56 protein-coding genes and 1 pseudogene (2 of these 57 only partly in view) are annotated in these 54,348 nt (G+C 71.9%); 18 read left to right on the top strand and 39 right to left on the bottom strand.

What is annotated here, in order from left to right; genetic code table 11:
- From E5N76_RS06255 to E5N76_RS06290, 8 genes are all read right to left on the bottom strand, one after another.
- Positions 1–377 carry the 5' portion of an ABC transporter ATP-binding protein gene (locus E5N76_RS06255; protein WP_090664794.1) on the bottom strand. Its footprint begins 334 nt before the window's first position, so only the first 377 of its 711 coding nucleotides appear in the window; it begins with the start codon at positions 375–377; its stop codon lies off the left edge, out of view.
- Complete coding sequence (locus E5N76_RS06260) at positions 374–1,336, bottom strand: branched-chain amino acid ABC transporter permease (protein ID WP_187830007.1); 963 nt, start codon at positions 1,334–1,336, stop codon at positions 374–376. The genes E5N76_RS06255 and E5N76_RS06260 overlap by 4 nt, the downstream gene beginning before the upstream one ends.
- On the bottom strand, positions 1,333–2,181 hold the full coding sequence (locus tag E5N76_RS06265; protein WP_149536430.1) for a branched-chain amino acid ABC transporter permease: 849 nt from the start codon (positions 2,179–2,181) through the stop codon (positions 1,333–1,335). Before E5N76_RS06265 ends, E5N76_RS06260 begins: the two co-directional genes overlap by 4 nt.
- Positions 2,178–2,855 (bottom strand): TetR/AcrR family transcriptional regulator, encoded by a 678-nt coding sequence (locus E5N76_RS06270; RefSeq protein WP_235907586.1) that lies wholly within the window; start codon positions 2,853–2,855, stop codon positions 2,178–2,180. The genes E5N76_RS06265 and E5N76_RS06270 overlap by 4 nt, the downstream gene beginning before the upstream one ends.
- Positions 2,856–2,972: 117 nt before the next feature.
- The gene (locus E5N76_RS06275) at positions 2,973–3,782 is read right to left on the bottom strand and encodes an NUDIX hydrolase (protein WP_149536431.1); all 810 of its coding nucleotides are present in this window, start codon (positions 3,780–3,782) and stop codon (positions 2,973–2,975) included.
- A gap of 84 nt (positions 3,783–3,866) precedes the next feature.
- Positions 3,867–4,832, bottom strand: coding sequence for a type I pantothenate kinase (gene coaA / locus E5N76_RS06280; RefSeq protein ID WP_207791875.1), 966 nt, complete (start codon positions 4,830–4,832; stop codon positions 3,867–3,869).
- Positions 4,833–4,907: 75 nt separating this feature from the next.
- Positions 4,908–6,548 (bottom strand): flavin-containing monooxygenase, encoded by a 1,641-nt coding sequence (locus E5N76_RS06285; RefSeq protein WP_207791876.1) that lies wholly within the window; start codon positions 6,546–6,548, stop codon positions 4,908–4,910.
- Between the two features lie 36 nt (positions 6,549–6,584).
- Positions 6,585–7,583, bottom strand: coding sequence for a Bug family tripartite tricarboxylate transporter substrate binding protein (locus E5N76_RS06290; RefSeq protein ID WP_149536432.1), 999 nt, complete (start codon positions 7,581–7,583; stop codon positions 6,585–6,587).
- Between the two features lie 255 nt (positions 7,584–7,838).
- Here E5N76_RS06290 and E5N76_RS06295 point away from each other — a divergent pair, with 255 nt between their 5' ends.
- From E5N76_RS06295 to E5N76_RS06320, 6 genes are all read left to right on the top strand, one after another.
- Positions 7,839–8,327, top strand: coding sequence for a MarR family transcriptional regulator (locus E5N76_RS06295; protein WP_149536433.1), 489 nt, complete (start codon positions 7,839–7,841; stop codon positions 8,325–8,327).
- Positions 8,308–9,450 (top strand): HlyD family secretion protein, encoded by a 1,143-nt coding sequence (locus E5N76_RS06300; protein WP_149536434.1) that lies wholly within the window; start codon positions 8,308–8,310, stop codon positions 9,448–9,450. Before E5N76_RS06295 ends, E5N76_RS06300 begins: the two co-directional genes overlap by 20 nt.
- Before the next feature lie 34 nt (positions 9,451–9,484).
- On the top strand, positions 9,485–11,065 hold the full coding sequence (locus tag E5N76_RS06305) for a DHA2 family efflux MFS transporter permease subunit (protein ID WP_149536435.1): 1,581 nt from the start codon (positions 9,485–9,487) through the stop codon (positions 11,063–11,065).
- Positions 11,066–11,203: 138 nt separating this feature from the next.
- On the top strand, positions 11,204–12,370 hold the full coding sequence (locus E5N76_RS06310; RefSeq protein WP_149536436.1) for an acyl-CoA dehydrogenase family protein: 1,167 nt from the start codon (positions 11,204–11,206) through the stop codon (positions 12,368–12,370).
- 46 nt (positions 12,371–12,416) lie between these two features.
- A complete protein-coding gene (locus E5N76_RS06315; RefSeq protein ID WP_149536437.1) occupies positions 12,417–13,166 on the top strand; it encodes an electron transfer flavoprotein subunit beta/FixA family protein in 750 nt (249 codons plus the stop codon).
- Positions 13,167–13,168: 2 nt separating this feature from the next.
- The gene (locus E5N76_RS06320) at positions 13,169–14,092 is read left to right on the top strand and encodes an electron transfer flavoprotein subunit alpha/FixB family protein (protein ID WP_149536438.1); all 924 of its coding nucleotides are present in this window, start codon (positions 13,169–13,171) and stop codon (positions 14,090–14,092) included.
- A gap of 139 nt (positions 14,093–14,231) precedes the next feature.
- Here the strand turns inward: E5N76_RS06320 and E5N76_RS06325 are convergent, their stop codons facing one another.
- The 5 genes from E5N76_RS06325 to E5N76_RS06345 all read right to left on the bottom strand — a co-directional run bounded on the left by E5N76_RS06325 (position 14,232) and on the right by E5N76_RS06345 (position 19,859).
- Positions 14,232–15,413: a CaiB/BaiF CoA transferase family protein gene (locus E5N76_RS06325; protein WP_149536439.1), complete on the bottom strand. Its 1,182-nt coding sequence runs from the start codon at positions 15,411–15,413 to the stop codon at positions 14,232–14,234.
- Positions 15,414–15,427: 14 nt separating this feature from the next.
- A complete protein-coding gene (locus tag E5N76_RS06330) occupies positions 15,428–16,555 on the bottom strand; it encodes a C4-dicarboxylate TRAP transporter substrate-binding protein (RefSeq protein WP_149536440.1) in 1,128 nt (375 codons plus the stop codon).
- Between the two features lie 50 nt (positions 16,556–16,605).
- Positions 16,606–17,916 carry a TRAP transporter large permease gene (locus tag E5N76_RS06335; RefSeq protein ID WP_149536441.1) on the bottom strand — a complete coding sequence of 437 codons (1,311 nt, stop codon included), beginning with the start codon at positions 17,914–17,916 and terminating at the stop codon, positions 16,606–16,608.
- 50 nt (positions 17,917–17,966) lie between these two features.
- Positions 17,967–18,938 carry a Bug family tripartite tricarboxylate transporter substrate binding protein gene (locus tag E5N76_RS06340; protein ID WP_235907587.1) on the bottom strand — a complete coding sequence of 324 codons (972 nt, stop codon included), beginning with the start codon at positions 18,936–18,938 and terminating at the stop codon, positions 17,967–17,969.
- Positions 18,939–19,037: 99 nt separating this feature from the next.
- Positions 19,038–19,859: a Bug family tripartite tricarboxylate transporter substrate binding protein gene (locus E5N76_RS06345; protein WP_149536442.1), complete on the bottom strand. Its 822-nt coding sequence runs from the start codon at positions 19,857–19,859 to the stop codon at positions 19,038–19,040.
- Positions 19,860–20,100: 241 nt separating this feature from the next.
- On the opposite strand from E5N76_RS06345, the gene E5N76_RS06350 reads away from it, so the two are divergent.
- Positions 20,101–21,645 carry a class I adenylate-forming enzyme family protein gene (locus E5N76_RS06350; RefSeq protein WP_149536443.1) on the top strand — a complete coding sequence of 515 codons (1,545 nt, stop codon included), beginning with the start codon at positions 20,101–20,103 and terminating at the stop codon, positions 21,643–21,645.
- Between the two features lie 32 nt (positions 21,646–21,677).
- On the opposite strand, the gene E5N76_RS06355 is transcribed toward E5N76_RS06350, so the two are convergent.
- The 10 genes from E5N76_RS06355 to E5N76_RS06400 are packed head-to-tail and all read right to left on the bottom strand — an operon-like array spanning position 21,678 to position 29,241.
- Entirely contained in the window at positions 21,678–22,181 is a 504-nt protein-coding gene (locus E5N76_RS06355) for a TRAP transporter small permease (RefSeq protein WP_149536444.1), read from the bottom strand.
- Between the two features lie 19 nt (positions 22,182–22,200).
- Positions 22,201–23,352, bottom strand: coding sequence for an acyl-CoA dehydrogenase family protein (locus E5N76_RS06360; RefSeq protein ID WP_207791877.1), 1,152 nt, complete (start codon positions 23,350–23,352; stop codon positions 22,201–22,203).
- A 5-nt stretch (positions 23,353–23,357) separates the two neighbouring features.
- Complete coding sequence (locus E5N76_RS06365) at positions 23,358–24,347, bottom strand: NAD(P)H-dependent flavin oxidoreductase (protein WP_207791878.1); 990 nt, start codon at positions 24,345–24,347, stop codon at positions 23,358–23,360.
- A gap of 7 nt (positions 24,348–24,354) precedes the next feature.
- Entirely contained in the window at positions 24,355–24,822 is a 468-nt protein-coding gene (locus tag E5N76_RS06370) for a MaoC/PaaZ C-terminal domain-containing protein (RefSeq protein ID WP_099096133.1), read from the bottom strand.
- Between the two features lie 13 nt (positions 24,823–24,835).
- Positions 24,836–26,014 (bottom strand): thiolase C-terminal domain-containing protein, encoded by a 1,179-nt coding sequence (locus tag E5N76_RS06375; RefSeq protein ID WP_149536445.1) that lies wholly within the window; start codon positions 26,012–26,014, stop codon positions 24,836–24,838.
- A gap of 37 nt (positions 26,015–26,051) precedes the next feature.
- Complete coding sequence (locus E5N76_RS06380; protein ID WP_149536446.1) at positions 26,052–26,390, bottom strand: acyl-CoA dehydrogenase family protein; 339 nt, start codon at positions 26,388–26,390, stop codon at positions 26,052–26,054.
- Between the two features lie 3 nt (positions 26,391–26,393).
- Positions 26,394–26,810: a Zn-ribbon domain-containing OB-fold protein gene (locus E5N76_RS06385; protein ID WP_099096136.1), complete on the bottom strand. Its 417-nt coding sequence runs from the start codon at positions 26,808–26,810 to the stop codon at positions 26,394–26,396.
- A gap of 21 nt (positions 26,811–26,831) precedes the next feature.
- Positions 26,832–27,644 (bottom strand): enoyl-CoA hydratase/isomerase family protein, encoded by an 813-nt coding sequence (locus tag E5N76_RS06390; RefSeq protein ID WP_149536447.1) that lies wholly within the window; start codon positions 27,642–27,644, stop codon positions 26,832–26,834.
- Positions 27,645–27,668: 24 nt separating this feature from the next.
- The gene (locus tag E5N76_RS06395) at positions 27,669–28,463 is read right to left on the bottom strand and encodes an SDR family oxidoreductase (RefSeq protein ID WP_149536448.1); all 795 of its coding nucleotides are present in this window, start codon (positions 28,461–28,463) and stop codon (positions 27,669–27,671) included.
- 1 nt (position 28,464) lies between these two features.
- Positions 28,465–29,241 (bottom strand): enoyl-CoA hydratase/isomerase family protein, encoded by a 777-nt coding sequence (locus E5N76_RS06400; protein WP_149536449.1) that lies wholly within the window; start codon positions 29,239–29,241, stop codon positions 28,465–28,467.
- 429 nt (positions 29,242–29,670) lie between these two features.
- Between E5N76_RS06400 and E5N76_RS06405 the strand changes: the two genes are divergently transcribed.
- From E5N76_RS06405 to E5N76_RS06425, 5 genes are read left to right on the top strand one after another with little or no spacing between them, the layout of a single operon-like run.
- The gene (locus E5N76_RS06405; protein ID WP_149536450.1) at positions 29,671–30,888 is read left to right on the top strand and encodes an acyl-CoA dehydrogenase family protein; all 1,218 of its coding nucleotides are present in this window, start codon (positions 29,671–29,673) and stop codon (positions 30,886–30,888) included.
- A 1-nt stretch (position 30,889) separates the two neighbouring features.
- Entirely contained in the window at positions 30,890–31,987 is a 1,098-nt protein-coding gene (locus tag E5N76_RS06410; protein WP_149536451.1) for an acyl-CoA dehydrogenase family protein, read from the top strand.
- A 35-nt stretch (positions 31,988–32,022) separates the two neighbouring features.
- The gene (locus E5N76_RS06415) at positions 32,023–33,168 is read left to right on the top strand and encodes a thiolase family protein (protein ID WP_149536452.1); all 1,146 of its coding nucleotides are present in this window, start codon (positions 32,023–32,025) and stop codon (positions 33,166–33,168) included.
- Positions 33,168–33,593, top strand: a complete 426-nt coding sequence (locus E5N76_RS06420; protein ID WP_187830008.1) for a Zn-ribbon domain-containing OB-fold protein — start codon at positions 33,168–33,170, stop codon at positions 33,591–33,593. Before E5N76_RS06415 ends, E5N76_RS06420 begins: the two co-directional genes overlap by 1 nt.
- On the top strand, positions 33,590–34,444 hold the full coding sequence (locus tag E5N76_RS06425; RefSeq protein WP_149536454.1) for an HTD2 family dehydratase: 855 nt from the start codon (positions 33,590–33,592) through the stop codon (positions 34,442–34,444). Before E5N76_RS06420 ends, E5N76_RS06425 begins: the two co-directional genes overlap by 4 nt.
- A gap of 62 nt (positions 34,445–34,506) precedes the next feature.
- Here E5N76_RS06425 and E5N76_RS06430 read toward each other — a convergent pair whose 3' ends face one another.
- From E5N76_RS06430 to E5N76_RS06455, 6 genes are read right to left on the bottom strand one after another with little or no spacing between them, the layout of a single operon-like run.
- The gene (locus tag E5N76_RS06430) at positions 34,507–35,484 is read right to left on the bottom strand and encodes a zinc-binding dehydrogenase (RefSeq protein WP_149536455.1); all 978 of its coding nucleotides are present in this window, start codon (positions 35,482–35,484) and stop codon (positions 34,507–34,509) included.
- Positions 35,481–36,611 carry a CaiB/BaiF CoA transferase family protein gene (locus tag E5N76_RS06435; RefSeq protein WP_149536456.1) on the bottom strand — a complete coding sequence of 377 codons (1,131 nt, stop codon included), beginning with the start codon at positions 36,609–36,611 and terminating at the stop codon, positions 35,481–35,483. Before E5N76_RS06435 ends, E5N76_RS06430 begins: the two co-directional genes overlap by 4 nt.
- Positions 36,608–37,324 (bottom strand): SDR family NAD(P)-dependent oxidoreductase, encoded by a 717-nt coding sequence (locus E5N76_RS06440; protein WP_099096152.1) that lies wholly within the window; start codon positions 37,322–37,324, stop codon positions 36,608–36,610. Before E5N76_RS06440 ends, E5N76_RS06435 begins: the two co-directional genes overlap by 4 nt.
- Complete coding sequence (locus E5N76_RS06445) at positions 37,321–38,553, bottom strand: ABC transporter substrate-binding protein (protein ID WP_235907588.1); 1,233 nt, start codon at positions 38,551–38,553, stop codon at positions 37,321–37,323. Before E5N76_RS06445 ends, E5N76_RS06440 begins: the two co-directional genes overlap by 4 nt.
- Before the next feature lie 37 nt (positions 38,554–38,590).
- Entirely contained in the window at positions 38,591–40,207 is a 1,617-nt protein-coding gene (locus E5N76_RS06450) for a class I adenylate-forming enzyme family protein (protein ID WP_149536457.1), read from the bottom strand.
- A gap of 3 nt (positions 40,208–40,210) precedes the next feature.
- Entirely contained in the window at positions 40,211–41,482 is a 1,272-nt protein-coding gene (locus tag E5N76_RS06455) for a CaiB/BaiF CoA transferase family protein (protein WP_149536458.1), read from the bottom strand.
- A gap of 218 nt (positions 41,483–41,700) precedes the next feature.
- Here E5N76_RS06455 and E5N76_RS06460 point away from each other — a divergent pair, with 218 nt between their 5' ends.
- On the top strand, positions 41,701–43,338 hold the full coding sequence (locus E5N76_RS06460) for a sigma-54 interaction domain-containing protein (protein ID WP_207791879.1): 1,638 nt from the start codon (positions 41,701–41,703) through the stop codon (positions 43,336–43,338).
- A gap of 184 nt (positions 43,339–43,522) precedes the next feature.
- Here the strand turns inward: E5N76_RS06460 and E5N76_RS06465 are convergent, their stop codons facing one another.
- Complete coding sequence (locus tag E5N76_RS06465) at positions 43,523–43,792, bottom strand: hypothetical protein (protein ID WP_149536459.1); 270 nt, start codon at positions 43,790–43,792, stop codon at positions 43,523–43,525.
- A gap of 400 nt (positions 43,793–44,192) precedes the next feature.
- Here E5N76_RS06465 and E5N76_RS29365 point away from each other — a divergent pair, with 400 nt between their 5' ends.
- Positions 44,193–44,348, top strand: coding sequence for a hypothetical protein (locus tag E5N76_RS29365; protein ID WP_187830009.1), 156 nt, complete (start codon positions 44,193–44,195; stop codon positions 44,346–44,348).
- A gap of 127 nt (positions 44,349–44,475) precedes the next feature.
- Here E5N76_RS29365 and E5N76_RS06470 read toward each other — a convergent pair whose 3' ends face one another.
- The 5 genes from E5N76_RS06470 to E5N76_RS06490 all read right to left on the bottom strand — a co-directional run bounded on the left by E5N76_RS06470 (position 44,476) and on the right by E5N76_RS06490 (position 50,090).
- On the bottom strand, positions 44,476–44,940 hold the full coding sequence (locus E5N76_RS06470) for a ribbon-helix-helix domain-containing protein (RefSeq protein WP_149536460.1): 465 nt from the start codon (positions 44,938–44,940) through the stop codon (positions 44,476–44,478).
- Between the two features lie 6 nt (positions 44,941–44,946).
- The gene (locus E5N76_RS06475; RefSeq protein ID WP_149536461.1) at positions 44,947–46,923 is read right to left on the bottom strand and encodes a conjugal transfer protein TraG; all 1,977 of its coding nucleotides are present in this window, start codon (positions 46,921–46,923) and stop codon (positions 44,947–44,949) included.
- 154 nt (positions 46,924–47,077) lie between these two features.
- Complete coding sequence (locus tag E5N76_RS06480; RefSeq protein ID WP_149536462.1) at positions 47,078–48,835, bottom strand: relaxase/mobilization nuclease domain-containing protein; 1,758 nt, start codon at positions 48,833–48,835, stop codon at positions 47,078–47,080.
- A 527-nt stretch (positions 48,836–49,362) separates the two neighbouring features.
- Entirely contained in the window at positions 49,363–49,701 is a 339-nt protein-coding gene (locus E5N76_RS29370) for a transcriptional regulator domain-containing protein (RefSeq protein ID WP_187830010.1), read from the bottom strand.
- A gap of 122 nt (positions 49,702–49,823) precedes the next feature.
- A complete protein-coding gene (locus E5N76_RS06490; RefSeq protein WP_149536463.1) occupies positions 49,824–50,090 on the bottom strand; it encodes a DNA -binding domain-containing protein in 267 nt (88 codons plus the stop codon).
- Between the two features lie 164 nt (positions 50,091–50,254).
- On the opposite strand from E5N76_RS06490, the gene E5N76_RS06495 reads away from it, so the two are divergent.
- From E5N76_RS06495 to E5N76_RS06510, 4 genes are all read left to right on the top strand, one after another.
- Positions 50,255–50,533, top strand: coding sequence for a helix-turn-helix domain-containing protein (locus E5N76_RS06495; protein ID WP_235907589.1), 279 nt, complete (start codon positions 50,255–50,257; stop codon positions 50,531–50,533).
- 73 nt (positions 50,534–50,606) lie between these two features.
- Positions 50,607–51,995: a hypothetical protein gene (locus tag E5N76_RS06500; protein WP_149536465.1), complete on the top strand. Its 1,389-nt coding sequence runs from the start codon at positions 50,607–50,609 to the stop codon at positions 51,993–51,995.
- Between the two features lie 17 nt (positions 51,996–52,012).
- Positions 52,013–52,339, top strand: a complete 327-nt coding sequence (locus tag E5N76_RS06505; protein WP_235907590.1) for a helix-turn-helix domain-containing protein — start codon at positions 52,013–52,015, stop codon at positions 52,337–52,339.
- Positions 52,340–52,342: 3 nt separating this feature from the next.
- A complete protein-coding gene (locus E5N76_RS06510) occupies positions 52,343–52,921 on the top strand; it encodes an RES family NAD+ phosphorylase (protein ID WP_149536467.1) in 579 nt (192 codons plus the stop codon).
- Between the two features lie 19 nt (positions 52,922–52,940).
- Here E5N76_RS06510 and E5N76_RS06515 read toward each other — a convergent pair whose 3' ends face one another.
- From E5N76_RS06515 to E5N76_RS06530, 4 genes and pseudogenes are all read right to left on the bottom strand, one after another.
- Positions 52,941–53,141 carry a hypothetical protein gene (locus E5N76_RS06515; protein WP_149536468.1) on the bottom strand — a complete coding sequence of 67 codons (201 nt, stop codon included), beginning with the start codon at positions 53,139–53,141 and terminating at the stop codon, positions 52,941–52,943.
- Between the two features lie 66 nt (positions 53,142–53,207).
- Positions 53,208–53,360: pseudogene (locus E5N76_RS06520) on the bottom strand (transposase domain-containing protein); the annotation flags it as partial.
- Positions 53,361–53,382: 22 nt separating this feature from the next.
- Positions 53,383–53,700, bottom strand: a complete 318-nt coding sequence (locus E5N76_RS06525) for a DUF736 domain-containing protein (protein WP_149536470.1) — start codon at positions 53,698–53,700, stop codon at positions 53,383–53,385.
- 501 nt (positions 53,701–54,201) lie between these two features.
- A protein-coding gene (locus tag E5N76_RS06530) for a hypothetical protein (RefSeq protein WP_187830011.1) crosses the window boundary here: on the bottom strand, positions 54,202–54,348 show its final stretch. Its footprint extends 393 nt past the window's final position; 147 of the gene's 540 nt are visible here — the last part of the coding sequence; its start codon lies beyond the right edge, outside the window; the stop codon is at positions 54,202–54,204.

Raw genomic sequence — 54,348 nt, forward strand, 5'->3', positions numbered from 1 at the left:
GCGAGCCGCGCGAGGTCCAGCTCATCGAGCAGGCGCGGCGCGTCGGTCGCGCCGACGCGCCGCGCCGCGAGGTCGAGCTGCGCGCCCACCGGCAGGGCGGGGAAGATGCTGGTGCGCTGGAAGGACCGCGCCAGCCCGGCATGGCGCCGCGCCGCCGGCCCCAGGCCGGTGATGTCCTGGCCGAACAGCCGCACGCTGCCGCCGCTGCCCGGCGCGCGGCCCGACAGCACGTCCACCAGCGTGGACTTGCCCGCCCCGTTGGGGCCGATCAGGCCGCGGATCTCGCCGGGCACGAGGTCGAGATCGACGCCGCGCAGCGCCGCGACGCCGCCGTAATGGCGCGCGAGACCCCGCGCCGAGAGCGCCGGCGCGCTCATGCCTCGGCCCCGTGCCGCCGGCGCAGCCGCCGCGGCAGGCCCGACAGCCCGTCCGGCAGGAACACCATGACCAGCACCAGCAGGATGCCAAGCAGGCCGAGCCAGCGCTCGGTCACCTCGACCAGCTGCTCGCGCAGCAGGAAATAGACCGCCGCGCCGGCGAGCGGCCCCCATACCGTGCGCGTGCCGCCGAGCAGCGCCATGATCAGCGCCGAGCCCGAGACGCTCCAATGCACCGTCTCAGGGGAGACGAAGCCGTTGTAGAGCACGTAGAGCACGCCGCCCGCCGCGGCGATGCCGCCCGACAGCGCGAACACCGCCGCGCGCGGCAGCACCGTGCCATAGCCGAGGAAGCGGGCGCGTTCCTCGTTCTCGCGGATCGCCTCGGTCAGCAGGCCGAAGCGGCTGCGCGCGAGCAGCGCGGCGAGCGCGGCCAGCGCCACCATCGCCAGCCAGGCGATGAGGAACATTCCCTCGGCCCGCTGGAAGGTGGCGGCGGGCAGGCCGAAGATCTCGCGCGGCAGGGCCACGGTCAGCCCGTCGGCGCCGCCGGTCACGCCGCGCGCCTTGTTCGCCGCCTCGAAGCAGGCCTGGCCGAGGGCGAGCGTCAGCATGGCGAAGGCGATGCCGTGCACCCGCACGACGATCAGCCCGAGGCCGAAGCAGACCGCCGCCACCGCCAGCACGGCCAGCGGCAGCGCCGCTTCCGCCGGCAGCAGCCCGGGCGCGCCGAGGCCGATGCCGGCGAGATAGGCGCCGGCGCCGAACATCGCCGCATGGCCGAAGCTGACCATGCCGTTCTGCCGCGCCAGCACGCCGACGGACAGCGCGAGGATGGCGTAGATGCAGGCCTGCGCCAGCAGCGAGAGCAGCACGCCCGGCGGCACCAGCGCCGCGATCGCCGGCCCCGCCGCCGCTGCCGCCAGCGCCCCGGCGGCGATCCGCCCTGCCCCGCTCACAGCCGCTTCCCCGCCAGCCCGGTCGGCCGCCACAGCAGCACCGCCGCCATGGTCAGGAACGGGATCAGCGCCGCGATGTCGGGCAGCAGCACCGCGCCCAGCACCTGCACCTGGCCGAGCAGCAGCGCCGCCAGCGCCGCGCCGCCCAGGCTGCCCAGCCCGCCCACCACTACCACCACGAAGCAATCCACCAGGATCTGCCCGCCCATCGCCGGGGACAGCGACAGGAACGGCGCGGCGATCACCCCCGACACCCCGGCCAGCGCGGCGCCGAGCGCGGTGACCAGCATCGCCACCGCGTCGGTGTTCACCCCCTGCACGGCGGTGATCGCCGGATCGAGGCTCGCGGCGCGGACGAACAGCCCGGCGCGGGAACGGTGCAGCCAGGCCAGCAGCGCGGCGGTCAGCGCCGCCGCCATGGCGATCACCGCCAGGCGATAGACCGGGAAGGCGTCGCCGCCCAGCGCGACGGAACCCGCCAGCAGCGCCGGCGCATCCATCGAGCGGCCCTCGGTGCCCCAGATCCACTGCACCGCATCCTCGATCACCAGCAGCAGGCCGAAGGTGACGATCACCGTCACCAGCGGGTCGCGGTCCTGCAAGGCGCGGAACACCAGCCGGTCGAGCACTGCGCCGAACAGCGCCAGCACCACCGCGCTCGCCGCCAGCCCGGCCCAGAAGCCGCCCGCCTGCGCCGCCGTGTAGCCGGCATAGGCGCCGAGCATGTAGAAGGCGCCATGGCCGAAATTGACCACGCGCCGCAGCCCGTAGATCAGCGCCAGCCCCGCCGCCAGCACCAGCAGCAGGCTGCCATAGACGAGGCCGTTGAGGATCTGGATGGTCACCGCGCCGCCTCCGCCCGCCGTTGCGCGCCGAGCGGCGTGAGCAGCGCGCCGAGCAGCATCTCAAGGCTGTCGGCGATGTAGTCGTCGATCGTCATCCGCCCCGCCAGCCGCCAGGTCTTGAGCGCCCATCCATGCGCCATCATCACCACGCGATAGGCGGTCAGCTCGGCATCCACCGGCCGGAACAGCCCCTGCGCGATGCCGTCGCTGATGCAGTCGGCGATCAGCGCATTCGTCTCGACCTCGCGCCGCTTGATGTGCTCGCGCAACGAGCGGCGCAGCGAACGCGATTCCTGATAGGCGAGCAGGGTCGCCTCGGGCCTTTCGGCGACGATCCGGCAATAGGTATCCACCGCGGCGGCGAAGCGCGCGAGCGGATCGCGCAACCCGGCGAGCGCCGCCGGGATACTGCTGGCATAGGCATCAAGCAGGCTGTCGAGGACCAGGAGCAGGAGTTCCTCCTTGTCCTCGACATAGTTGTAGATGAGCCCGGGGCTGACGCCGACGCGAAGGGCGATGTCGCGCATCGTCGCCGCGTGATAGCCGCGGCGCGCGAACAATTCGCCCGCCGCCTTGGTGATCTGGGCCCGGCGCTCGGCGGTCAGCCTGGCCGCGGCGGGCTGGCCGCCGCCGGCCGCGCGCGCCGACACGGGGGCACCGCGTCCCGCGCTCACCGACCGGCTCCGCGTGCGCCGGTGTCCCGCCGGGGCGCCATGCCGCGGCACTTCCGCCCGCCCGCCCGGGCGGGCGGGCGCCCTTCGATGGAAGGTCCGATCATCGCCGCGCGCCGGTCAACGCGGCGGCGCCCCGCCCGAGGCCGGCATGTCGTGGGCGAGGAAGATCTCGCCGCCATAGCCGGCGGCGAGCGGGATGCGGAGTTCGCGCCCGCCGGGGACGGCGCGCACGAATTCCGGCTCGACGGTGATGACGGGCGCGCTGCGCGCGGCGCCGATCGAGGCTTCGGCGGTGGTCTCGCGCGCCAGCTTCATCAGGTTGATGCGGGTCGGGAATATCATCTTGCGGCGCCCGTTGGCGGCATCGTCCAGCGCGTCGGCCGGCCGGATCCAGACGGAATCGACCGCCTCCCCGCCGTCATGCAGGGCGAGATGGTCCTCCGGCGCGACGGTTAGGAAGAAATGCGTGTCGAAGCGCTTGGGCTGGGTGCGCGGCGTGATCCAATGCGCGAAATGCACCAGCAGGTCGGTCGCCGGCACCAGGTCCTCGGCGGCGAGGATATCGGCGAAGGCGGCCTCGCGGCGGCACAGCGCGGCGCGCGGCGCCTCCAGCCGCTGCACCACCTCGGCGCCGACCAGCCCCTGCTCGCCGCGCCGCCGGGCCAGCAGCACGCCGCATTCCTCGAAGGTTTCGCGCACCGCCGCGACGTGGATGGGCGTGGCGTGCGAAGCACCGCCGAGGGCCTCGGCGATCGCGGCATCGTCCGGATCGACGCGGCCGCCGGGAAACACCAGCGCGCCCGAGGCGAAGTCGATCTCATGGTGGCGGACCACCATGAACACCTCCATGCCCTGCGGGCGGTCGCGCAACAGCAGCACGGTGGCGGCGGCGCGGGCGGAAACCGGGGAAGCGGGGCTGGCGGACATGGGCAGGGGAGCCTCGGGCGGCGTGCAGGCAGGGGCCGGCTGCACAGGCGGCGTGGGGCGCCATCGCGGCGCGGGGAGGCGTGGTCAGTGGCGGCGCAGCAGCACCTCCCCCACGGCATGGTCGCTGCGCTTGGACAGCACGAGGCGCGCGCGCTCGCGCGTCGGCGCGACATTGCGGCGGAGGTTGACGAGGTTGACGCGCCGCCAGATGTCGCGCGCCATCGTCTCCGCCTCCGCGCGCGGCAGGTCGCGGTAGCGGTGGAAATAGGAGGCCGGGTCGCGGAAGGCGGTGCGCTGAAGCAGCAGGAAGCGCTCAAGGTACCAGGCCTCGATGTCGGCCGTCTCGGCATCGACGTAGATCGAGAAGTCGAAGAAGTCCGAGGCGACGACCGCGGCGGCGGTGGTCTGCAGCACGTTCAGCCCCTCGAAGATCAGGATATCGGGCCGGCGCACCGCCTGGTGCTCGCCGGGCACGATGTCGTAGGCGAGGTGCGAATAGACCGGCGCCTGCACCTCGAGCCCCGACTTCGCATCGGCGAGGAAGCGGATCATCCGGCGCTGGTCGTAGCTTTCGGGAAAGCCCTTGCGATGCATCAGCCCGCGCTGTTCCAGCACCCGGTTCGGATGCAGGAAGCCGTCGGTGGTCACCAGATCCACCCGCGGATGGTCGGGCCAGCGCGCCAGCAGGAAGCGCAGCGTGCGCGCCAGCGTGCTCTTGCCCACGGCGACGCTGCCGGCGATGGCGACGATGAACGGCCGGCGTTCCGCCGCGCGGCCGAGGAAGGCGGCCTTGTCCGCCGCCAGCCGCCGCGCCGCCGCCACCTCGAGGTTGATGAGGCAAGCGAGCGGGGTCAGCGTCTCGGTCACCTCGGCGAAGGAGACCGGCTCGCTCAAGCCGCACAGCGCGGCGTACTCGGCTTGCGTCAGGGCGGGCGGCGTGCCGGCTGCGAGCGCGGCCCAGTCGCGCCGCGTGAAATGTTCCCATTCCTGCGGGCGGGGTTTCGCGCAGGACGCGCCGCGCGCCGAGGCGAGCATGACCAGCCGCGGCATCAGCCGCCATGCTCCGCGGTGCGGGGAGGCGAGGGAACCACCGGAAAGGCAGCGCGGTCCATGGCGGGCCCGGCCTCAGCTCAGCGCCAGGCCGGCATAGCCGCGCGCGGCGATGTCCTCGGCCCATGCGCGATAGGTCGGCGCGCTGCCGGTGTAGCGCGCGACTCGGCGCACCTGCCGGCCCTCGACATTGACGTTGACGCCGGTCATCCAGGAATCGACCTCCATGGAGAGCAGCCCCTGGGCGACCTCCATCACATGGTCCATCCACTTTGCCATCGCCTCGGGCGTCGCCTCGGCGCGGGTCAGGCCATTGGCCTGCATGTGGCGCAGCAGGCGCGTCACCCAGTCCACGTTGAACTCGATCGAGCGCGGGATGTTGCCGAGCGCGGCGTGCGGGCCGAGCAGCATGAACATGTTCGGGAAGCCGTCCTGCAGCATGCCGACCAGCGATGTCGCGCCGTCCTTCCACATCTCCTTCAGCGCCACGCCGTCCTTGCCGCGGAACTCGATGCGGTCGAAGGCGCCGCGCAGGGCATCGAAGCCGGTGGCATAGACGATGATGTCGAACTCGTAGTCCCGCTCGCTGGTGCGGATGCCGGTCGCGGTGATGCGCTCGATCGGCGTCTCGCGGGTGTCCACCAGCGTCACGTTGGGCTGGTTGTAGACCTCGTAGTATTTCGTCTCGAGCGGCACGCGGCGGGTGCCGAAGCCATGATTCTTCGGGATCAGCTTCTCGGCGACCTTCTGGTCCTTCACCCGCTGACGGATCTTGTTGGCGACGAAGTCCGAGATGACCCGGTTGGCCTCGCGGCTGGTCAGCATGTCCTTGAAGTTGCCGACCCAGATGCCGAAGCCGCGCTCATTGTAGAGCTTCTCGAGGATCGCGTTGCGCTCCTCCTCGGACACCTCGAAGGCGCCCTTCTCCATCGGCGTGTGCAGGAAGCAGGAGAAGGTCTCCTCGCAGCGGCGGAAGATCTCGTCGTAGCGGGCGCGGATCTGCTCCATCTCCTCGGGCGTGATCCTGCCGTTGCCGAGCGGGGCGCACCAGTTCGGCGTGCGCTGGAACACCACCAGTTCCCGCGCCGTCTTGGCGACCTCCTGGATGGTCTGCACGCCCGAGGCGCCGGTGCCGATGACGGCGACGCGCTTGCCGGCGAAATCCACCGGCTCCTTGGGCCACAGGCCGGTGTGGAAGGACTGGCCGCGGAAGTCGCCGATGCCGGGGAAGTTCGGCATGGTCGGCGCCGACAGCGCGCCGATCGCGGTGATCAGGAAGCGCGCGCGGTGGCGGCTGCCATCCTCGAGCGTGACGGTCCAGCTGCGGCTGGCCTCGTCCCATTCGGCCGCCTTGACCCGCGCGTTGAACTGGATGTCGCGGCGCAGGTCGTATTTGTCGGCGACGCGGTTGAGGTAGCGCTCGGTCTCCGGCTGCGGGGCGAAATGCTCGCTCCAGCTCCATTCCTGCAGCAGGTCCTTGTCGAAGGAAAAGCCGTAGGAATAGCTCTCGGAATCGAAGCGGCAGCCGGGGTAGCGGTTCCAGTACCAGGTGCCGCCGACGCCGGTGCCGGCCTCGAAGACGCGCGCGCTGAGGCCGAGCTCGCGCAGCCGGATCAGCTGGTAGAGGCCCGACATGCCGGCGCCGATCACGATGGCGTCGAAGGTGGTGCCAGGGGCACCGGCGGGCGCGGTGCGCGTCTCGGTCATGGTGGTCATCGGATTCGGTCCTTTGCAGGAGTGGCGGCGCGCCGGTCAGTCCACGCGGGCACCGGAAATGCGGACGATCTCGGCCCAGCGGTCGATCTCGGAGGCGATGATCCGGCGCGTCTCCTCGGGCGAGGAGAAGGCGACCTCGAGCCCGAGCATCTCGCGGAAGCGTTCCTCGACGCCCGGCGCGCCAAGGGCCCGCTGCAGCACGGCCGAGCTGCGCTCGACCGCGGCGCGGGGAATCCCGGCCGGGCCGATCACGGCGAAGAACACGTCGGTGACGCAATCCGGCACGCCGGCTTCGGCCATGGTCGGCACATCGGGCAGCGCCGGCGCCCGCGCCGCCCCGCTCACCGCCAGGGGGCGGAACTGCTCGGCGCGGATCGCGGCGAGGCCGGTCGTCATGGTCTCGAAGGTGAAGGCGACGTCGCCGCGCATCATCGCGGTGTTCGACGGCGCATTGCCGGCGAAATGGACGGGGAAGATGTCGATCCCGGCGCGCACGCGCAGCAGCTCGCCAGACAGGTGGCTCGACGAGCCCACCCCCGGGGTGGCGTAGGACAGCTCCCCCGGCCGCGCCCGCGCCGCGGCAATCAGCTCCGGCAGGGTGCGGATGGGCGATTGCGCGCTCACCACCAGGATGTTCGCCGTGCGCGCGATCTGGGCGATCGGCTCGTGGTCGCGGCGCGGATCATAGGGCAGGCGGCGGAACAGCGAGACATTGATCGCCAGCGCCCCGCCCGCAGACACGCCCATCGTGTAGCCGTCGGGCGCCGCCTTGGCGATGGCGTCCACGCCGATATTGCCGCCGGCGCCGGCGCGGTTCTCGACCACCACGGGTTGGCCGAGGCCCTCGCGCAGCATTTCGGCCAGCAGCCGTCCGAGCACGTCGGTCGAGCCGCCGGCGGGGAAGGGCACGATGAAGCGGATCGGCCGGGCCGGCCATGCCTGGGCGCGGGCCGGGGCGGCCAATGCGGGCGACAGCAGCGCCGCGCCGATCAGCGCCTGGCGGCGCGGCAGGGCCGCACCCTTCGGTCGTTCCATGGTTTCCCCCACTCCACTTTTTATTTCAGTTTGCTTTTCCAGCGTCTTTGTCCAGCGGGTGGCAGCCCGCTGAACAGGCGTTCAGTCTGCGCAGCCGGCGCGGCAATCGTCAATCACCTCTCCAGCGGTCCACGAGCTCGCCATCGGGCGACGCATCGGCGGATGCCGCCTCGGGCGGCGGACCGCCGCGAGGACCGCGCATCGCCGCTTTTTCGGTTGCAGGAGATTAATTGCCCGGCTAATTAGTTGCCTGCGATGAGAGTGGATGCAACCCTGCTCGGTGGTCAGGAACGCTTCGGCGTGCTGCTCGGACAGATCGCCCGCCATTGGCGCGCGCGCCTGGACCGCCGGCTGAGCGAGTTCGGGCTGACGGATGCCCGCTGGGTGACGCTGCTGCACCTCGCGCGCAGCGGCGACGGCCTCACCCAGAAGGATCTCGCCGCCGGCGTCGGCGTCGGCGGGCCGACGCTGGTGCGCACCCTCGACCGGCTGGAGCGCGAAGGCATGGTCGTCCGGGTGGGCGACGCGCAGGACCGGCGCGCCAAGACCGTCCATTTGACGGACAAGGCGATCCCGGTGCTGCGGGTGATCGAGGACACGGCGGCCGCGGTGCGGTCGGAACTGCTGAGTGGCATCTCCGCGGCGGAGCTTGATCTCTGCCTCGCGGTGTTCGATCGCGTGGCGGCCAATCTCGCCGCCGCGGCGGCAAGGACGGATTGCGAGAATGGACATAGGGCAGCCTAGCGGCATCCCGGCGGAGACGGCCGGCCGGCCTGCGCGGATGCGGGTGATGCGGCGGATCGTGGGGCGGGCGGCCGCGGTGGTGGTGGGCGGGGCGATCCTGGTCGCCGCCGGTTCGTGGCTGATGAAGCAGTTCACCCACATCCATGTCGATGACGCGCGCATCGCCGCCGACATGGTCGTGCTGAGCAGCCGCATGCCCGGCTGGGTGACGGCGGTCAACGTCGCCGAAGGCGATTCCGTTGCCCAGGGGACGGTGATCATCGCCATCGACGAGCGCATCGCCTCGCTCGACCTGCGCAACGTCGAGGCGCAGCTCGCCGGCGTGGCCGCCCGCCGCGCCGAGACCGAGGCGCGCATCGTGATGATCGACCACCAGACCGCCAGCCAGGAACAAGCCCAGCGCGCCCGGGTCGAGGCGGCCGAGGCGGCGCTCGCCGGGGCGGAGGCGCAGTTCAAGCTCGCCCAGGCGGATTTCGCGCGCGCGCAGGAACTCGTGGCCACCGGCGCCGGCACCAGGGCCCGCTTCGACCAGAGCCGCGCCGCCCTCGATTCCGGCCGGCAGGCGGTGCTCGCCCGCCGCGCGGACCTGACCAATGCGCGCGCCACCCTCGCCGAGGTCATCGCGGCGCGCGAGCAGCTCAACGTGCTGCGACGGCAGCTCGACACCCTGTCGGCCGAGGAGGCGAGCCTGACGGCGCAGCGCGAGCGCGCCGCGCTCGACCTCGCCGACCGGCGCATCGTCATGCCGTTCAACGGCCGGGTGGACCGCGTCTTCGTCGATCCGGGCGAATACGTCACGCCGGGCCAGCGCCTGCTGATGGTGCACGATCCCGACGCGGTGCGCGTGGATGCCAACGTCAAGGAAACCGACATCCGCTATTTCCGCCCCGGCGGGCGGGTGCGGGTCACGGTGGATGCCTATCCCGGCCAGGTCCTCGACGGCACGGTCGATCGCATCGGCCAGGCCGCGACCAGCGAATTCGCGCTGCTGCCCAATCCGAACCCGAGCGGCAACTTCACCAAGATCTCCCAGCGCCTGCCGGTGCGGATCCGCGTGCCGCAGCAGGAAGGGCGGCTGCGCCCGGGCATGATGGTGGAGGTCGAGGCATCCATCCGTGACTGACCAGGCGCCGGCACCCGGCTCGCTCCCCGCGCTTATGAAGCGCTGGGGGGCCAACTACCGGTGGTATGTCACGATCACGGCGATGATGGGCACCATCAGCACCGTGCTCAGCTCGACCATCGTCAATGTCGCCCTGCCGGACATCATGGGGACATTCGGCATGGGCCAGGACAAGGCCCAGCTGATCTCCACCGGCTTCCTCGCCGCGATGACCGGCACCATGCTCATCAATGCCTGGCTGGTGGACAGTTTCGGCCAGCGCGCCACCTTCTCCGGCACCATCGCCGTGTTCATCGTCGCCTCGGCGATGGGCGGCCTCGCGCCCAGCGAGCCGGTCCTGATCCTTGCCCGCGTGCTGCAGGGCGGCGCGGCGGGGGTGCTGCAGCCGCTGGCGATGGTGACCATCTTCCAGGTCTTCCCGCCCGAGCGGCGCGGCTCGGCCATGGGCATCTATGGCATCGGGGTGGTGCTGGCGCCCGCGCTCGGGCCGACCATCGGCGGGCTGATGGTGGACAACTTCAACTGGCGATTCGTGTTCTTCCTGGTGCTGCCGTCCTGCATCGTCGGGCTGTTCCTCTCGGCGCTGTTCATGCCCGGGCGCGCGTCCAGCGGCCCGCGCAAGCCCTTCGACTGGATCGGCTTCGCGCTGCTGTCGGTGTTCCTCTTCGTGCTGCTCAACGGGCTGTCCAACGGCCAGCGTCATGGCTGGCTGTCGCACATGGTGCTGGCCGACTTCACCCTCGCCGCGGTCTCGGGCCTCGCCTTCCTGGGGTGGGAGAGCTGGACCGCCGCGCCGATGCTGAACCTCGCGCTGTTCCGCTTCCCCAGCTTCTCCGGCGCCTCCATCGTCGCCATCGTGTTCGGCGCCGGCATCTTCGGCTCGACCTACCTGGTGCCGATCTTCGTGCAGACCATCCAGGGCTATACCGCGACGCGCTCGGGGCTGGTGCTGATGCCCGCCGGGCTCATCCTGACCATCGCCTTTCCCATCGCCGGGCGGCTGACGGACAAGCTGCCGGCCGACGTGATGATCACCGCCGGGCTGCTGCTGTTCGCCTGGTCCTCGCTGCTCATGGCCGGGCTCGACACCAATACCTCCTTCTGGTCGCTGGCGATATGGATCGCGCTGGGGCGCATCGGGCTTTCCCTCATCATGCCGAGCCTGAACGCGGGGGCGCTGCGTGCGCTGCCGCCGCACCTGCTGGGCCAGGGTTCGGGGGCGCTCAACTTCGTCCGCCAGCTCGGCGGGGCGATCGGGACCAACCTGCTCGCCGTGATGAGCGAGCGGCGCGGCCAGCTCTACGCCCATGCCTTCGCCGCCTCCCAGGACACCGCCAATCCGGCCACAGTAGACATGCTGCGGCAACTTCTTTCCTATCTCCTGGCCGAGGGGGGCATTGCCGAAGGCGGCGTCGCCCCGGGCTTCGGAGCGGAGAGCATCGGCCTGGCCGAGGGACAGCGGCTTGGCTACGCGCTGGATTATCTCGGTCGCATGCTGGCCGCGCAGGCGATGATGATGGGCTACCGCGACGGCTTCCTGCTGGTCGCCATCGCCTTCGTCGTCGCCATCCCGCCCGCCTGGCTGATGCGCCTGCGCTCCCGCCGGGCAGGCTGAACGCCGCCGCGCCATCGGGTTTCGCGGAGGTGCTTCCGCGAATGGCGGGGCCATGCCAGCCTGGGATGGCGACTTGACGGATGCCGGTCCGACCCGATAGCTGCGGATGGCGATCGAGGAATGAAGGGGGATAACGTCGTGGATTTCGCTCTGACGCCGCAGCACGAGGCGCTGCAGGAGGCCATCGGGCGCATCTGCGCCGATTTCGGCGACGAATACTGGCTGATGCGCGACCGCCAGGGCGGGTTCCCGACCGAGCTGCACCAGGCGCTCGCGAAGGGCGGCTGGCTCGGCGTCTGCATGCCCGAGGATGTGGGCGGCACCGGCCTCGGCATCACCGAGGCGGCGCTGATGATGCAGACCATCGCGCAATCCGGCGCGGGCATGAGCGGCGCCTCGGCCATCCACATGAACATCTTCGGGCTGCAGCCGGTGGTGGTGTTCGGCACCGAGGAGCAGAAGCAGCGGATGCTGCCGCCGCTGATCGAGGGCCGCGAGCGCGCCTGCTTCGCCGTGACCGAGCCCAATACCGGCCTCGACACCACCCAGCTCAAGACCCGCGCCGAGCGGCGCGGCGACCGCTATGTCGTGCATGGCCAGAAGGTGTGGATCAGCACGGCGCAGGTCGCCGAGAAGATGCTGCTGCTGGCGCGCACCACCCCGGCCGAGCAGGCGCGCAAGCGCACCGAGGGGCTGTCGCTGTTCTACACCAACTTCGACCGCAGCCGCATCGAGGTGCGCGAGATCGAGAAGATGGGCCGCAAGGCGGTCGATTCCAACCAGGTGTTCATCGACGGACTCGAGATTCCGGTCGAGGACCGCATAGGCGAGGAAGGGCAGGGCTTCCGCTACATCCTGCACGGCATGAACCCCGAGCGCATCCTGATCGCCGCGGAGGCGGCGGGCCTTGGTCATCTCGCGGTGTCGCGCGCCGCCGCATATGCCAAGGAGCGCGTGGTGTTCGGGCGCCCGATCGGCCAGAATCAGGCGATCCAGCATCCGCTCGCCGAATGCTGGATGGAACTCGAGGCGGCGCGGCTGATGACGATGAACGCCGCCTGGCGCTACGACAGCGGGCTCGAATGCGGGGCGCAGGCGAACGCGGCGAAATACCTCGCCGCCGAGGCCGGCTTCAAGGCATGCCAGCAGGCAGTGATGACGCATGGCGGCTTCGGCTACGCGAAGGAATATCACGTCGAGCGCTACCTGCGCGAAAGCATGATCCCGCGCATCGCTCCGATCAGCCCGCAGCTCATCCTAAGCTTCGTCGCCGAGCGCGTGCTCGGGCTGCCGAAATCCTACTGAACGCGCCGCCGCAGGGCGGTCCCTTGAGCAAACCAGGAAGATGCCGATGAAGGTTCTCGTCCCCGTCAAGCGGGTGGTCGATTACAATGTGAAGGTCCGCGTTAAGGCGGATGGGTCGGGCGTCGAGACGGCGAACGTCAAGATGTCGATGAACCCGTTTGATGAGATCGCGGTCGAGGAAGCCGTGCGCCTGAAGGAGAAGGGCGTGGCGGAGGAGATCGTCGCGGTGTCCTGCGGCCCGAACGCGGCGCAGGAGCAGCTCCGCACGGCGCTGGCCATGGGGGCCGATCGCGGCATCCTGGTCGAGCATGACGGCGTGCTGGAGCCGCTGGCGGTGGCCAAGCTGCTGAAGGCGATCGTCGGCAGGGAAGGCCCGGCGCTGGTCATCCTGGGCAAGCAGGCGATCGACGACGACATGAGCGCGACGGGGCAGATGCTGGCGGCGCTGCTCGGCTGGGGCCAGGGCACCTTCGCCTCCAGGGTCGAGAAGGAGGGCGATGCCCTCAGGGTGACGCGCGAGGTCGATGGCGGGCTGGAGACGGTGTCGGTGAAGCTGCCGGCGATCGTGACCGCCGACCTGCGGCTGAACGAGCCGCGCTACGCCTCGCTGCCCAACATCATGAAGGCGCGCAAGAAGCCGATCGAGACGGTGAAGCCGGCCGATCTGGGCGTTGATGTGACGCCGCGGCTGAGCGTGCTGAAGGTCGAGGAGCCGGCGAAGCGCCAGGCCGGCAAGAAGGTGGGCTCGGTGCAGGAACTCGTCGAGAAGCTGCGCAACGAAGCGAAGGTGATCTGACCATGGCCGTGCTTGTTCTCGCCGACCACAAGGACGGCGCGCTGACCCAGCCCACCCGCAGCACGGTGGCCGCGGCGCGGAAACTTGGTGATGTGCATGTGCTGGTGGCCGGCGAAGGGGCCGGCGCGGCCGCGGCCGCCGCGGCAAGGCTGCCGGGGGTGGCGAAGCTGCTGACCGGGTCCGAGGCGCCGGCGCTGGCCGAGCCGCTGGCGGCGCAGCTGGTGGCGCTGGCGCCGGGCTATTCGCACCTGCTGGCCCCGGCCTCGGCCGCGGGCAGGAACGTGATGCCGCGCGCCGCGGCGCTGCTCGACGTGCAGGTGCTGTCCGATGTCTGCGGCGTGGTCGATGCCGACACCTTCATCCGCCCGATCTACGCGGGCAACGCGCTGGCCACCGTGAAGTCGGCGGATGCGAAGAAGGTGCTGACGGTGCGCGCCACCTCCTTCGACCCGGTCCCGGCCGAAGGCGGCAACGCGACGGTGGAAGCCGCCCCGGCCGCCGCCGACCCCGGCCTGTCATCCTTCGTGGGCGCCGAGATCGTGAAGTCCGAGCGGCCGGAACTGACGGCGGCACGGATCGTCATCTCGGGCGGGCGGGCGATGGGCTCGGCGGAGAACTTCGCCATCATCGAGAAGGTGGCGGACCGGCTGGGCGCCGCGGTCGGCGCCTCGCGCGCGGCGGTGGATGCGGGCTACGCGGCGAACGACATGCAGGTCGGCCAGACCGGCAAGATCGTGGCGCCGGAACTCTACATCGCGGTGGGCATCTCGGGCGCCATCCAGCACTTGGCGGGGATGAAGGACAGCAAGGTCATCGTCGCCATCAACAAGGACGAGGAAGCGCCGATCTTCCAGGTGGCCGACTACGGGCTGGTGGCGGACCTGTTCAAGGCAGTGCCGGAACTGGAAGCCGAACTGGCGAAGTGAAGGTCGGGGGAGGAGAACCTCCCCCGAACCCCCTCCCTTCCTTGACCATTGGCACCGGCCGCCGCCGCCGGTCCCCAAATGACAAAGAAGGTTGAGGGGGGGCGGGGGGAGAAGTTCTCTTCTCCCCCCGTTTCAGGGTTCAGCCCGCGAGGACGATGCCTTCCTCGACCAGCGCGGCGATCTCGGCGCTGGTCGCGCCGAGTCCTTCCAGCACCTCGATGCTGTGCTCGCCGATGCCTGGCGCGGGCCGGATCGCCGCCGCCGCTTCCGGCGGCACCCCGGGCAGCCGGGGCACGAGGATGCGGCCATAGGGCGCCTGGTCCAGTTCCGTCAGGATGCGCGAATGGCGCACCTGCGGATCGGCGCGCATCTCGGCATAGCTGTTCACCGCGCCGCACAGCACGTCGTGGCGGCTCAGCAGCTCGATCCAATGCGCGGTCGGCGCGGTGGCGAACAGCGCGCCGAGCCCGGCATCGATCTCGCCGCGCCGTTCGAGCCGGCCGGCGACCTTGGCGAAGGACGCATCCCCCGCCCAGTCGGTCCGCCCGATCGCCTGGGCGAGCTTGGCGAACATCGGGTCGGTCAGCGCGGTGACGTTGATGTAGCCGTCGGCGGTCGCGTAGGTCGCCGCCGGCACCGCCACGGGCTGCACCGTCTTGCCGCCGGCGATCTCGTGCTCGACCACCGCCATGGCCTGGAAGGCGGTGGTGGCTTCGAGCAGCGACGCCTCCACATGCCCGCCCTTGCCGGTGGTGGCCCGGCGATAGAGCGCCGCGCCGGTCGCCTGCGCCGCATAGACGCCGGTGCAGATGTCGGCCACCAGCACGCCCACCTTGCGCGGCGTCCCGCTCGCATCGCGGTTGACGCGCATCAGCCCGGTCATCGCCTGGAACACGGAATCCGATCCGGGCCGCTTCTCATAGGGGCCATCCTGCCCGTAGCCATTGACCGAGACATAGACGAGCCGCGGATCGCGCGCGGCGAGGTCGGCGTAGCCGAGGCCGAGCCGCGCCGCGACGCCGGGGCGGAAACTCTCCACCACCACGTCGGCGCCCTGGGCGAGGCGCGCCAGCAATTCGCGTCCCTTCGGCCGCGTCGCGTCAATGGCGATGGACCGCTTGCCGAGGTTGCCGGCGATGAACAGCCCGCACTTGCCTTCGAGCCCCCAGCCGATGCCGCGGCCCCAGTCGCCCGCGGGCGGCTCCACCTTGATCACCTCCGCTCCCTGCTGGGCGAGGATCGAGGCGCAGGACGGCCCCGCGAGCCCCTGGCTGATATCGAGCACCCTGAGCCCGCGATAGGGCGGCTCCCATGCCGGCATGGCGTTCCTCCTTCTCAGAACCTGGCCCGGTCGTAGATCTCGGTCCGCAGCGCCTGCTCGAAGCGGTCCACGTCCACGCCGGTGCGCTGCACGATCTCGCGCCATTTCCGCAGATTGGCAAGGAAGGCCTCGATCACCGGCTCCGGATTGCGGGCGCCGCGCTGGCGCGCCACGGCGATGGCGTTGCGGACCTCGTCGCGGTTGTATTCCTCGAGCAGCCGGGTCAGCGCCGGGTCGGGCGGGAAGGTCGTCACGCCGCGCTCGCGCGCGCGGCGCTCCACCGTCTCGTCGTCGCAGACGTAGCCGACCGCGACCTGCGCCAGGGCGCGCGGGACCAGGCGCAGGAAGGCGGCGCGGTCCTCGGCGCGGATGCCGTTCCAGCTGTCGCGGTTGAAGGCGATCAGCGCGCCGCCGAAATACGCCCCCATCGGCAGGTCCACCACGTTCTTCGCCACGTCCCACAGCGACAGCGTCTCGAGCCAGGCCACCGAGCCGATGACGCAGTCGAGCTGGCCGCGCTCGAGTGCCTCATAGGCCTCGGCATTGGGGATGTTGACGCCGACGCCGCCCATGCGCTGCGCCCAGCGGCCATAGACATTGCCGGCCGCGCGCATCCGCAGCCCGCGCAGGTCGTCCATGCTGCGAACCGGCTGGCGGCACATGACGCGGTATGGCGTGGTCGAGTAGGCGCCGACATAGACCGTGTTGTTGCGGCGATACTCGGCCAGGCAGTCGGGGCAGTTCAGCAGCACCGTCTCGTTGATGGCGCCCATCGTCGCCAGCGGATCGGCGGCGAGCAGCGCGAGGTCGCTCATCGCCGTGTTCAGCGGGATCTGGTTCGGGTGGTAGAGCGAGACGACGAAGCCGCCATCGACCAGCCCGGTGCGGATGGCCGAGAGCGTCGCCGGCCCGGCGACCAGCGAGCCGCCCGTGTGCAGCTGGATCCGCAGCGACCCGCCGGTCGCGCGCTCCGCCTCCTGGAACAGCGGGATCAGCCCGTCGCGGTTGCTGCCGTGGCTGGGCGGCAGGTAGCTGGAATAGGTCAGCGCCCGCTGTTGCGCCGATGCGCCGGCCGGCAGCAGGCTGCCCAGCGCCAGCGCGGCGCCGGCCAGCAGGGTTGTCAGTCCCGATCGTCTCGTCATCTCCGTTCCTCCCTTGTGGTTGATGGCCGGTCGCGCGCGGGGCGGCAGCCTCAGCGCCCCATCAGGTCCGGCAGCCAGAGCGAAATCTGCGGATAGGCGATCAGCAGCGCCATGATCACCGCCTCGGCCGCCAGGAACCACAGCAGGCCGCGGAAGATCGTCGGCAGCGGCACCTCCTTGCCGACGATGCCACTGACGACATAGGCGTTCATCCCCACCGGCGGCGTCAGCAGGCCGATCTCGAGATACTTGATGACCAGCACGCCGATCCACACCAGGTCGAGGTTGAGCGCCTGGAACATCGGCAGCAGCACCGGCAGCGTCAGCAGCATCAGCCCGAGCGGATCGAGGAAGCAGCCGAGAAACAGGTAGATCAGCGAGGCGCCGATCACCACCAGCAGCGGATCCACCGCCCAGCTTCCCATCAGCCCGGCAAGGAAGCCCGGCATCCCCGACAGCGCCAGGAAGCGCGACAGCAGCACCGCGCCGATGGCGATGAAGAAGATCGAGGCGGTCCCCTCCAGCGCCTCCATCACCGCCGCGCCCATCGCCGCGCGCGACATCCGGCCCTGCAGCGCGGCGATGCCGCAGGCGGCGAGCGCGCCGACCGCCGCCGCCTCGGTCGGCGTGGCGACGCCGCCATAGAGGCTGCCGATCACCGCCAGCACCAGCACCGGGATCGGCCAGACCTGGCGCAGCGCGGCCAGCCGCTCGGCCCAGCCGGCCGGCTCCTCCGCGCGCGGCGCCAGCGCCGGGTTCAGCCAGCAGCGCAGGATGATCATCGCCGCATAGACCGCCGCCGTCAGCAGCCCCGGCACGATGCCCGCGATCAGCAGCCGGCCGATCGGCTGCTCGGCGAAGATGCCGTAGAGCACCATCAGGATGCTCGGCGGGATGAGCGAGCCGAGGGTGCCGCTCGCCGCCACCACGGCGGTGGCGAGGCCGGGCTCGTAGCGCGCGCGCAGCATCTCGGGGATGGCGAGCCGGCCCATCGCCGCCGCCGTCGCCATCGAGGATCCCGAGGCGGCTGCGAAGCCCGCGGCGGCGAAGTTGGTGGCGACCGCGAGCCCGCCCGGCAGGAAGCCCAGCCACAGCCGCGCGGCGCGGAACAGGCTGCCGGTCATGCCGGTGTGGTAGGCCACCGCCCCCATCAGCAGGAACATCGGCACCGCCGAGAGCGACCAATGCGCGGCGAATTCGAAGGGCAGCGCGCCGAGCGCGCCGAGCGCCGCCTGCGGGCTCCGCAGCACCGCGATGCCGACGACCGATACGCCGCCGAGGGCGACGCCGATCGGCACCCGCAGTGCGATCAGCACGAAGACGGCGCCGAGCCCGGCGAAGCCGATCTGCAGCGGGGTCATGCGGCGGCTCCGGGCCGGGGGCGGCAGGGAGGCGGGCGGCGCTGCGGCATCTACTCCACCCTGATCCCGGCTTCGCGGATCAGCGCTCGCCAGGTCGCGAGGTCGGCGGTGAGCAGCGCGCGCAGCTCCTCCGGCCCGCCCTGGCCCATCACCAGCCCGCGCGCTTCCCACTGGGCGCGGAAGGCGGGATCGGCGGTGGCGGCGCGCATTGCCGCGGCAAGGCGCGCGATGATCGGCTGCGGCGTGCCCGCCGGGGCGAAGAGCGCCTGCCAGAAACTCGCCTGCACGCCGGGCAGCGTCTCCTGCATCGCCGGCAGGTCGGGCATCAGCGCGATCCGCTCGCGCGCGGTGACGGCGATGGCGCGCGCGCGGCGGTCGGCCAGCAGCGGCGCCGCATCCGACACCGTGGCGAGGAAGGCGGGCAGCCGCCCCGCCGTCAGGTCCACCAGCGCCGGCGCCGCGCCGCGATAGGGCACATGCACGAAGGGCGCGCCGGAGGCGCGGTGGATCATCTCGATCATCAGGTGGTTCACCGCGCCGATGCCCGAGCTGCCGAAAGTCAGCCCGCCCGGCGTGCGCCGCGCGAGGTCGAGGAAACCGGCGAAGTCGGCCGCCGGCACGTCGGGGTGGAGCACCAGGATGAAGGGCGTGTCGTAGAAATGCGCGATCGGCGCCAGTTCGCGCAGCGGGTCCTGCGGCACCAGCTGCGGCTGCAGCGCCGGCGCGATGGCGAGGCTCGCCGCGCCCATCAGCAGCGTGTAGCCGTCGGGTCGCGCGCGCACGACATGGGCGGCGGCGATGGCGGCCGCCGCGCCGGTGCGGTTCTCCACCACCACCGGCTGGCCGAGCTCGCGCGCGATCCGCTCGGCCGCCGCGCGCGTCGCCGTGTCGGTCAGCGCCCCGGCCGGATAGCCGGTGACCAGCGTGACCGGCCGCGCCGGCCAGGCCGCCTCCTGCGCGCGCGCGATCCCCGGCGCGGCGAGCGCCGCCGCGAGGAGTGTCCGCCGATGCAAACCGTTCATCCCGTTCCTTCCTGTGACCATGCCGCCCGGCGTCCGGACGCCGGCGATGAATTCCCGTTGCCGCGCGCCGGGCGGGTGCCGGCGGCGCGACCCCGCAGCCTAATCCGCCCTGATCCCGGTCTCGCGGATCAGGCGCCCCCAGGATTCGATCTCGGAGGCCAGCATCCTGTGCAATTCCTCCGGTCCGCCGCTCGCGATCACCACGCCGCGCGGCCCCCACAGCGCGCGGAACTCCGGCGCGCCGGTGGCCGCGCGAAGCGAGGCGGCCAGGCGCGCGATCACCGGCGCAGGCGTCCCCGCCGGCGCGAACATCGCCTGCCAGAATGCCGCATGCACGCCGGGCAGCGTTTCCTGCACCGTCGGGACGGCGGGGATCGCCGCGATCCGCTCGCGCGAGGAGACGGCGAGCAGCCGCAGCCGGCCATCCTCCAGCTGCGGCTGGGCGTCGGAGAGGGTGGCGAAGGTCGCCTGCACCCGGCCCGCCTTCAGGTCGAGCAGCGCCGGCGGCGCGCCGCGATAGGGCACTTGGCCGAAGCGCAGCCCGGCGGCGCGTTGCACCATCTCGGTCAGCAGGTGGTTGACGGAACCGGTGCCGGAATGCGCCACCATCACCTCGCCCGGCCGGGCGCGCGCGTAGTCGAGGAAGCCGGCGAGGTCGCGCGCCGGCAGTTCCGCATTCACCAGCAGCACGAAGGGCGTGTCGTAGGTCTGCGCGACGGGCGCCAGTTCGCGCAGCGGGTCCTGCGGCGGCAATGACGGCTGCAAGGTCGGGTTGATCGCGAGGGTCGAGGTGCCGAGCAGCAGCGTGTAGCCGTCCGGCCGTGCGCGCACGACATGGGCGGCGGCGATCGAGGCCGCGGCCCCGGTGCGGTTCTCCACCACCACGGGCTGGCCGAGATCCGCCGCCATGCGTTCCGCCACCGCCCGCCCCACGACGTCGGACAGCCCACCCGCGGCATAGCCCTCACCAGCGTGACCGGCCGCGCCGGCCAGGCCGCCTCCTGCGCGCGCGCTGCCGCCGGCGCGCCGAGTGCTGCCGCCATCAATGTCCGCCTGCCGATGCCGCTCATCGCCTCTCTCCCCATCCGCGCCCGTGCCGCGCGCCCCGTTGACGCATCATCGCCCCGCCCGCAGCCTGCGCGCGAAGAAGCAGGAGGACGCCATGACAGAAAGCCCCGCCGAGCCCGGCATCCTTGGCGCCGCGGCGCTGACCGTCGCGGACCTGTTCCGCGACCGCGCGGCGCGGCACCGCGACCGCGTCGCGCTCGAACAGGATGGTCGGCGCTGGACCTATGGCGCGCTGGAGGAACGGGTGAACCGCCTCGCCCGCGCGCTCGCCGCGCGCGGCGTCGGGCGCGGAGAGCGCATCGCCGTGCTGTCGGAGAACCGGCACGAATTCGTCGAGGCCGAACTCGCCGCCGCCTCGCTGGGCGCCATCGTGGCCTGCCAGAACTGGCGCCAGTCGCGCGAGGAACTGGCCTATTGCCTCGCCCTTGCCGACCCTTGCCTGTGCCTGGTCTCGGAACGCTTCGAGGCGCGCCTGGCCGAGGCCGGCGGCGGCGCGCTGCCGGGCCTGGTGTTCGGCCCGCGCTACGAGGCGGCGCTGGCCGCCGAAAGCGCCGCGCCGCCGCCCGACCGCGCCGAGCCGGAAGACGGCCTCGTCATCCTCTACACCAGCGGCACCACCGGCATGCCGAAGGGCGCGCTCATCAGCCAGCGCGCCATGGTCGCGCGCGCCATCATCGCCCGCGCCGACCAGAGCGCCTTCCCCGAGGAGACCTTCGTCGCCTGGTCGCCGATGTTCCACATGGGCGCGACCGACAGCGCGCTGGCGGCGCTGATGCATGGCGGCAAGGTCATCATCCACGACGGCTTCGACCCGGCCGCCCTGGTCGCGGTGCTGGCGCGCGAGGAGCTCGGCTGGCTCTCGGTCATGCCCGGCACCGCCGAGCCGCTGCTCGAGGAACTGCGCCGCACCGGCGCGCGCCCGCGCGGGGTCCGGCTGGTCGGCGCCATGGCCGACCTGATCGCGCCGGCCGCCATCGCCGAGCTGACCGAAAGGCTGCAGGCGCCGTTCCGCAACACCTTCGGCTCGACCGAGACCGGCCCCGGCCCGGCCAGCCGCGGCCGCATCCCGGTGGGCGCGACGCCGGCGCGGCTGTCCAAGGTGCAGAGCTCCTACTGCCGCATCCGCCTGGTGGACCCCGAGGACCGCGAGGTGCCCGACGGCGAGCCCGGCGAGGTCGCCTTCCGCGGCCCGAGCCTGTTCAGCGGCTACTGGCGCGCGCCCGAGACCAATGCGCGCGACTTCCGCGGCGGCTGGTTCCACATGGGCGACGTGATGCGGCGCAACCCGGACGGCACGCTCGATTTCGTGGACCGGGTGAAATACCTCATCAAGTCGGGCGGCGAGAACATCTACCCGGCCGAGATCGAGCGCGTGCTGCTCGCCTCCCCGCGGGTGAGCGAGGCGGTGGTGGTGCGCCGCCCCGACGCCCGCTGGGGAGAGGTGCCGGTGGCCTTCGTCGCCCGCCGCGACGCGGCACTGACCGAGGCCGAGCTGATCGCCGCCTGCCGCGCCGCCATCGCTGGCTACAAGGTGCCCAAGGAGATCCGCTTCATCGAGGAAGCCGCGCTGCCGCGCAGCACCACCGGCAAGATCCGCCGCCACGAGCTGGAGGCGCTGCTGTCCCCGCCTCCCGCCTGAACCGGCGGGCATCGCCCAGGGCGCGGCGCGCGTCACGGCGCCGGCGCCCGGGGCGGCGCCACCTCGCGCACGGCCTGCAGCAGCATCCACGCCGCCATCGACCAGGTGCCGAGCGGCACCGCCCAGCGCGTCGGCCAGATCAGCACGTCGAAGGCGACCGCGCCGGTGGCCTCGCCGACCTGCGTCATCTCCCACGCCTCCTCGGCGCCGGCCCAGCCGAAGGCGGCCAGATAGACGGCCGAGAGCAGCAGCGCCGCCGCCTCCACCCCGCGGCGCGCGGGCGCCGGCAGCGCGTCGGTGAACAGCGTCACCGCGATGTGGTGGCGCTTGCGCTGCACATGGGCGAAGGGGAAGAACACCGCGGCCGCCATGAAGTAGTAGGAGACCATCTCGAGCGTGCCGGGCACCGGCCAGCGGAACAGGTATTTCAGCGTCACGTCGAGCGTGACGTTGACCATCATCAGCAGCAGCGCCGCCCCGGCGATCCACAGCATCGCCGCGGTGGCGGCATCGAGCGCGCCTTCGGCGGTCCGCATGACCGCGCCCCCCTGCCGCTCACAGCCCCATGCGGCGGGCGATGATCCCGCGCATGATCTCGCTGGTGCCGCCGCCGATGGTGCCCACGCGCGCGTCGCGGAAATACATCTGCATGTCGTGGTCCATCATGTAGCCGGCCCCGCCCATGATCTGGATGCCCATGTCGGCGCAGCGGCTGTTGTTCTCGGTCGCCACGACCTTGGCGATGGTGGTCTCGCTCACCGGGTCGAGGCCGGCATCCATCATCTCCGCCGCTCGGTAGGTCAGGGCGCGCGCCGCCTCGGCCATCATCCGCATGTCGGCGAATTTGTGCGCCACCGCCTGGAACTCGGTGATCCGCCGGCCGAAGGCGGTGCGATCGAGCGCGAAGTCGCGGGCGTCGTCGATGATGCGCTGGCAATTGCCGCTCGCCGCCGCGGCGAGGCAGAGCCGCTCGACATTGAGCCCGCGCATCAGGTTGCTCCAGCCCTGGCCGCGCCCGCCCAGCATGCGCGCGGCGGGCACGCGCACATCGTCGAAGAACACCTCGTTCACATGGATCATCCGCCGCCCCAGCGCGCGCAGCGGCCGGATGGTCAGCCCCGGGCTGCGCGCATCCACCAGGAACACGGTGATGCCGCGATGGCCGGCATCGGCCTCGGTCTTGGTCACCACCGCGAGGTGGTGCGCGACATGGGCGCAGGTGATGTAGATCTTCTGCCCGGTGATGACGAAGTCCTCGCCGTCCTGCACCGCGCGGGTGCGGATCGCCGCGGCGTCCGAACCGGTATGCGGCTCAGTCAGGCAGAAGGCGAGCCGGGTCTCGCCGCGCAGCAGGCCCGGCATGATCTCGGCCTTCAGCGCCTCCGATCCGCCGAGCAGCTGCCGCCCGCCATAGATCGCCGTGGTCAGCCAGGCCGAGGCCATCTGCGCGCTGTGCCAGGAGACGGCCTCGACGAAGACCGCGAGGTCCTTGAACGAGCCGCCCGCGCCGCCGATCGCCGTGGGGAAGGGCAGGCCGAGCCAGCCGTCCCGCGCCAGCGCCTCATAGGCGTCGAAGGGGAACTCGCCGGCCTCGTCGAGCGTGCGGATGCGCTCGCGCGGCAGCACGCGGGCGAGCAGCGCCCGCACGCTGTCACGCATCATGCGCTGTTCGTCGGTCAGGCCGAAATCGCGCCCAGGATCCTGCATCGCCATCATCCTTCCCCCTGCGCGCCCGCCAGCGCCGCCGCGCGTCCCGCCGCCGCGCGCGCCCCGGCGACGATGCGCGCCACCACCTCCCCCGCCGGGGGCAAATCGTCGATCAGGCCGACCGCCTGGCCGGCCCAGACCAGCCCCTCGTCGAGCGCGCCGCCGACCGCGGCGCGTTCATTCGCCGCCCAGTCCACCATGGCGAGCACGCTGTCGCGGTCCGCCCCCGCCTTCTCCGCCGCCTGGATGCGGCGGGTCCAGGCGCTGTCCAGCACCCGGCCGGGCATGCCGAGGCTCTGCTTGATGACCAGCGTGTCCTCGGGCTGCGCCGCCAGCAGCGCCGCCTTGTAGCGTTCATGCGCCGCCGCCTCGCGGGTGGCGACGAAGCGCGTGCCGAGCTCGATCCCATCCGCGCCGAGCGCCAGCGCCGCGGCCAGGCCGCGCCCGTCCACGATGCCCCCGCTCGCCAGCACCGGGATGCCGACGGCATCCACGACCATCGGCACCGCCACCATCGTCGTCAGGTCCGAACGGCCGAGATGGCCGCCGCCCTCGTAGCCCACCGTCGCCACCACGTCGGCGCCGGCCTGTTCCGCCTTGCGCGCCTGCTCGGCGCCGGCCACCAGCACCAGGGTGCGGGTGCCGGTGCCCGCCAGGCGGTCGATCCAGGGCCGCGGATTGCCCGCGGTGAAGGAGAGCACCGGCACGCCTTCCTCGACCGAGAGATCCACCAGCGCCGAGATGTCGATCCGCCCGATCGGGAAGTTCACCGCGAAGGGTGCGGCGGTCAGCGCCTTGGCCTTGTGGATCTCGGCGCGCAGCAGCTCGGGCTGGTGCAGCCCGGCCATGGCGATCTGGCCGAGGCCGCCGGCCGCCGAGACCGCCGCCGCCAGCTCCGCCCGCGCGACGCGCGCGAGCCCGCCCTGCACGATCGGGTAGCGGATGCCGAGCACGCGCGTCGCGCGCGTCTCCATCCGGTCGGCGGCGCCGTTCATCGCGCGCTCAGCCCGGCCGGCGGCGATAGAGCAGGGTGGCGCGCATCTCCTGCGCCACCGTGCCGTCCTGCTTCACGCAGCGCCGGTCGAGCGTGACGGTGCCGCGGTCCGGCTTGCTCGATTCCTTCTTCGCCACCACCTTCGCCACCATGCGGATGGTGTCGCCGTGCTTGACCGGGGAGAGCATCTTCCAGCCGTCGATCTGCAGCAGCGCGAGCAGCGTGCCGTCATTGATGCCGCTGGCGTAGGTGAGGCCGCCCATCACCGCATAGACCAGCGGCCCATGGGCGATCGGCTCGCCGAACTGGGTGGTGCGGCAATACTCGAAATTGGTGTGGACCTCGTTGAAGTCGCCCGACAGGCAGGCGAAGTTGACGATGTCGGTCGAGGTGATGGTGCGCGCCGGCGTCGTCAGCTCCTGGCCGATCTCGAAATCCTCGAAATACATCCCGCGCGGCTTGCCTGCGGTGGTCATGCTCCGTTCCTCCTCACGCCTTGTCCTTGCCGAGCAGCATCGTGCAGTGGGAGGACAGGATGCCGCCCTCATTGTGCACCAGCGCGATCTCGGCGCCTTCCACCTGCCGCGCGCCGAGGCCGCCGCGCAGCTGGCGCACCGCCTCGACGATGCCGAACAGCCCGCCCGCCGCGCCCGCATGGGCGTGGGAGAGCATGCCGCCATGGGTGTTCACCGGCACCGCGCCGCCGCCGATCGCCGCCCGCCCGTCGAGCCAGTAGCGGCCGCCCTCGCCGCGCGGGCAGAGCCCGAGCTCCTCGGCCTCGATGATCGGCACGATGCTGAAGCAGTCGTACAGCTCGGCCACGTCGATGTCCGCCGGGCCGAGCCCGGCCATGCGATAGGCCGCGGCGCCCGAGCGCGTGGCGCCGAACTCGGTCAGGCTCGGCGCGCACATGATGTGCTCATGCGTGTGGAACTCGCCGATGCCGAGCAGGTAGGCCGGCTTCGCGCGCAGGTCGGCCGCCCGCTCGGCCGAGGTGACGATGAAGGCGCCCCCCGCATCGGAGATCAGGCAGCAATCGAGCATGCCGAGCGGATCGGCGATCGGCTTGGCCGCGAGCACCTGCTCGCGCGTCAGCGGCGCCTTCATGTGGGCGTTGGGGTGCAGCAGCGCGTGCCGGCGCGTGGTCGCGGCCACCTCGGCCATCTGCTCGCGCGTGGTGCCGTATTCCAGCATGTGGCGGCGCGCGATCATGGCGTAGAAGCCGGGGATCGAGGATCCGTAGGGCTGCTCGAAATACGGGTGGCCGACCGCGGTCAGCGCCGCCACCGCCTGGTCGCGGCTCTGGCCGGTGGCGCGGTTCTCGCCGGCGGTCACCAGCACCACCTCGGCCTGGCCGGCGACGATCGCCTCGGCCGCGTGCTTCAGCATCACCGCCGGCGTCGCCCCGCCCACCACGAGGGAGGCGTTGAAGCGCGGCTGCAGGCCGAGATACTCGCACAGCACCGAGCCGAGCATGAAATAGGGCTCGGTGAAGGAATAGGCGGTCAGCAGCCCGTCGATGTCCAACGGCTTCAGCCCGGCATCGTCCAGCGCGCGCTTCGCCGCCTGGGCATTCAGCCCGAGTCCGGTCATGCCCGGCACCTTGCCGATGTCGGATTCGCCGACGCCGACGATCGCCACCCGGTTCCGCAGGCTCGTCTCGCTCATCTTCCCGCTTCCTTGCCGCGGCGTCCCGTCGCGCCGTTCACAACCCGATCTCCCGCGCGATCAGCTGCCGCTGGATCTGCGAGATCCCGCCGCCCACCGTGGAATTGCGCGCATCGCGCCAGTAGCGCTGCATATCATGGTCATAGGTGTAGGCATGCCCGCCCAGCACCTGCATCCCGAGCGTGGTCAGCCGCACCAGCATCTCCGACGCATGCAGCTTCGCCATGCTCGCCTCCACCATCGTCGCGTGCAGCGTCTCGGGGAACTCGCCCTCGGCGTCCCGGCGGCGCACCGCCCCGCGCGGGCAGTGGCGGCGGACGAAGGCGGCCGCACTCTCGCGCAGCAACTGCTGCTCCTCGGTGGGGGCGAAATCCATCGCTCAGCCCCGGCCGCCGGCGCGGCGGAACTGCGGCACGGCGGCGCCCTCGCCGCGATCCTCGAAGCAGACCGCGACGGCATCGCCGATCGCCGTGTCGAGCGCATCATCGCCGAGGATGTTGGCCATCATGCGCGGGCCTTCCTCAAGGTCGATCAGCGCCACCACATAGGGCACGCGCGGGGCGAAGGCGGCGAGCGGCGCGCGGCGGATGATCGTGAAGCTGTGCACCGTGCCGCGGCCCGTGGCCTCGACCCAGCGCAGGTCGGCGGACCAGCAGGCGGGGCACAAATGGCGCGGCATGAAATGCGTCTGGCCGCAGGCATCGCAGCGGCGGATCAGCAGCCGCCCCTCCCGCGCGCCCTGCCAGTAGGGGGCGGAATCGGCGTTGACGACGGGGCTCGGCAGCGTTTCGGTCATGCTCTCGGGTTCCTGTCGGGCTCAGCGGCGCGCCGCGGCGGCGGCGGCCGGGAAACCGGCGGGCCGGCGGTCGAGCATCGCCGCCAGCCCCTCGCGGAACTCGGGGTTGGACATGGCCAGCGCCTGGCCCAGCCCCTCATAGGCGAACATCTCGTCGAGGCTGCTCTCGAAGCTGCGCGCCATCAGGATCTTGGCGAGGCCCATCACCTCCGCCGGACCGGAAGCGAGGCGCTGCGCCTCGGCGAGTCCCGCCGCGTCGAGTTCGGCATCGGGCACCACGCGGCCGACCAGGCCGATCGCCAGCGCCTCGGCCGCCGTCAGGCTGCCGCCACCGAACAGGAAATCCTTGGCGCGCGCCATGCCGATCAGCCGCGGCAGCGTGTACATCATGCCGATGTCGGGAATCGCGCCGAGGCGGAAGAAGCCGGCCATGAACACCGCGCCCTCGGCGGCGATCAGCCGGTCGCCGGTGAGCGCGAGGCCCATCCCGCCACCAACCGCATGGCCGTTGACGCCGATCACCACCGGCTTCTCCAGCGTCATCAGCGGCACCAGCCAGCGGCCGAGGCGGCGGAAGCGGCGATGCACCGGCCAGGGGTCGCTCGCCTCGCGCAGCATCCGCAGGTCGCCGCCGGCGCAGAAGCTCGGCCCCGCGCCGGTGAGATAGACCGCGCGCACGGCGGGGTCGGATTCGGCTTCCTCGACCGCGGCGCCGAGCGCGACGCGCATCGGCTCGTCGAGCCCGTTGCGGTTGCGCGGATTGTCGAGGCGCAGCACCAGCACCGCGCCCTCGCGCCGCCGCCTGACCAGCTCCCCGCCCGGATCGGTGCTCATGGCCTTGCCCTTTCTCCTTCCGCGTCACGCCGAGACATGCTTCAGCCAGCGCCCGCCATCGACGACGAGGTTCTCCCCCGTCACATAGGCGGCGAGCGGCGAGGCGAGGAACACCGCGGCATTGGCGACATCCTCGGTCCGCCCGAAGCGGCCGAGCGCGGTGCGCCGGCGTTCCAGCTCCGCCACGCCGCGATCCTCGTAGAGCCGGCGCACCCCTTCGGTGTCGGCGATCGGCCCTGGCGAGATGGTGTTGCTGCGGATGCCGTCCGGCCCCCATTCGACCGCCAGGCTGCGGCTGAGCGAGAGGATGCCCGCCTTGGCCGCCGCTGCATGGGCCGCGCCCGGCCAGCCCGACAGCGCGTTCATGGTGATGATGCTGATGATCCGCCCGCCGCCGCGCGACGCCTTGAGCGCGGCATAGGCGGCGCGGCAGCAGTGGAAGGTGCCGTTGAGGTCGATGTCCACGACCGTCTTCCAGCCATTGGCCGAGAGGTCGGCGGTCGGGCAGAAGAAGTTGCCGGCGGCGTTGTTCACCAGGATGTCGAGCGCGCCGAAGCGTTCGACCGTGCGCGTCACCGCCTCGTGCACCTGCTCGTAGGAGCGCACATCGGCCTGGAAGGCGGCGACCTCGGCACCCTCGGTGGCGAGGCGCGCCGCCGCGGCATCGAGCGTTGCCTGCCTGCGGCTGGCGATCACCACCCGCGCGCCGAGCCGAGCATAGGCGGAGGCGATGGCGAAGCCGATGCCGCTGCCGCCGCCGGTGACGAAGGCCACCTGGTCGGCGAGCAGCCCGGGCGCGAAGGCGGTGCCGGCGAGCATGTCAGGATCCCTTGCGCGGCGCGGATTGCCGCCGGCGGGCGGCGGCCAGCGCGGCGCGGTGCGAGGCGGTGGTGGTGGCGAGGGCGAAGGCGTCCGCCTCATGCGCCAGCGCATTGTCGAGGCCCTGGCCCCAGCGCTGGCGGCACAGCGACTTGGTCAGCGCCAGCGCCTCGCGCGGCAGCGCCGCGACCTCCTGCGCCAGCGCCAGCGCCGCGGCGTCGAAGCCGGCCACCGGCGCCACCCGCCGCGTCAGGCCGAGCCGCCGCGCCTCCTCGGCCGGCAGGGTGCCGCCGGTCAGCAGCAGGTCGAGCGCGACGGCGCTGCCGAGGCGCGCCTGCAGCAGGAAGGCGGCGCCGCCATCGGGCACGATGCCCAGATGCACGAAGGGAAAGCCGAGACGCGCATCCTCGGCGAGCAGCAGGATGTCGGCCGCGAGAGCGAGCGAGGCGCCGCCGCCATAGGCCGCGCCCTGCACCGCCGCGACCACGATCTTGTCCATGCGGATCAGCGCGAGGTGCTGCGCCTGCGCGAGCAGGATGCGCTCGCGCCAGGCGAAGGCGTCCTCGGGCATGTCGTCGAGATCGGCGCCGGCGCAGAAGGCGCGGCCTTCCCCGCGCAGCAGCAGCACGGTGATGTCGGGGTCGGCGGCGACCTCGCGCAGCCGCGCGGCGATGGCGTGGCGCATCGCCGCGGACAGCGCGTTGAGCCGGCCGGGCCGGCACAGCCGCAGCACAGCCACGGCGCCATCGCGTTCCAGCGCGACGCCCTCCGCACTCATGGCGCGTCGCCTCCATCGCGCTGATCTGAGCGCATGGCTGTTCCTCCCGCGGGGCAGGACGTCGCCGTCGCGGCGCGCACCATGCCTCCGAGGATGAACGCAGCAATGCATGTGCCAGCGGCGCGGGCCGCCGCATCCGGGCCGGTGCATGCGTCTGCCCTTCCCGGCATTGTCGGCGCTGCGGACATGATGTCCGCGCCGCGCGCAGCGAACGCCATCGCGCTATGGAGGGCTTGCATCGGCGATGGCGCGACGTGACACTGCGGGGCCGTTGCATCGATGCCGCGAGGACGCTGGCACGCCGCGCGCAAGGCACGTCGCGCAAGACGGGCCGCGCCGGAGGCGTCGGGGGGGGGCTGGCGCCACCCGGGCGCCACGGGATGCGGCGGTCCGGCGGGCGGGATTTGGAAGAATGAGCGGAGGAACTCCATGGACTTGACGCTGACCCCGAAACACCGCGCGCTGCGCGAGGAGGTCGATGCCTTCATCGCCGCGCATCGCGACGCCGCGCCGCGCCCGGGCGGCGGGCGCAAGCGGCCCGACCGCAAGGCGCTGGACTGGCAGGCGCTGCTGCTCAAGCACGGCTATTTCGCGCGCACCATCCCGCGCGAATACGGCGGCTTCGGCGCGCCGCACGACGTCATCGAGCTGGCGATCATCGCCGACGCCTTCAGCCGCGCCGGCATCTCGCCGGGCATCCACAACCAGGGCATCAGCATGCTGGTGCCGACGCTGCTCGAGGTCGGCACCGAGGAGCAGAAGCGGCGCTGGATCGGCCCCACCATCCGCGGCGAGACGATCTGGTGCCAGGGCTATTCGGAGCCGGGCTCGGGCTCCGACCTCGCCGCCGCGCAGACCCGCGCCGCGGTCGAGGACGGGCATTTCGTCATCAACGGCCAGAAGATCTGGACCAGCTCGGCGCATTTCGCCGACATGATGTTCCTGCTCTGCCGCACCGAGCCCGACAAGTCGAAGCATGCCGGCCTGTCCTACCTGCTGCTGCCGATGAGCGCGCCGGGGATCGAGGTGCGCCCGCTGCGGACCATGACCGGCCGCGCCGAGTTCAACGAGACCTTCTTCACCGACGTGCGCGTGCCGGTGGACCAGATCGTGATGGGCCGCGGCGACGGCTGGCACGTCGCCAACGTCACGCTGAAGTACGAGCGGATGCTGCTCGGCGATCCCAACAAGCTGCAGCAGCGGCTTGAGGCGACCCGCCGCATGATGGAGCAGCCGGGCGCCGACGGCGCGCGCCTGCTCGACCGCGCGGAATGGCGCGACCGGCTGCTGCGCCTGCAGGGCGAGGTGATCGCGGCGCGCAACCACAACATGCGCCTGCTGACGGAAACCGCCGAAGGGGTGGATTCGGGCCTCGGGCGCTTCATCGTGAAGTATCACGGCACCATGCTCGCGCACCGGCTCGCCTCGCTGGCGCTCGACGTCATGGGCAGCACCGGCCTGCTCTATGAGCCGCAGGGCGAGGTGGCCGAGGACGATCCCGCCACCACCTGGCAGATCGACTACATGTACGACATCGGCCTCATCATCGGCGGCGGGTCGTCGAACATCCAGAAGAACATCATCGGCGAGCGCGGCCTCGGCCTGCCGCGCGAGCCCAAGGCGGCGGTGCCGGCGGGGAGGAACTGAGATGCGGTTCGGATTGACGGAAGACCAGGGACTGTTCGGCCGCTCGCTGCGCGGCTTCCTCGCCGACCGGCTGCCGCTCGACGCGCTGCGCCGGCTCGCCGAAACCGGCACCGGCTTCGATGCCGAGCTGTGGCGCGGCCTCGGCGAGCTCGGCCTGCATGGGCTGCTGGTGCCCGAGGAGCATGGCGGCGCCGGGCTCGGCATGCTCGATGCCGCGCTGGCGGCCGAGGCGCTCGGCTACCATGCCGCGCCGGCGCCCTTCGCGGCGGCGCTGGTGATGGCCGTGCAGGCCTTCCGCAGCGCCGGCGACGCCGAGCAGCAGCGCCAGTGGCTGCCGCGCATCGCCGCGGGGCAGGCGCGCATCGGCCTCGGCTTCGCGGGGCTGGCGGGGCAGACCGGGCGGGCGGCGCTGCGCCTTGAGGGCGGGCGCCTGTCGGGCGCGCTGGACGGGCTGATGGATGGAGGCGAGGCCACCCATTTCCTCGCCTATCTGGCCGATGGCCGCGCCGCGCTGATCGAGGCCGGCGCCCCGGGCGTGACCGCGACGCTGCGCCGCAGCGTGGACCGCACCCGCGCGCTGGTCGATCTCGACCTCGCGGGGGCGGCGCCGGTGGCGCTGCTGCAATCCTCGAACGATCCGCTCGCCGCGGCGCGGCGGGTGCGCGACGCGGGACGGGTGATGCTGGCGGCCGACACGCTCGGCGCCGCGCAGAACATGCTCGACCGTGCCGTGGCCTATGCCAATGAGCGGGTGCAGTTCGGCCGCGTCATCGGCAGCTTCCAGGGCGTGAAGTACATGTGCGCCGACATGGCGACCATGCTCGAACCCTGCCGCGCCATGGTCTGGTATGCCGCCTACGCGCAGGACGCGGTGCCGGAGGAAGCCGCCATGGTCGCCTCCCACGCCAAGGCCCATCTGGCCGAGGTCGGGCGCGAGGTCGCCCGCCTGGCGACCGAGGTGCATGGCGGCATGGGCTTCACCGACCTGCTCGGCCTGCACCACCAGTTCAAGCGCATCACCTTCGACCGGCAGGCCCTGGGCGGGCCCGAGCGCTGCCGGCACGACGCGGCGGTGGCGCAGGGCTGGGTCGCCGCCTGAGCAAGCATTTCTGCGAAGAATGAAGGAGGATAGCCATGTCATTGCGTGAAAAGGGCGCGATCACCGGGGTGGGCGAAACCGCCTATTCCCGGGAATCGGGCCGCAGCGTGCTGTCGCTGCAGCTCGAGGCCTCGCTGAAGGCGATCGAGGATGCCGGCCTGAAGCCGTCCGACATCGACGGCGTGATCCCCTATTCGGGGGTCGTGGCCGAGGATTTCATCACCAATCTCGGCCTGCCCGACCTGCGCTACTCGGCGGTGACGCCGCTTGGCGGGGCGAGCTGCGTCGCCGCGGTGCAAAGCGCCGTCGCCGCGATCGCCGCGGGCATCTGCAACCATGTGCTGATCCCGGTCGGGCGCAACGGCGCCTCGGGCGGGCGCATCGGGACGCGGGTGCAGCAGATGCCGCAGTTCCGCCTGGTCGGCGAGTTCGAGATGCCGCTCGGCGCCATCGCGCCGGCGCAGCTCTACGCGCCGATGGCGCGCCGGCACATGGAGCTCTACGGCACCACCAGCCGGCAGCTCGGCGAGATCGCGGTCTCGACCCGCGCCAACGCCATGCTCAACGGCAACGCCGTGATGACGAAGCCGATGACGATCGAGGACCACCAGGCCTCGCGCATGATCTCCGACCCCTTCCGGCTGTTCGATTGCAGCCTTGAGAGCGACGGTTCCTGCGCCATCGTGGTCAGCGCCGCCGAGCGCGCCCGCGACCTCCGCAAGCCGCCGGTGGTGGTGATGGGCGTCGCCGAGGGCCACCCGGATTCGCCCAGCGTCATCACCCAGCGCCCGGACATGACGCGGCTGGGCATCGCCAAGGCGGCGCCGCGCGCCTTCGAGATGGCCGGCGTCAAGCACGACGACATCGACGTGGCCGAGATCTACGACTGCTTCACCTACATCGTGATGTGCCAGCTCGAGGATCTGGGTTTCTGCAAGAAGGGCGAGGGCGGCCCCTTCGTCGAGAGCGGCGCGATCCGCCTCGGCGGCAAGCTGCCCGTCAACACCCATGGCGGCCTGCTCAGCCAGGCGCACATGGTGGGCATGAACCACATCGCGGAGCTGGTGCGCCAGCTGCGCGGAGAGGCCGGCAAGGCCCAGGTGCGCGACGCCGAGATCGGCCTCGTCACCGGCTATGGCGACATGGGCGACGGCTCCGTCGCCATCATGAGGAGGGGATGATGAGCGCGACCGGAACCTACAACAAGCTCGTCCCCGAGCCGACGCCGCACAGCGCGCCCTACTGGGAGGGGCTGAACCGCCGCAAGCTGCTGCTGCAGAAATGCCGCGGCTGCGGCAGGATCCGCCACTATCCGCAGCCGATGTGCCCGTCCTGCCATTCGATGGAAGTGGAATGGGTCGAGGCCAGCGGTCGCGGCGTGATCCACAGCTGGACCATCACCCACCACGCCTTCCACCCCGGCGTGCGCGAGGACCTGCCCTATACCCTCGCCACGGTGGACCTCGAGGAAGGCGTGCGGATGCTCGCGCAGCTGCGCGGCGTGCCGGACGACAAGCTGCGGATCGGCCTGCCCGTGCGCGTCGAGTTCGAGACGGTGAAGGACGGCCTCACCCTGCCCTACCTTGTCCCGGGAGAGCCGGCATGAAGATCGACATCGACGCGCTGCGAAGCCATATCGGCCGCAAGATCGAGGAGACCGACGAGGCGACGCTGCCGCCCATGCGCGGCATGACCGTCGTCTTCGAGCGCCCCGAGCCCGCGCCCAAGCGCGGCGACCCGGTGCCGGCGGGCTGGCACTGGTGCTTTTTCGTGCCGCTCGCGCCGCGCTCCGTGCTCGGCCCCGACGGGCTGCCCACCTCCGGCGGCGTGCTGCCGGAGATGCCGCTGCCGCGGCGGATGTTCGCCGGCCAGGCCTATACCTTCCACGCGCCGATCCTGGTCGGCGACGAGCTGCGGCGCGAGACCGAGCTCGCCGACCTCCAGCTGCGCGAAGGCGGCACCGGGACCATGGTGTTCGCCACCGTGCGGCGGCGGATCTACAACCCGCGCGGCCTCGCGGTGACCGAGGACCAGCACACCGTGTTCCGCGAGGCGGCCGACCCCGCCGCCCCCACGCGCGCGCCCAAGCGCGACCCGGCGCCCACCGATGTCGCCTGGCGGCGCACCTATGCCCCCGACACGGTGACGCTTTTCCGCTACTCGGCGCTGACCCTCAATCCGCACCGCATCCACTACGACCGCACCTATGCGATGCAGGAGGAAGGCTATCCGGGGCTGGTGGTGCATGGGCCGTTCTCGCAGCAATGCCTGCTCGACCTGCTGCGCGACAATCTTCCGGGCAAGGCGATCCGCAGCTTCACCATGCGGGCGCGCGCGCCGCTGTTCGACACCGCGCCCTTCACGGTGATCGGCCGGCCGACCGCCGAGGGCGCCGAGGTCTGGGCGGTGGGCCCGGATGGCGGCATCGCCATGCAGGCGAGCGCCACGCTCGGCTGAACCGCGCCTGGCGGGGAGGGGTGCGGCCCCTTCCCGCCATTCGCTTCCGGCCGGGGCGGGGATCAGCCTTCCAGCAGCACCCGCCCGGGCAGGCCCCCGCGCGCGACGAGGCCCAGCGCCTCGGCCGCCGCGGCAAGCGGCAGGCGCCGATGGATGCGCGGCCGCAGCCGCCCTTCCAGGAACAGCGCGAAGATCGCCGCCTGCGCCGCCGCCACGCGGGCCGGCTCGCGGTCGCGGTGGTCGGCCCAGTTCAGGCCGAGCACGCCGACATTCTTGACCAGCAGGTAGTTGCTGCGGATCTGCGGGATCTCCCCGGCGGCGAAGCCGACCACCACCAGCCGCCCGCAGGGGGCGAGGCAGCGCAGCGCGGCGGCGGTGACGGCATCGCCCAGCGGGTCGATCACCACATCCACCCCGCGCCCGCCGGTCGCCGCCGCCACCTGCTCGCGCAATTCCGCCCCCTGGTCGAGCCGCAGCGCGGCATCGGCGCCATCGGCCAGGGCGGCGGCGGCCGCCGCCTCGCTGCGGATGCCGGCCAGCACCCGCGCGGCGCCGAGCGGGCGGGCCAGTTGCAGCGCCGCCGCGCCCACCGCGCCCGAGGCGCCGAGCACCAGCACGTTTTCCCCCGCCGCGAGGCCGCCGCGCGCGGCCAGCGCGAAATGCGCGGTCTGGTAGTTGAGCCCGAGGGCGGCCGCATCCGCCGCGCCGATCCCCTGGGGCACCGGCAGGCAGGCGGCGGCGGGCAGCGCCACGCGCTCGGCGAAGGCGCCGTATTCGACATGCGCGATCACCCGCGCCCCGCGCGCCGGGGCCGCCGCGCCGCGCGCATCCAGCACCCGCCCGACGATGGTCTTGCCGGGGATGAAGGGCAGCGGCGGGCGCGTCTGGTAGCGCCCGCTCACCACCAGCGCGTCGGGGTAGTTCACCTCGGCCGCCTCGAAGCCCAGCAGCACCTCGCCCTCGGCCGGCGCCGGCTCGGGCAGCTCGCGCAAGACGATCGCCTCGGGGCCGGCGTAGTCGGTCAGCAGCGCCGCCTTCATGGCGCGAGCACCGCGGCGTTGTCGGCGCCGAGCGCCGGGGCGGGGCGGATGCCCGGCGGGCCGCGCAGCGCCGGGGCGAGCGGCACCGGCAGCGCCGGCATCTGCTGCCCCTCGGCATTGGCGAGGCGGTGGCCGAACAGCCCGCGCGCGGCGAAATGCGGGTCGTTCATGGCTTCCTCCACGGTGGCGACGATGCTGCAGCAGCAGTCGCGCCCGGCGATCGCGGCGCGCCAGGCATCGGCGTCGCGCGCCGCCACCAGCGCGGCCACCCGCGCCGCGGTGCCGGCGGGGTCGCGCGCATCGTCGCGCCATTGCGGCTCCAGCCCGATGATGTCGCAGAACACGGCCCAGAAGCGGTCCTCGATCGGCGCGGCGGCGAGCACCCGGCCATCGGCGGTCGGATAGAGCCGGTAGCGCGGCGTGCCGCCGGTCACCAGCCCGTCGCCATTGCCGGGCCAGCGCCCGGTGGCGAAGCCCTGCCCCATCGCCCAGTAGAGGAAGGGAAACAGGTTGTCGGTCATGGCGATGTCGAGCCGCTGGCCGCTGCCGGTCGCCTGGCGGGCGTGCAGCGCCATCAGGATGTTCATCACCGCCGGGTAGGCGCCGCCGGCGATGTCGGCGATCAGCGCCGGCGGCACCACCGGCCGCGCGGCGTCGCCGAAGCTCAGCGAGAGCAGCCCGGCATCGCCGATGTAGTTGAGGTCGTGCCCCGCCGCGTCGCGCTTCGGCCCGCTCTGCCCGTAGCCGGTGATCGAGCACCAGATCAGCCGCGGGTTGCGCGCCATCACCTGCCCGGGGCCGAGGCCGAGGCGCTCCATCACGCCGGGGCGGAACTGCTCGACCAGGATGTCGGCGCGCTCGATCAGCGGATCGAGCCGCGCGCGCTGCGCGGGGTCCTTGAGGTCGAGCGCGACGCTGCGCTTGCCGCGGTTGAGCAGGGCGAAATTGGCCGAATCCGCCCCCCAGGGCGGCTGGTAGCCGCGCATCTCGTCGCCCGTGCCGGGGCGTTCGACCTTGACCACCTCGGCCCCCGCCTCGGCCAGGATCAGCGTCGCCAGCGGCCCCGGCAGCAGGGTCGAGAAATCGAGCACCAGCAGCCCGGCGAGCGGCCCGGCGGCGGCGCTCATTCGGCGATCCCGTGCGCGCCGTCGATGGTCAGCGTCGTGCCGGTCATGAAGTCCATGCCTCCCTCGAACAGCGTGCCGACCAGCCGGCCGACCTCCTCGGCGCGGCCGTACCGCCGCAGCGGAATGCGCGTCATCAGCCGCTCGTGCAACTCCTGCCCGGCCAGGGCCTCGCGGTTGAGGTCGGTCTCGATGTAGCCGGGGGCGACGCACAGGGCGCGGATGCCCTCGGGCGCCCATTCCACCGCGAGGCAGCGGGTGATCGCCCCGACCGCCGCCTTGGCGGCGCAATAGGCGAGCGCGCCCGGCACGCCGAGCCGGGCGTAGAAGGAGCCGATATTGACGATCAGCCCGCCCCCGGCGGCTATGAGATGGGGGCGGATCTCGCGGCAGCCGACCATCACCGCGGTGGCGTCGAGGCGCATCACCGCCTCGAACTCCGCGGTGGTCAGCCGGGCGCTGCGGCGGTGATGGACGGCGCCGGCATTGTTGACCAGGCCGACCACCGGCCCTTCCTCGGCGGCGCGGGCGAAGGCGGCGCGCAGCGCCTCCTCCTCGGTCACGTCGCAGGCGATGCCGAGGCCCGAGGCGCAGACGCCGCTGCGCGACAGCCCGACGACGCGGAAGCCGCGCCCGGCGAGGTCGGCGGCGATGGCGGCGCCGATGCCGCGGCTCGCCCCGGTGACGACGACGGCGCCGCGCGTCGGCGCGCTCATGGGCGGCGCACCAGCGGGCACTCGCTCTCGGCGAGCGGGCGATAGGCCTCCTCGCCGGGGATCGTGCCGGCCACCTCGAGCAGGTCCCATTCGCCGCGGCTGTCCTGCGGGCGCTTGGCGCGCAGCAGGTACATGTCGCGGATGACGCGCCCATCCTCGCGGATGCGGCCGTTGCGGGTCATGAAGTCGTTGATGGGCGTGGCGCGCATGCGCGCCATCACCGGCTCGGCGGCATCGGTGCCGGCGTCGCGGATGGCGTTGAGGTAGTGCGTCACCGCGCCCCAGACGCTCGCCTGCATCATGGTCGGCGGGCGGCCGTGGATGGCCTCGAAGCGGCGGGCGAAGGCGCGCGTCTCGTCATTCTGGTCCCAGTAATAGGCCTCGGTGAAGACCAGCCCCTGCGCCGTCTGCAGCCCCATCGCGCGGACATTGGTCAGCAGGCAGAGCAGCGCCGCCGGCTGGATGCCGCGCCGCGCCAGCCCGAACTCGCCCATCTGCTTGACGATGTTCACGAGGTCGAGCCCCGCCGCCGCGATGCCCACCACATTCGCCCCCGAGGCGGCGGCGCGCAGCAGGTGGGAGGAATAGTCCGTCTCCCCCAGCGGGGCGCGCACCGCGCCCGTCACCTCCCCGCCCAGGCGGCGGACGAGCTCGGCGGCGTTCTGCTCGAGCGAATGGCCGAAGGCGTAGTCGGAGGTGAGGAAGAACCACTTCCGCCCGCCGCCGCGCACCAGCGGCGTTACCGTGCCCTTGGCCAGGGCGTAGTTGTCGTAGGTCCATTGCACGCCGAGCGGCGCGCAGGCCCTGCCGGTCAGCTCCGTGGTGCCGGGCGCGGTGGCGATCGCGATGCGCCGCTTCTCCTGGGCCAGCGGCTGGACCGCCAGCGCCACGGCGGAATTGCCGATGCCGAAGATGGCGTCCACCTTCTCCTGGTCGTACCAGCGCCGGGCGATGCCGAGCCCGACATCGGCCCGGTTCTGCAGGTCGCCATGGATCAGCTCGATCGGCGCGCCGAGCACGCGGCCGCCGAAATCCTCGATCGCCATGCGCGCCGAGACGACATCGCCCATGCCCTGCTGGTCGGCGAAGACGCCGGACATGTCGTCCAGCACGCCGAGCTTCACCACGCCGTCCGACACCGCGCCCTGCGCCCGCAGCGCCGGCGCGCCCAGCGCCGCCAGCCCGCCGGCCGCCAGCGCCGCGCGCCTCGTGACATGCCTCATGGTCATGGTCGCTCCCTCCTTCGTTCCGCCGCCGCGCGGCGGTTCATGCTTCGCCCGCGCCGGCGCGGCGCACCGGCTCGGGCCGCAGCGTGCCGGCCCTGGCCATCGCCGCCAGTTCCCGCTTCAGCACCTTGCCGCTCGCGGTCAGGGGAAAGGCGTCGACCCGCAGGAACCATTCCGGCATGTCATAGCGCGACAGCCCCTCGGCGGCGAGATGCGCGAGCAGCGCCTCGGCCCCGATCTCGCCGATGACGGCGAGGCAGACGCGCTCGCCCAGCCGCTCGTCGGGCACCGGGAAGGCGGCGGCGCGCGCCACCGCCGGGTGGCGCAGCGCCAGCGCCTCGATGCGCGCGGGATGGATGTTGTGCCCGCCGCGGATGATGAGGTCCTTGCTGCGCCCGACCACGCGCAGGTTGCCGCGCGCGTCGATCATGCCGAGATCGCCCGAGAGGAACCAGCCCTCGCGGTTGAAGCTCGCCTCGGTCGCCGCCTGGTTGCCGAAATAGCCGAGCATCAGCGCCGCGCCGCGGCCGCCGATCTCGCCGATCTCGCCAGGTGCCGCGGGGCGGTCCGGATCGGCCGGGTCGAACAGGCGGATCGTGTAGGCGCGGCCGCCGCGCCCGCAGGTCTCGACGATCACCTCGGTCGGGTCGTCGGGGTGGGTGTACTGGTGCGAGGAGTTCTCGGTCATGCCATAGACGTTCTGCGGCCGCACGCCGAGCCGCACGAAGGCCTCGGCCACCGCCGGCGGGATCGGCGCCCCGGCCATGTAGAAGCAGCGCACCGCGCCGAGCGCATCGAGGCCGCGTTCGCCCGCCGCCGCCAGCACGTCCATCGCATGGGTCGGCACGCCGAGCACATAGGTCGCGCGGTTGCCGAGGATCCAGTCGAGCCGCCCGGTGCCCGCCGGCGGGTCGTCGGTGACCAGCAGCGCGCCGGCGACCAGCCATTGCGCCACCGCCACCCAGGCGATGTGGTGCGACAGCGGCGACAGGGTGAGGATGACGCTGTCCGGCCCATGCCCCCAGTCCCGCACCAGGTCGCGGGCATTGGCGAGCAGCGTGTTGTCCGAATGCATGACGCATTTCGGCGTGCCGGTGGTGCCGGAGGTGAAGGCGAGATAGGCGACCTTGTCGGGGTCGGCCACCGCCGGGCCCGGCGCGGCGCCGGGGCCGGGGAAGCCGGCGGGCGTCAGCACCGCGGCCAGCCCGGGCAGGGCGCCGAAGCGCGCCACCGGGTCGGCCAGCCGGTCGGCGCCCCAGCCCGGCTCGCTCAGCAGGGCGCGGGCGGAGAGCGCGGCGAGCAGCGGCGGGATCTCATCGGCCGTGTAGGTGCGGTGCAGCGAGGGGTTGCAGGCGATGCCCTGCCGCGCGCAGGCGAGGAACAGCACCAGCGTCTCCAGCCGGTTGCCGGCCCAGATCGCCACCCGTTCCCCCGCGCCGATGCGGAGCGCCCCGTCCAGATGCGCCGCCACCCCGTCCACCCAGTCGCGCAGCGCGCGCCAGCCCAGGGTGCGCGTGCCGTCGCGCGCCGCGGGGGCCTCGGGCCGCGCCTCGGCATGGGCGGCGAGCAGGCCGTAGAGCGTCTCCCGCCGCCACAGCCCGGCCTCGTAATGCGCCCGCGCGGCAGCCGGATGATGCAGGGTGAGGAAGGGCCGCATCGGCTACAGCGCCCCTTCCGCCTTCAGCGCCGCGACCCGCGCCGCGTCGAGGCCGAGCCATTCCCCGAGCACCGCCGCGGTGTCGGCGCCAAGGCGCGGCGGCGGCAGCCGCGGCCGGTTCGCCGCGCCGTCGAGCAGGATGCCGGTGCCGACCTGCGGCATCGCCGTGCCCTGCGCCTCGACCTGGTAGAACAGGCCGCGCGCGATCAGCGCCGGGTCGGCCACCACCTGGTCCACCCGGTTGATCGGCCCCGCCGGCACCCGCGCGGCGGCGAAGGCGGCAAGCCATTCGGCGCGCGGGCGGCCGCGCAGGATGTCCTGGATGTCGGCGACGATCGCGGCGCGATGGGCGCGGCGCAGCGCGTTGCTGCCATGGCTCGGATCCCGCCCGCGCTCCGGCCGGCCCACCGCCTCCCAGAAGCGGCGCCAGATGCCGTCATTGCCGAGGCCGAGGGTGATCGGCTCGTCCGCCGTCTCGAAGGCCTGGTAGATGGCGATGACGCTGTCCCGCCCGCCCGAGCGGCGCGGCACCTCCCCCGACCCCAGAAAGGGGACGATGCGGCAGGTGAGGAAGCGGGTCATGCTGTCGGTCAGCGCGATGTCGATGCTGCGCCCGCGCCCGGTGCGCGCGCGCGCGAACAGCGCCGCCATCGCCGCCATGGCGGCGTCCTGGCCGGCCAGCATGTCGGCCGCCGGCGCGCCCACCTTCTGCGGCTCGCTCTCGGGCGTGCCGGTCAGGTCCATGACGCCGGAATAGCCCTCGGCGATCAGGTCGTAGCCGGCATGGTCGGCGCGTTCCCCGGTCAGGCCGAAGCCGGTGATCGAGACATGGATCAGCTCCGGCCGCGCCGCGCGCAGCTGCTCGGGCGCAAGGCCGAGCTTGGCGAGGCTGCGCGCCGGCTGGTTGACCAGCAGCACGTCGGCCTGCCCGATCAGGCCGCGCAGCACCTCCGCCCCGGCGGCGGAGGTGATGTCGAGGGTGACGCTGCGCTTGTTGCGGTTGACGGCGACGAACCACAGCGATTCGCCGTCGAGGAAGGGCGGGCCCCAGGCGCGCGCGTCGTCGCCGGCGCCGGGCCGCTCCACCTTCACCACCTCGGCGCCGAGGTCGCCGAGCAGCATCCCCGCATAAGGCCCGGCGATCGAGGTGGTGAGGTCGAGCACCCGCACCCCGTCGAGCAGGTCGAAGGCGCCCGCCCCGGCGGCGAGCAGCGGCAGCGCGGCGCCGGGCGGGACGTCGTGTCCGGGGGTGGCGACCTTGTCGGCCTGGTCCATTGGGCGATCCTCCTCATGCCGCGACGCCGCGACGCCGCGACGCCGCGGCGGCCGGCGCCGCGCCGGCGGGCCGCGCCGGGCGCCCGGGGTTGCATCCGACGTGCCAGCGCCGCGGCCCGGCGGAGGCCCGCCATCGCGCCGCCGCCCCGGCCCTTGGCGCGGACAGTTGCGCCGGCCTAGTGTCCATGGCAAGGACACTCATGCGGGGAAGAAACGCCATGCCGCGAACGCAGCCGGTCGCGTCGCCGGGATGCGGCGCCGCCATCGTCGAGCATGGCGGAAGGATCGCCGCCCATGGCCTCGCGCGCTCGCGCGAGGTGGCGGCCTGCCTCGCCGACCCGGCATGGATGGCGGCGCTGCGCGGGCGCCGGCTCGCCACCCTGGCCACCCCGCGCGGCCGCTTCCTGGTGCTGCTGATGCCGCTGGACGGGGCCGACCTGGTCGTGTTCAGCGAAGCGCCGGGCGATGCGGTGCTGGAGTTCGTCGCCGCGGTGGATTTCGCCTGGGACATCATCGAGCACGTCGTCACCGACCCCTTCGACGCCATGACCGTGGTGGATGACCGGGCGCGGGTCGCCTACATCTCGCCGGTGCATGAGGCGTTCTTCGGCCTCGACCGCGGCGGCGGCATCGGCCGCCCGGTGCGCGAGGTGATCGAGAACACCCGGCTCGACCGCGTGCTCGCCACCGGCAAGCCGGAAATCGGCGAGATCCAGCGCATGCGCGGGGCCGAGCGGGTGGTCTCGCGCATCCCCATCGCGCGCGAGGGCCGCGTGGTCGGCGCCATCGGGCGGGTGATGTTCAAGGGGCCGCAGCAGGTCGAGGCGCTGGCCCGCCACGTCAACGCGCTGCAGCGCGAGGTGGATTTCTACCGCCGCGAGGCGGCGGCGCTGCGCGGCGACGCGGTCGGCAGCCTCGACGACATCGTCGGCGAGAGCGCGGCGATCCGCCGGCTCAAGCGCGACATCGTCAAGCTCGCCCCGCTCGACGTGCCGGTGCTGATCCATGGCGAGAGCGGCACCGGCAAGGAACTGGTGGCGCGCGCCCTGCATGCGCTGAGCCCGCGCTGCGCCGCCGCGCTGGTGGCGGTCAACGGCGCCGCGCTGCCGGCCAGCCTGGTCGAGAGCGAACTGTTCGGCTACGCGCCCGGCGCCTTCACCGGGGCCGACCGCAAGGGGCGCAAGGGCCGCTTCGAGCAGGCCGCCGGCGGCACCATCCTGCTCGACGAGATCGGCGAGATGCCGCCCGAGACCCAGGCCAAGCTGCTGCGCGTGCTGCAGGAAAGGACGGTCGAGCGGGTCGGCGGGGAGGCGCCGCTGCCGGTGGATTTCCGCCTGGTCTCGGCCACCCATTGCGACCTCAAGCGCATGGTGGCGGAAGGGCGCTTCCGGCTCGACCTGTTCTACCGCATCAGCCCGGTGGTGATCGAGGTGCCGGGCCTTGCCGAGCGGCGCGAGGACATCCCCCTGCTCGCCCGCCACTTCCTGCATGAGCTGGCGCAGCGCCACCGCCGGCCCGAGCCCGAGCTCGACCCGGCGGCGGAGGCGCTGCTGCGCCAGGCCGACTGGCCCGGCAATGTCCGCGAGCTGCGCCACGCGGTCGAGCGCGCGCTGATCTTCGCCGAGGGCGAGCGCCTGACCCCCGCCGCCTTCCCGGATGTCGCCGTCGGCCTGCCGCGCCCGCCCACGGCGGCGGAACCGCGGGGCGCGCGGCTGGCGGACAGCATGGCCGCGCTCGAGGGCGCGAAGATCCGCGAGGCGATGCAGCGCAACCGCGGCAACAAGAAGCGCGTCGCGGCGGAACTCGGCATCTCGCGGACCTATCTCTACAAGCGGCTCGCCGAGATCGATGCGTGAGGCCGGGCGGCGGCCAGATCGATGGCGGCGGTGTTGGGCCACGCCAGCCGCGGTGGAGCCGCGCGGTCATGCCGCAAGGAACTGCTGCCGGAGGCGGGCAGGAAGGGTCGAACCCGGCGCCTTCCTGTACCGCACCCGGTTCTCTGGACAATGGGTCGCCTTATCCGGCGTGACTGAAGGCCTCCTAATTCCAGGCGGCACGCGTGGCGTCTGGGCTGTCCTGGCGGTTCTTCTCGATCAGCCACTCCGCGTCGTAGCGGGCGACGAAGGCGTGGCTCGGCGCCATGACTCTGAACCTGATCTGCTTCGCGAAGGCGTCCGACATGAAGTTGCTGCCGTGGGCACGGCGGAGCGCGAAGCCGCGGGCGGCGCCGGAACCGAGCCGGCCGAACCACTGGCGCGCCGCTATGCCGACCGCCGGGACGGCCTCGTAGCGGGTGCCGCGTTTGGCCACATGCCAGCCGGGCAGTTCGGCGTCCGGTGCTCAGCGACGCCGAACAGCCAGACCTTGCCGTCGGCGACCATGGCGGTCTGGCTCGCGGCGGTCGCCCATATTGCGACCAGCGCCGTGGTGACGATGCAGCGCTCATGCGTGGCAGTATCGGCCATCGCCGGTCCAGGGTGAACGCGGGAGGTCGGCGCGCATGGCCGCACCGCGTCCGACCGGGCGGGCCTCGGGCTGCGGCAACCGTGCGGTCGGCCGCTGGCAGGGGGCGGCGTAGAGCGAGGAGCGTGCCGCCTCCCAGACCCGACAGAACAGCGCGAGGCCGTAGCGCCGGCCGGCCGCTGGCGAGTTGCTTCGCCCATCACCGCGACCGCCCGCGGCGCAGAGGGCCGCGGTGCTCGATCCTGGCGTGCAGCAGCTCGACCGTCGTGCTCAGCTCGCCGATGCGCTGCAGGGCGGCGGCGGGTTGGCCGTCGGCCGGATCAGCCTCGCCGCGCAGCAGCCGCAGCACGACCTCCCGCTTGCGACCAACGCCCGGACGCGGGCCGAAAACGAGCGGGTCTGACCGCGGTGCGCCCTGCCGCGGCGGGGCAACCTGGCCTGTGGATAGCGCGGACGTCCTGCGCCCGCCCTCGCCACTGCAAGCCCTGCAGCCGCTTTATCATGTTCAATCTGGTTCATGACGGACGTCATCATGCCGGTCTCTGGCCGGAAAGAGGGCCGTTCAAGGAAACCGGGTTCAGCTCTCTATCAGGCGTGGCCATGTCCGCCGCTATGTCATCAGCGAGTGTGCGGCCTTTCTGCAGCCTTCGACCCAGCGCCTCAACGAATGCGTCGTAGCGCTCCTTACCTTTCACTCTTGCAGCAGCGGGCATTGTGTCGGGCAGCGGAGGTGCTGCAGTGAGCCAGTGCTTCACGAACAGCGCGAAAGCTTCGTTGCCGATAGTGACGTGGCGTTCCAGCCGCTCGTTGGCGCGCGACAGACGATCAAGTCGACGTGCCAGGGCCGCCTCGAGCCGCTCGGCGCCGTCCGGCGACAGGTAGCTCTCGAGCGCGACCTCGACAACGACGGCTTGGCTGACGCGTTTCCGTGCCGCATAGTCGGCGAGGCGGCGCATCAGATTGGGAGGGAGCCGGAAGGTCGCTTTGTTGCGCATGGCGGGTCAAAGGGCAATCCCGTCGCCGGGGTCGAGTGCTGCCTGACGCGCGACCCGGCGTGCACGCGCTGCGAGGGAACGCGTTCGCACGACATCGTCGTCCTGCTCGTCCTCCATGAAGTCGAACTCCTTCTCCGGCGGCGGCCCGGGCTCAGGAGCGACCTGATCGTGCTCAGGCAGGGTCGGCTCCCGGCGAATGCCGCCGTCGGCATTATCGCCCGCGCCGACGGCTGCTTGTGCTTCCTCACGCTTGACCGGCATAAGCGCGCTCCAGTCATCTGCACGAGGTGCACACGGCGCAGCCGCCGCGGGATCTGGTGGCGCGACGACGCGGCCGCGAAGCTGCCGGTCCTCGTAGTAGCGCGCCTTCCGCGCGCGGATCGGCGGGCAGCCCGACACCAGCACGATTTCGTCTTTTGGCGGCAGCTGCATCACTTCGCCCGGCGTCAGCAGCGGCCGCGCTGTCTCCTGCCTGCTGACCATGAGGTGGCCGAGCCATGGCGAGAGGCGGTGCCCCGCGTAGTTCCGGCTATCGCGGAGCTCCGTCGCCGTACCGAGCGCATCGGAGACGCGCTTGGCCGTGCGCTCGTCATTCGTCGCGAAGGCTACGCGGACATGGCAGTTGTCGAGGATCGCGTTGTTCGGCCCGTAGGCGCGCTCGATCTGGTTCAGCGACTGAGCGATGAGAAAGGACCGGATGCCGTAGCCCGCCATGAAGGCGAGCTGGCTCTCGAAGAAGTCGAGGCGCCCGAGGGCGGGGAACTCATCGAGCATCAGCAGCAGCCGATGACGCCGTCGCTCGTTCTCCAGCGCCTCGGTCAGGCGGCGGCCGATCTGGTTCAGCACGAGCCGCACCAGTGGCTTGGTCCGCACGATGTCGGAGGGGGGGACGACGAGGTAGAGCGTGACCGGTTCGCGCGCCTCGACCAGGTCGGCGATCCGCCAGTCGCACCGGCGGGTGACCTGCGCGACGACCGGATCGCGGTAGAGGCCAAGGAAGCTCATCGCGGTCGAGAGCACGCCCGATCGTTCGTTGTCCGACTTGTTGAGCAGCTCGCGCGCGGCGGAGGCGACGACGGGGTGGGGCCGATCGCCGAGATGCGGCGTCGTCATCATCGCCGCCAGCGTGCGCTCAATCGGACGGCGCGGATCGGAGAGGAAGCCCGCCACGCCGGCGAGGGTCTTGTCCTGCTCGGCGTAGAGGACGTGCAGGATGGCGCCCACCAGCAGCGAGTGGCTGGTCTTCTCCCAGTGGTTCCGCCGCTCAAGCGCGCCCTCGGGGTCGACGAGGATGTCGGCGATGTTCTGCACGTCGCGGACCTCGCTGTCGCCGCGGCGAACCTCGAGCAGCGGGTTGTAGGCGGCGCTCGCCGGATTGGTGGGATCGAACAGCAGCACGCGGCCGAAGCGCGCCCGCCAACCGGCGGTGAGCTGCCAGTTCTCGCCCTTGATGTCGTGCACAATGGCCGAACCCGGCCAGGTCAGCAGCGTTGGCACCACGAGGCCCACGCCCTTGCCGGAGCGGGTCGGCGCGAAGCACAGCACGTGCTCCGGCCCATCATGGCGGAGGTAGCGCTGGGCGAACCAGCCGAGCACGAAGCCGTCGGGGGCGAGCAGCCCGGCGTCCCGGACTTCGCGCTCCGTCGCCCAGCGGGCCGACCCGTAGGTGGTCACGTCGCGCGCTTCACGGGCGCGCCACACCGACATGCCGATGGCGATGCCGATCGCCGCGAAACCCCCGGCAGCGGCAATGACAGCGCCCTCGTAGAAGATCCGCGGCGCATAGGCATCGTACCAGTACCACCACAGGAAGAAGGCGGGCGGAGGATAGACGGGCACGCCCCCCCACACATCCATCGGCTGACCGAGCTGCGCCTGATAGCCGAGGCGCCAGGCTACCCACTGAGTCGCGCCCCAGACCGCAGCCAGCACGATCAGGAAGACGACGAGGACCTGATCCCAGAGGATCTTCGTGGCAGTCATGGGCGGGTGGGGAGCACAGCGACCATGCCGCGAGAGGTGCGCGATCGACGCGGTGACCTGCAAGCGGCCAGAGGTCGGCATCGTGCCGGCGGCGAGCGCGTCGCACGAAACGGCGGAGGGTGATGCCAGTCTAATGCGGCGGCGCGGCACGCGGTCAGAGGCTGAGGCCTCGCTTGCGCGCCGGCGTGAGCTCAAGACTGCCGCCCGGTGCAATGCTCCCCGCCACGGCCAGTCCCCGCTGTCGCTCCATCGCGGGTTTCCACGGCACGAGCTGGAAGCCGAGCCCGTCGTCGATCATCGCGAAGCGCCCCGAGGCCAGGTCGAGCCGCCGGGTGAAGACCCCGGAGACGTTGTCCCCGTGTCGCGCCGGCCGCCCCGCCTTCCCTGTCTCGGCCGTGACCCGCGCGGCAGCCGCCTCCACCTCGCGCTGCCGCAGCGTGTTGAGCAGGTCGCGCGCGAACACAACGCGCTGACCCTGCCGGCGCGCGAGACCTGTGGTGACGAGATGCTCCGTCCGGCGTGCGAGCGCGCCTTCGACTTCGGCGCCGAAGCCCTGCCCGGCCAGCGGCAGCGGCTCGCGGTCCACCAGGCGCCGGTCGAGCCAGGTCGCGCCATCGGCTGTGACCTGCGCCTCGACCGAGATGTCTGATCGCACTGCGAGAGCGCTGCGCTCCCTCCCGCCGGCATCCTGGTAGCGGCGGAGCTCGACGACCGCGCCCGGGTGCCCGTCGCCGGTTGCGTCGATGTCCGCGAAGCGGACGTGATGCACGCGACCGTCGATGCCGTCGATGATCGCGTAGCCGCTGCCCTTGAGCTCGTCGGCGATGCCGCGCTCGACGAGGCGGCCGATGATCGGCTCGGGCCGGTCACCATGGATGGCGAAGTCACCTGCGGCGCGCTTGGCTCCGAGCCCCTGCATGGCGCGGTGCATGGTGCTGATGATGTCGCCGCGGGCGCCGAGGTCGCGCAGCGTCTCCTCCATGCCGGGCCTGAGCGTCCAGACTGCGGGGCCATGGCGCTCGGCGAGCCCGAACCGCTCCAGCGTCTGCGCCCGGCCGATCATCAGGCGACGGAGTTCCGGATTGACAGCGTCCGCGTCTCCGGGACGCAGGTCCAGGATGCCGGCACCCTCATCGGCGGCGGCGCGCAGCGCGCGGTCGAGACCGGTCCAGCGCTCGGCACCGACCTCTGCCTCGAGCGCGCTGCGGATCTCCCTTTCGGTCCTTGGCCCGAGTTCGAGCTCGACCAGCGCCTCGGCGCGACCACGGAAGCCGCGCGAGATGTAGTCGCGCGAGATCACCAGGTCGTCGCCATCCTCGGCCCGGCCGCGCAACAGGACATGGACGTGGGGGTTGTCGGTGTTCCAGTGATCGACCGCGACCCAGTCGAGACGGCTGCCCAGATCCTGCTCGGCCTGGCGCATCAGGTCGCGCGTCCAGGCCTTCAGGTCCGCGAGGGCGGGCGCATCCTCCGGGCTGACGATGAAGCGGAAGTGGTGCCGGTCATCGGCACAGCGTTCCGTGAAGTCTCGGGCATCGGCGCTGTCCGAGTCCGCATCGAAGAGCGGCGCCTTGGCGCCGTCGCGCGTGACCCCGTCGCGCTGGAGATAGCCGATGTGGGTGGCGAGAGAGGCGGAGCGGAAGCGCGTGCCCTGGTGGCGCACGACGCGCGCCTTGATCACGACGCGTCGCGACGGCGAGCGGAGTGCGGCCCGTGCCGCGGCGGCGCGGCCCCGCCCGAACTGCGAGCGGTTGCTGCCCCGCGCCCCGCCACCGAAGCCAGGGCCTGTGTGGCCTGCATTGCGGACAGCGCGCATGACCTGGCCGACGAAGCTTCGCACGCGGCGCGTGGGCGCACGCGTGTCGCCGATGCGGCCAGGTCGAACATGGAGGTCGTCGTCGCGTGTCGTCATGACCGCTGATCCGACCGCGCGTCGCGGCGGCTGGCGCTGAGGCCGTTGATCTGCCTGGGCTTTTGGCAGGAAGCGCCAGCCGCCGCTTTGGCGCGGGACGCGATTTACCGTGCTGGATCAGGCACATACGACCGACCGCCAGCCCTGCTTTTATCTGGCGATCTGCGGTCGGGGTTCCTCTGTCCTTCGCCTCCTTCGCTCTGGTCGTCGGTCCGGGAGTATCCGACAGCACGACAGAAGCACCCGCGCTTGCGCGCACGCGCGACGACGGCGAGGCAGCCGCGCTGCGCGATGGCCTGCGTCCCAACGCCATCGCTCATGGTGAGCCCCCGGCGTTGCGACGGATGGCGAAGATGGAGCCGCGATGACCCGCTGGACCGTCCGCCTCGTGCGCCTCGGCTGCTCGGGATCGGCCGACGAATGGCCGCGCGGGTGGTGTATGGGCTGCGATTGTCGCACCGCCAGGCGTCCCGCCGCGCGCGATCCAAACCGGGATCGGCGGCTCGCCCACTGCGCCGTGCAGGCCGTCACTCGCCTGGCGCGGCGAGTTCACAGGCAGCAGGGCAGCCGGAGAGCGTGGCGAGAATGACGGCGGCAAGACCGAGAGCGCCACGGTGGCGGCGCAGAGCGCCGGCATCCAGACGACGCCCGCCGCGCACGCGTCGAGCGTCGGGTCGGCCGGGAAATCGCAACCCCCAGCGCTCGGCGACGGCGTCGGCCGCGTCGTCGGGCCGTGCGTCGTCGAGCTGTTCCCAGTCGCACACATAGCGCGGGTTGCGTCGGAGGAACTCCCAGGCGATTTCGCGCGCCGAGGCGTTCTCCAGCTCTGCGTAGGCGGCCGCCGACCGCCAGTCTCGCGACGGCATGGCAAGGCTCCGGCACAGCGCGGAGCGCACGCTCCGCGCGCAGCATGCCGAGAGATGCGACTATCCGGTGTGTTGTGGAGGCGCGCACCGGGCAACACGTGTTGCCGTCGGCACAACGCCGGTCAGTTCGCCGAGCCTTGGCGAAGCAGATCGCGGTAGCCGGCCTCGGTCATCCATCGGGCGCGGGCGAGATGGCTGTCGTGGATTCGCCGTGCCTGGTCGGCATCGTGATCGGGGTCGAGGCCGAGGACGATGCGAGCGACTTCCCGCCAGTCGGCGCCCTCGGCGGCGGCATCCAGCAGGCGGAGGTAGAGGATCTTGTGGGCCAGGTCATAGGCCGTGACGCGCGGTTCGTCGGGTGGGGTCTCGAGGATCCTCGCGGCGGTCATGCGGGCGCCCCCTCTGCCGGCGTCTCATCGCGCTGTCGCCGCAGGGTCACCCATCCGGGCAGCGAGCGCCAGCCGGGGCGTTACATGGGAGCGGGGGCGCGCGATTTACACACTATAGAAGATAAACTCAAAGTATGTAACGATCCGACCGTGCCGGCATGGATATGCGCCGGCTGGTGGGGAGGAACGTGCGTCGGATCAGGCTGGAGAAGGGCCTGACGCAGGAGGCGTTCGCCGAGCGGTCCGGGTTCAGCCAGCAGTATCTCAGCAGCCTGGAACGCGGGCGCCGTAACCCGACCATCGTCACACTCTTCGAGTTGGCGTCCGCCCTGGGCGTCAGTCACGTCGCGCTCGTCGCGCCGGATGGCGAAAGCGGCGCGGCCGCACCGCTTCGCCGAGGGGGTCGCTCAGGAAAGACAACGACCGCACCTAAGGGCCCGTGACGCCCCAACATTTAAGGCGACGCACCGCGGCATAGGCCCGCTTGACGCATTGGCGTTTCAGGAATAGGTATCGATGAAACACCAATGCGTGGGGTGTGCCTTGGCTGCTCAGATTCTCCCTTTCCCGAAGCCCGCCTCGGCCCCGTCGTCGCCCATCGCGACGTATCTCTGGGTCGGTGAGGCCCATCGGAAGCTGGCGGATCTGCACGCAGCAGGCCATCTGCCGGCCCGCCGGCTGGTCGTGGAAGCTTCCCGCCTGCGTCATCAGCGAGAGCTCGTCGCCGCGGTCCGAGACGCTGGTGGCGAGATCGTCCTGGATACCGAGGTGGCCGAACTCGCAAGCGTCGGGAAGCATGCCGGGCAGGTTCGGGGTGCACCGTGGGCGCTGCCGGAAGGTGCCGGCCCGCTTGGTCCCGATCATTTCCGGCCGGACGCGTCGACCGACGTAATTGGCCAAATTGCCCGTTTGGCGGTGTCGTCCGGCGTCACCGCTGTCTTGTCGCCAGCGCATCATCTCGGTGACCCGGGGTTCCGCGACTGGATAAGTGTCGATTCCGACGCGTGCCTTGCCCTGCGTAAGGCGCTTGACCGCGAGGGCGGCCAGGCCATTCCGATCGACTACCCATTGATCGTTCCGAGTGCGATGCTGAACGACCCGAGCCAGCGGGGATTGCTGGTTGCGATGCTGGGCAGGCTACCCATCGACCACGTCTGGCTGCGCGTCGTGGGTTTGGGCGCAGATGCCGGCCCCTTGCAGATGAGCCGCTACCTCTCCGCCGTGGCAGGGCTGCACAATCTCGGCAAGCCCGTGATCGCCGATCATCTGGGCGGGCTGCCAGGCCAGGCTGCATTGGCGTTCGGCGTGGTCTCCGGAATCGCGCAGGGCATCGGCGAACGCGAGCGCTTCGATACGGGCGACTGGCACAAGCCAGCCAAGCCGCGGGCCGACGACGCGAAGTTCGGTCGCGCTGTCCGGGTTTCGATACCCGGCCTCAACCGCACGCTCACACGCGCCGAGCTCGACGTGCTCGCCAGCGCGAAGAATGGCCGCCGCATTTGCGGGTGCGCCGATCGCGCGTGCTGCAAGCATGGCTACGACAGCATGGTCGCTGATCCGCGCGGGCATGCGGCGCGGCAGCTATTCTGCAGCATCGCGAGGCTGGAGGCCGTGCCGGACCTTCGGCGCGAGACGTATTTCCTTGGCCATGACGGTCCGATGGCGAAGGCGGATAGGACGGCACGCGAGATCAAGGCGCTGCGGCCGGACGCCTCTGAAGCGGCGCGCCACAACGTTGACCCGGAAGCCTTGATGAAACGGCTGGCGGATCACAGCCGGACGACTGAGAAGATGCGGACGACCTTGGAAACCATTCACGAGACCCGTGGCAACGACGTGCCGCGCGCGCGCGTGGCTGCCCTCCGAAGTGGAGGCGGACGCAAGTCGGCAACCGGGAAGCCATGAACGCACGCTCAGGGGCGATGCCCCGCTATATCGAAGATCTGAACGCGCTCGGTGGCCTGTCCGGCACCGACATCGCTAACATCGCCGACGTGTCCAAGGCGACGGTCTCTCGGTGGAAGGCCGGCACCGTCAAGCCGCAGCCGGACACGCAGCTGGTCCTGTCCGACCTTCACTTCATCGTCCAGCGGCTCACCGAGTACTACAGTGCGGATGAAATCCGCACCTGGCTCTACGCGCGGCATCCGCAACTCGATGGCCAGCGTGCCATCGACCTGATCAACCAGAATCGGTCCGAGGATATCCTGCGCATCCTCGATCGGCTGGACTCGGACGTGTATCTCTGACGCATGGCCGCGGCCCGCTCCCCCCGCGACAACCACCTGCTCGACGCCGTAGAGGCTTTGCCGCGGGAGGCCTGGAGCGGCCCAGTGTGGCGCGTCGTGCGGGAAGGGCGCGATCCGACACAGTGCAGCGCGGTCGGCGGCCGCTGGGACGATCGGAGCTTCGAAGTGCTCTACACCTCGACGCATGCCGATGGCGCCCGGGCCGAGATGTTCTTCCATCTCAGCCGCGGCCAGCCCGTGATGCCGTCACAGGTGCGCTATAGCCTGCACGAGCTTCGCGTCACGCTCGATGCCTGCGTGCGCATCGCCTCGCTGGAGGTCCTGGGGGGATTGGGTCTCAAGACCGGGACATTCGGTCAGCTGTCCTACAGCGAACGGCAGCTCGAATATCCGCGCACGCAAGAGATCGCCGAGGCCGCCCATTTCCACGGCCGCGACGGCCTGTTCGTACCGAGCGCGCGCTCCACCCATCCCAACTTGGTCATATTCTGCGGCGTCGCCGGACCGGAGGCGGTCGAGGTCGTGCGCGACCACGGCATCGTCGACTGGACGGCTTGGCGAAATGCGCAGCGCAACGGCTGAGCGACGCGCCGCCCGTGCGTCAGGGATCACTGCTGCCCAACAGATTGCCCTGCGCCGCCACGCTCCTACGACCGCGCCGCGCGGTGGGCGCCTTCGTCGCATCCGCCGGAAGCGCCGCCTGCAGCGCCAAAGCGCGCAGCGTCGGGCCGCTGCAGATGCGTTCCAGAACGTCGGCCTGCGCGGCCTCCAGCGCAACCAGGCCGCCAAGCACGTTCAGCACGTTGGTAGGCGAGGCCTGCGGGCCCTCGTAGCCTTCGCCTGACGCGGTGCCTATCTCGTCGGCCGCTCAGTGCCACGGCATGAGTACGTCGATGTGGCTGTTGGGCCAGCCGTTGATGAGGTGCGCCAGTACGTCGGCGAGGTAGCGCTGCAGGTCAACGTTGTTCAGCTTGCAGGTCTCGATGAGCGAGGCAACCACCGCCGAGCGGGCCCCGCCCTCTCGGGCGGGGCCCGCTGGCCGCTCACTCCCTGCTGCGGTTGCCGTTGGGGCGGGACCAGATCAGCTCGAACTCGCCGCCCTCCATCTCGAAGAGGTTCGCCAGGATCGGCGCCGGCAGGGAGGGGTCGTCGAGCTTCACCGAGAGGTAGTCGCGGCCCTCGTTCGAGGTCTTCTTCCACGCCGCCCCGATCTCGGCCCGGCCGGCAAAGATGCGGAAGTCGGGGGCCTTGTCGCTGCTCTTCTCGGCCGGCCGAACCTGGACCTTGGCGTCGAGGGTGAGCGTCGAGACCGTGCCGGTGAAGCCGTCGCCGGTGCGGGTGAAGGTGCCGATGGTCGCCATGACTGTCTCCTGTCTGTCGATCGGGCCGCGCCCATCGCGGCCTCGATGGCGATCGTCCGGCCGGGGGCGGGCGCCGACACACCCGCTTGCGGGCCGCAGCGCAGCGGAGGACGGGGCTGGGGGACTTTCTTGCCTCGCGAGGAATGGCCCACCCAGGGTCCCCGCGCGGCTTGCCGCGTGGGGTGGGTAGCCAGGGGAAGAAAGTCGCACCGGCGCCGTTGCGGCCGAGGCGCCCGAGGCGTCAGCCGTCCCTCGGCCAGATCAGGCCATCCGAGGGAGCGTGGCAGCGCGACACCGGACGGACCACGGAGACAGCAGGCGACAGTCGCCGCGCCCGGCACAAGCGCGACGAACCAGGCATCGCGGTCACGGCGCCCATGGCGTGCACAAGGGAGGATCTGGCCGGAACGGGGAAGGCGAAACGCTGGCCCTGTTGCGCATCATCCCGGCTGGGTGGGGCGCGGCGTGGATGTCCTCGACGAGGGCCGCTCTCTTTCGGGGTCAGCCGCGCGATCCCGATGACGGCGCGGGCAGGCGTGCCGTGGAAGGGGATGGCAGGCGAGGCTGATGCGGTCCCGCCCCTTCGGTAAACTCCGCGTCAGGAGGGACAACGGTGACCTGCCTCGGCTGGGCGCCGGCGCCCGCGAA

Source organism: Siccirubricoccus phaeus (assembly GCF_008360935.1).
Taxonomy (GTDB): Bacteria; Pseudomonadota; Alphaproteobacteria; order Acetobacterales; family Acetobacteraceae; genus Siccirubricoccus; species Siccirubricoccus phaeus.

Excerpts from the sequence above, each read along its gene's own strand:
- E5N76_RS06275 (WP_149536431.1), bottom strand. The coding sequence starts at position 3,782 with ATGTCCGCCAGCCCCGCTTCCCCGGTTTCCGCCCGCGCCGCCGCCACC.
- coaA (WP_207791875.1), bottom strand. The coding sequence starts at position 4,832 with ATGCCGCGGCTGGTCATGCTCGCCTCGGCGCGCGGCGCGTCCTGCGCG.
- E5N76_RS06285 (WP_207791876.1), bottom strand. The coding sequence starts at position 6,548 with ATGACCACCATGACCGAGACGCGCACCGCGCCCGCCGGTGCCCCTGGC.
- E5N76_RS06290 (WP_149536432.1), bottom strand. The coding sequence starts at position 7,583 with ATGGAACGACCGAAGGGTGCGGCCCTGCCGCGCCGCCAGGCGCTGATC.
- E5N76_RS06295 (WP_149536433.1), top strand. The coding sequence starts at position 7,839 with ATGAGAGTGGATGCAACCCTGCTCGGTGGTCAGGAACGCTTCGGCGTG.
- E5N76_RS06300 (WP_149536434.1), top strand. The coding sequence starts at position 8,308 with ATGGACATAGGGCAGCCTAGCGGCATCCCGGCGGAGACGGCCGGCCGG.
- E5N76_RS06305 (WP_149536435.1), top strand. The coding sequence starts at position 9,485 with ATGAAGCGCTGGGGGGCCAACTACCGGTGGTATGTCACGATCACGGCG.
- E5N76_RS06315 (WP_149536437.1), top strand. The coding sequence starts at position 12,417 with ATGAAGGTTCTCGTCCCCGTCAAGCGGGTGGTCGATTACAATGTGAAG.
- E5N76_RS06320 (WP_149536438.1), top strand. The coding sequence starts at position 13,169 with ATGGCCGTGCTTGTTCTCGCCGACCACAAGGACGGCGCGCTGACCCAG.
- E5N76_RS06325 (WP_149536439.1), bottom strand. The coding sequence starts at position 15,413 with ATGCCGGCATGGGAGCCGCCCTATCGCGGGCTCAGGGTGCTCGATATC.
- E5N76_RS06330 (WP_149536440.1), bottom strand. The coding sequence starts at position 16,555 with ATGACGAGACGATCGGGACTGACAACCCTGCTGGCCGGCGCCGCGCTG.
- E5N76_RS06335 (WP_149536441.1), bottom strand. The coding sequence starts at position 17,916 with ATGACCCCGCTGCAGATCGGCTTCGCCGGGCTCGGCGCCGTCTTCGTG.
- E5N76_RS06340 (WP_235907587.1), bottom strand. The coding sequence starts at position 18,938 with ATGAACGGTTTGCATCGGCGGACACTCCTCGCGGCGGCGCTCGCCGCG.
- E5N76_RS06350 (WP_149536443.1), top strand. The coding sequence starts at position 20,101 with ATGACAGAAAGCCCCGCCGAGCCCGGCATCCTTGGCGCCGCGGCGCTG.
- E5N76_RS06355 (WP_149536444.1), bottom strand. The coding sequence starts at position 22,181 with ATGCGGACCGCCGAAGGCGCGCTCGATGCCGCCACCGCGGCGATGCTG.
- E5N76_RS06360 (WP_207791877.1), bottom strand. The coding sequence starts at position 23,352 with ATGCAGGATCCTGGGCGCGATTTCGGCCTGACCGACGAACAGCGCATG.
- E5N76_RS06365 (WP_207791878.1), bottom strand. The coding sequence starts at position 24,347 with ATGAACGGCGCCGCCGACCGGATGGAGACGCGCGCGACGCGCGTGCTC.
- E5N76_RS06370 (WP_099096133.1), bottom strand. The coding sequence starts at position 24,822 with ATGACCACCGCAGGCAAGCCGCGCGGGATGTATTTCGAGGATTTCGAG.
- E5N76_RS06375 (WP_149536445.1), bottom strand. The coding sequence starts at position 26,014 with ATGAGCGAGACGAGCCTGCGGAACCGGGTGGCGATCGTCGGCGTCGGC.
- E5N76_RS06380 (WP_149536446.1), bottom strand. The coding sequence starts at position 26,390 with ATGGATTTCGCCCCCACCGAGGAGCAGCAGTTGCTGCGCGAGAGTGCG.
- E5N76_RS06385 (WP_099096136.1), bottom strand. The coding sequence starts at position 26,810 with ATGACCGAAACGCTGCCGAGCCCCGTCGTCAACGCCGATTCCGCCCCC.
- E5N76_RS06390 (WP_149536447.1), bottom strand. The coding sequence starts at position 27,644 with ATGAGCACCGATCCGGGCGGGGAGCTGGTCAGGCGGCGGCGCGAGGGC.
- E5N76_RS06395 (WP_149536448.1), bottom strand. The coding sequence starts at position 28,463 with ATGCTCGCCGGCACCGCCTTCGCGCCCGGGCTGCTCGCCGACCAGGTG.
- E5N76_RS06400 (WP_149536449.1), bottom strand. The coding sequence starts at position 29,241 with ATGAGTGCGGAGGGCGTCGCGCTGGAACGCGATGGCGCCGTGGCTGTG.
- E5N76_RS06405 (WP_149536450.1), top strand. The coding sequence starts at position 29,671 with ATGGACTTGACGCTGACCCCGAAACACCGCGCGCTGCGCGAGGAGGTC.
- E5N76_RS06410 (WP_149536451.1), top strand. The coding sequence starts at position 30,890 with ATGCGGTTCGGATTGACGGAAGACCAGGGACTGTTCGGCCGCTCGCTG.
- E5N76_RS06415 (WP_149536452.1), top strand. The coding sequence starts at position 32,023 with ATGTCATTGCGTGAAAAGGGCGCGATCACCGGGGTGGGCGAAACCGCC.
- E5N76_RS06420 (WP_187830008.1), top strand. The coding sequence starts at position 33,168 with ATGAGCGCGACCGGAACCTACAACAAGCTCGTCCCCGAGCCGACGCCG.
- E5N76_RS06425 (WP_149536454.1), top strand. The coding sequence starts at position 33,590 with ATGAAGATCGACATCGACGCGCTGCGAAGCCATATCGGCCGCAAGATC.
- E5N76_RS06430 (WP_149536455.1), bottom strand. The coding sequence starts at position 35,484 with ATGAAGGCGGCGCTGCTGACCGACTACGCCGGCCCCGAGGCGATCGTC.
- E5N76_RS06435 (WP_149536456.1), bottom strand. The coding sequence starts at position 36,611 with ATGAGCGCCGCCGCCGGGCCGCTCGCCGGGCTGCTGGTGCTCGATTTC.
- E5N76_RS06440 (WP_099096152.1), bottom strand. The coding sequence starts at position 37,324 with ATGAGCGCGCCGACGCGCGGCGCCGTCGTCGTCACCGGGGCGAGCCGC.
- E5N76_RS06445 (WP_235907588.1), bottom strand. The coding sequence starts at position 38,553 with ATGACCATGAGGCATGTCACGAGGCGCGCGGCGCTGGCGGCCGGCGGG.
- E5N76_RS06450 (WP_149536457.1), bottom strand. The coding sequence starts at position 40,207 with ATGCGGCCCTTCCTCACCCTGCATCATCCGGCTGCCGCGCGGGCGCAT.
- E5N76_RS06455 (WP_149536458.1), bottom strand. The coding sequence starts at position 41,482 with ATGGACCAGGCCGACAAGGTCGCCACCCCCGGACACGACGTCCCGCCC.
- E5N76_RS06460 (WP_207791879.1), top strand. The coding sequence starts at position 41,701 with ATGCCGCGAACGCAGCCGGTCGCGTCGCCGGGATGCGGCGCCGCCATC.
- E5N76_RS06470 (WP_149536460.1), bottom strand. The coding sequence starts at position 44,940 with ATGCGCAACAAAGCGACCTTCCGGCTCCCTCCCAATCTGATGCGCCGC.
- E5N76_RS06475 (WP_149536461.1), bottom strand. The coding sequence starts at position 46,923 with ATGACTGCCACGAAGATCCTCTGGGATCAGGTCCTCGTCGTCTTCCTG.
- E5N76_RS06480 (WP_149536462.1), bottom strand. The coding sequence starts at position 48,835 with ATGACGACACGCGACGACGACCTCCATGTTCGACCTGGCCGCATCGGC.
- E5N76_RS29370 (WP_187830010.1), bottom strand. The coding sequence starts at position 49,701 with ATGCCGTCGCGAGACTGGCGGTCGGCGGCCGCCTACGCAGAGCTGGAG.
- E5N76_RS06490 (WP_149536463.1), bottom strand. The coding sequence starts at position 50,090 with ATGACCGCCGCGAGGATCCTCGAGACCCCACCCGACGAACCGCGCGTC.
- E5N76_RS06495 (WP_235907589.1), top strand. The coding sequence starts at position 50,255 with ATGCGCCGGCTGGTGGGGAGGAACGTGCGTCGGATCAGGCTGGAGAAG.
- E5N76_RS06500 (WP_149536465.1), top strand. The coding sequence starts at position 50,607 with ATGAAACACCAATGCGTGGGGTGTGCCTTGGCTGCTCAGATTCTCCCT.
- E5N76_RS06505 (WP_235907590.1), top strand. The coding sequence starts at position 52,013 with ATGCCCCGCTATATCGAAGATCTGAACGCGCTCGGTGGCCTGTCCGGC.
- E5N76_RS06510 (WP_149536467.1), top strand. The coding sequence starts at position 52,343 with ATGGCCGCGGCCCGCTCCCCCCGCGACAACCACCTGCTCGACGCCGTA.
- E5N76_RS06525 (WP_149536470.1), bottom strand. The coding sequence starts at position 53,700 with ATGGCGACCATCGGCACCTTCACCCGCACCGGCGACGGCTTCACCGGC.